At 65.4% G+C, this 55401-nt stretch carries 58 protein-coding genes (2 of these 58 only partly in view); 29 read left to right on the top strand and 29 right to left on the bottom strand.

The window, feature by feature from the left end; translation table 11 throughout:
• On the top strand, nt 1-454 hold the 3' portion of the coding sequence (gene purN, locus A3M1_RS0117760) for a phosphoribosylglycinamide formyltransferase (protein WP_018390346.1). It extends 200 nt beyond the left edge of the window; only the last 454 of its 654 coding nucleotides appear in the window; its start codon lies off the left edge, out of view; it ends in the stop codon at nt 452-454.
• Between the two features lie 17 nt (nt 455-471).
• On the opposite strand, the gene A3M1_RS0117755 is transcribed toward purN, so the two are convergent.
• Nucleotides 472-1299, bottom strand: coding sequence for a transglutaminase family protein (locus tag A3M1_RS0117755; protein ID WP_018390345.1), 828 nt, complete (start codon nt 1297-1299; stop codon nt 472-474).
• Nucleotides 1300-1482: 183 nt separating this feature from the next.
• Here A3M1_RS0117755 and A3M1_RS0117750 point away from each other — a divergent pair, with 183 nt between their 5' ends.
• The 3 genes from A3M1_RS0117750 to A3M1_RS0117740 all read left to right on the top strand — a co-directional run bounded on the left by A3M1_RS0117750 (nt 1483) and on the right by A3M1_RS0117740 (nt 3284).
• Nucleotides 1483-1941: a MarR family winged helix-turn-helix transcriptional regulator gene (locus tag A3M1_RS0117750; protein WP_198291141.1), complete on the top strand. Its 459-nt coding sequence runs from the start codon at nt 1483-1485 to the stop codon at nt 1939-1941.
• Nucleotides 1942-1959: 18 nt separating this feature from the next.
• The gene (locus A3M1_RS0117745; RefSeq protein ID WP_018390343.1) at nt 1960-2361 is read left to right on the top strand and encodes a DUF1398 family protein; all 402 of its coding nucleotides are present in this window, start codon (nt 1960-1962) and stop codon (nt 2359-2361) included.
• A gap of 257 nt (nt 2362-2618) precedes the next feature.
• Nucleotides 2619-3284: a hypothetical protein gene (locus tag A3M1_RS0117740; protein ID WP_026221374.1), complete on the top strand. Its 666-nt coding sequence runs from the start codon at nt 2619-2621 to the stop codon at nt 3282-3284.
• Nucleotides 3285-3398: 114 nt separating this feature from the next.
• On the opposite strand, the gene A3M1_RS0117735 is transcribed toward A3M1_RS0117740, so the two are convergent.
• The 4 genes from A3M1_RS0117735 to ndk form a co-directional block, all read right to left on the bottom strand.
• Entirely contained in the window at nt 3399-5483 is a 2085-nt protein-coding gene (locus tag A3M1_RS0117735; protein WP_018390341.1) for a molybdopterin-dependent oxidoreductase, read from the bottom strand.
• A 63-nt stretch (nt 5484-5546) separates the two neighbouring features.
• Nucleotides 5547-6290 (bottom strand): TerC family protein, encoded by a 744-nt coding sequence (locus A3M1_RS0117730; RefSeq protein ID WP_018390340.1) that lies wholly within the window; start codon nt 6288-6290, stop codon nt 5547-5549.
• 164 nt (nt 6291-6454) lie between these two features.
• The gene (locus A3M1_RS0117725) at nt 6455-7156 is read right to left on the bottom strand and encodes a TerC family protein (RefSeq protein WP_018390339.1); all 702 of its coding nucleotides are present in this window, start codon (nt 7154-7156) and stop codon (nt 6455-6457) included.
• A gap of 359 nt (nt 7157-7515) precedes the next feature.
• Complete coding sequence (gene ndk / locus A3M1_RS0117720; protein WP_018390338.1) at nt 7516-7938, bottom strand: nucleoside-diphosphate kinase; 423 nt, start codon at nt 7936-7938, stop codon at nt 7516-7518.
• 220 nt (nt 7939-8158) lie between these two features.
• On the opposite strand from ndk, the gene A3M1_RS0117715 reads away from it, so the two are divergent.
• The 4 genes from A3M1_RS0117715 to A3M1_RS0117700 all read left to right on the top strand — a co-directional run bounded on the left by A3M1_RS0117715 (nt 8159) and on the right by A3M1_RS0117700 (nt 11897).
• Nucleotides 8159-8365, top strand: coding sequence for a hypothetical protein (locus A3M1_RS0117715; RefSeq protein ID WP_018390337.1), 207 nt, complete (start codon nt 8159-8161; stop codon nt 8363-8365).
• 255 nt (nt 8366-8620) lie between these two features.
• Nucleotides 8621-8839 carry a hypothetical protein gene (locus tag A3M1_RS0117710; protein WP_018390336.1) on the top strand — a complete coding sequence of 73 codons (219 nt, stop codon included), beginning with the start codon at nt 8621-8623 and terminating at the stop codon, nt 8837-8839.
• 568 nt (nt 8840-9407) lie between these two features.
• A complete protein-coding gene (locus A3M1_RS0117705; protein ID WP_018390335.1) occupies nt 9408-9965 on the top strand; it encodes a DinB family protein in 558 nt (185 codons plus the stop codon).
• A gap of 60 nt (nt 9966-10025) precedes the next feature.
• On the top strand, nt 10026-11897 hold the full coding sequence (locus tag A3M1_RS0117700; protein WP_018390334.1) for an ABC-F family ATP-binding cassette domain-containing protein: 1872 nt from the start codon (nt 10026-10028) through the stop codon (nt 11895-11897).
• A gap of 272 nt (nt 11898-12169) precedes the next feature.
• On the opposite strand, the gene A3M1_RS0117695 is transcribed toward A3M1_RS0117700, so the two are convergent.
• The 3 genes from A3M1_RS0117695 to A3M1_RS0117685 form a co-directional block, all read right to left on the bottom strand.
• Nucleotides 12170-13486, bottom strand: coding sequence for a porin (locus tag A3M1_RS0117695; RefSeq protein WP_018390333.1), 1317 nt, complete (start codon nt 13484-13486; stop codon nt 12170-12172).
• 300 nt (nt 13487-13786) lie between these two features.
• Nucleotides 13787-14233: a DNA polymerase III subunit chi gene (locus A3M1_RS0117690; RefSeq protein ID WP_018390332.1), complete on the bottom strand. Its 447-nt coding sequence runs from the start codon at nt 14231-14233 to the stop codon at nt 13787-13789.
• 47 nt (nt 14234-14280) lie between these two features.
• A complete protein-coding gene (locus A3M1_RS0117685; RefSeq protein ID WP_018390331.1) occupies nt 14281-15789 on the bottom strand; it encodes a leucyl aminopeptidase in 1509 nt (502 codons plus the stop codon).
• Between A3M1_RS0117685 and lptF the strand changes: the two genes are divergently transcribed.
• The 6 genes from lptF (at nt 15778) to rsmA (ending at nt 23820) form a co-directional block, all read left to right on the top strand.
• Nucleotides 15778-17151 carry an LPS export ABC transporter permease LptF gene (gene lptF, locus A3M1_RS0117680; RefSeq protein ID WP_245261735.1) on the top strand — a complete coding sequence of 458 codons (1374 nt, stop codon included), beginning with the start codon at nt 15778-15780 and terminating at the stop codon, nt 17149-17151. The two genes, A3M1_RS0117685 and lptF, sit on opposite strands and share 12 nt — an antisense overlap.
• Nucleotides 17152-17199: 48 nt before the next feature.
• Nucleotides 17200-18285, top strand: a complete 1086-nt coding sequence (gene lptG / locus A3M1_RS0117675) for an LPS export ABC transporter permease LptG (RefSeq protein WP_018390329.1) — start codon at nt 17200-17202, stop codon at nt 18283-18285.
• Between the two features lie 107 nt (nt 18286-18392).
• Entirely contained in the window at nt 18393-20795 is a 2403-nt protein-coding gene (locus A3M1_RS0117670; RefSeq protein ID WP_018390328.1) for an LPS-assembly protein LptD, read from the top strand.
• A 123-nt stretch (nt 20796-20918) separates the two neighbouring features.
• Complete coding sequence (locus tag A3M1_RS0117665) at nt 20919-21899, top strand: peptidylprolyl isomerase (protein ID WP_245261734.1); 981 nt, start codon at nt 20919-20921, stop codon at nt 21897-21899.
• A 7-nt stretch (nt 21900-21906) separates the two neighbouring features.
• Nucleotides 21907-22926: a 4-hydroxythreonine-4-phosphate dehydrogenase PdxA gene (gene pdxA, locus A3M1_RS0117660; protein WP_018390326.1), complete on the top strand. Its 1020-nt coding sequence runs from the start codon at nt 21907-21909 to the stop codon at nt 22924-22926.
• A gap of 9 nt (nt 22927-22935) precedes the next feature.
• Nucleotides 22936-23820 (top strand): 16S rRNA (adenine(1518)-N(6)/adenine(1519)-N(6))-dimethyltransferase RsmA, encoded by an 885-nt coding sequence (rsmA, locus tag A3M1_RS0117655; RefSeq protein ID WP_018390325.1) that lies wholly within the window; start codon nt 22936-22938, stop codon nt 23818-23820.
• Here rsmA and gmk read toward each other — a convergent pair.
• The 7 genes from gmk to fabD all read right to left on the bottom strand — a co-directional run bounded on the left by gmk (nt 23793) and on the right by fabD (nt 30180).
• The gene (gene gmk, locus A3M1_RS0117650; protein WP_018390324.1) at nt 23793-24455 is read right to left on the bottom strand and encodes a guanylate kinase; all 663 of its coding nucleotides are present in this window, start codon (nt 24453-24455) and stop codon (nt 23793-23795) included. The two genes, rsmA and gmk, sit on opposite strands and share 28 nt — an antisense overlap.
• Before the next feature lie 5 nt (nt 24456-24460).
• Nucleotides 24461-25348, bottom strand: a complete 888-nt coding sequence (locus tag A3M1_RS0117645) for a YicC/YloC family endoribonuclease (protein WP_018390323.1) — start codon at nt 25346-25348, stop codon at nt 24461-24463.
• An 88-nt stretch (nt 25349-25436) separates the two neighbouring features.
• A complete protein-coding gene (mltG, locus tag A3M1_RS0117640; protein WP_018390322.1) occupies nt 25437-26552 on the bottom strand; it encodes an endolytic transglycosylase MltG in 1116 nt (371 codons plus the stop codon).
• A 117-nt stretch (nt 26553-26669) separates the two neighbouring features.
• Nucleotides 26670-27932 carry a beta-ketoacyl-ACP synthase II gene (gene fabF, locus A3M1_RS0117635; RefSeq protein WP_018390321.1) on the bottom strand — a complete coding sequence of 421 codons (1263 nt, stop codon included), beginning with the start codon at nt 27930-27932 and terminating at the stop codon, nt 26670-26672.
• Nucleotides 27933-28005: 73 nt separating this feature from the next.
• The gene (locus A3M1_RS0117630; RefSeq protein ID WP_018390320.1) at nt 28006-28242 is read right to left on the bottom strand and encodes an acyl carrier protein; all 237 of its coding nucleotides are present in this window, start codon (nt 28240-28242) and stop codon (nt 28006-28008) included.
• A 227-nt stretch (nt 28243-28469) separates the two neighbouring features.
• Nucleotides 28470-29207 carry a 3-oxoacyl-[acyl-carrier-protein] reductase gene (gene fabG, locus A3M1_RS0117625; RefSeq protein WP_018390319.1) on the bottom strand — a complete coding sequence of 246 codons (738 nt, stop codon included), beginning with the start codon at nt 29205-29207 and terminating at the stop codon, nt 28470-28472.
• Nucleotides 29208-29229: 22 nt separating this feature from the next.
• Nucleotides 29230-30180, bottom strand: coding sequence for an ACP S-malonyltransferase (gene fabD / locus A3M1_RS0117620; RefSeq protein ID WP_018390318.1), 951 nt, complete (start codon nt 30178-30180; stop codon nt 29230-29232).
• Between the two features lie 440 nt (nt 30181-30620).
• On the opposite strand from fabD, the gene rpsF reads away from it, so the two are divergent.
• From rpsF to alr, 7 genes are all read left to right on the top strand, one after another.
• The gene (gene rpsF, locus A3M1_RS0117615; protein WP_018390317.1) at nt 30621-31109 is read left to right on the top strand and encodes a 30S ribosomal protein S6; all 489 of its coding nucleotides are present in this window, start codon (nt 30621-30623) and stop codon (nt 31107-31109) included.
• Nucleotides 31109-31378, top strand: a complete 270-nt coding sequence (rpsR, locus tag A3M1_RS0117610; protein WP_018390316.1) for a 30S ribosomal protein S18 — start codon at nt 31109-31111, stop codon at nt 31376-31378. The genes rpsF and rpsR overlap by 1 nt, the downstream gene beginning before the upstream one ends.
• 138 nt (nt 31379-31516) lie before the next feature.
• Nucleotides 31517-32473, top strand: coding sequence for a DUF2232 domain-containing protein (locus A3M1_RS0117605; RefSeq protein WP_018390315.1), 957 nt, complete (start codon nt 31517-31519; stop codon nt 32471-32473).
• Between the two features lie 45 nt (nt 32474-32518).
• On the top strand, nt 32519-33088 hold the full coding sequence (gene rplI, locus A3M1_RS0117600) for a 50S ribosomal protein L9 (protein ID WP_018390314.1): 570 nt from the start codon (nt 32519-32521) through the stop codon (nt 33086-33088).
• 221 nt (nt 33089-33309) lie between these two features.
• Nucleotides 33310-34569, top strand: coding sequence for a cyclopropane-fatty-acyl-phospholipid synthase family protein (locus tag A3M1_RS0117595; protein ID WP_018390313.1), 1260 nt, complete (start codon nt 33310-33312; stop codon nt 34567-34569).
• A 167-nt stretch (nt 34570-34736) separates the two neighbouring features.
• The gene (locus tag A3M1_RS0117590) at nt 34737-36221 is read left to right on the top strand and encodes a replicative DNA helicase (protein WP_018390312.1); all 1485 of its coding nucleotides are present in this window, start codon (nt 34737-34739) and stop codon (nt 36219-36221) included.
• A gap of 10 nt (nt 36222-36231) precedes the next feature.
• The gene (gene alr, locus A3M1_RS0117585; RefSeq protein WP_018390311.1) at nt 36232-37347 is read left to right on the top strand and encodes an alanine racemase; all 1116 of its coding nucleotides are present in this window, start codon (nt 36232-36234) and stop codon (nt 37345-37347) included.
• Here alr and A3M1_RS0117580 read toward each other — a convergent pair.
• Nucleotides 37329-37619, bottom strand: a complete 291-nt coding sequence (locus A3M1_RS0117580) for a hypothetical protein (protein ID WP_018390310.1) — start codon at nt 37617-37619, stop codon at nt 37329-37331. The two genes, alr and A3M1_RS0117580, sit on opposite strands and share 19 nt — an antisense overlap.
• Before the next feature lie 270 nt (nt 37620-37889).
• Here A3M1_RS0117580 and radA point away from each other — a divergent pair, with 270 nt between their 5' ends.
• From radA to A3M1_RS0117550, 6 genes are all read left to right on the top strand, one after another.
• Nucleotides 37890-39311, top strand: coding sequence for a DNA repair protein RadA (radA, locus tag A3M1_RS0117575; protein ID WP_018390309.1), 1422 nt, complete (start codon nt 37890-37892; stop codon nt 39309-39311).
• A 102-nt stretch (nt 39312-39413) separates the two neighbouring features.
• Complete coding sequence (locus A3M1_RS0117570) at nt 39414-40019, top strand: CvpA family protein (protein WP_245261898.1); 606 nt, start codon at nt 39414-39416, stop codon at nt 40017-40019.
• A gap of 98 nt (nt 40020-40117) precedes the next feature.
• On the top strand, nt 40118-41617 hold the full coding sequence (purF, locus tag A3M1_RS0117565) for an amidophosphoribosyltransferase (protein ID WP_018390307.1): 1500 nt from the start codon (nt 40118-40120) through the stop codon (nt 41615-41617).
• Nucleotides 41618-41622: 5 nt separating this feature from the next.
• The gene (locus A3M1_RS0117560; RefSeq protein WP_018390306.1) at nt 41623-42039 is read left to right on the top strand and encodes a VOC family protein; all 417 of its coding nucleotides are present in this window, start codon (nt 41623-41625) and stop codon (nt 42037-42039) included.
• Nucleotides 42040-42056: 17 nt separating this feature from the next.
• Nucleotides 42057-42827, top strand: a complete 771-nt coding sequence (locus A3M1_RS0117555) for an SDR family NAD(P)-dependent oxidoreductase (protein WP_018390305.1) — start codon at nt 42057-42059, stop codon at nt 42825-42827.
• A 31-nt stretch (nt 42828-42858) separates the two neighbouring features.
• Nucleotides 42859-44031, top strand: coding sequence for a glycosyltransferase (locus A3M1_RS0117550; protein WP_245261733.1), 1173 nt, complete (start codon nt 42859-42861; stop codon nt 44029-44031).
• Here the strand turns inward: A3M1_RS0117550 and der are convergent.
• The 5 genes from der to A3M1_RS0117525 form a co-directional block, all read right to left on the bottom strand.
• Nucleotides 44013-45353, bottom strand: coding sequence for a ribosome biogenesis GTPase Der (gene der / locus A3M1_RS0117545; protein ID WP_018390303.1), 1341 nt, complete (start codon nt 45351-45353; stop codon nt 44013-44015). The genes A3M1_RS0117550 and der overlap by 19 nt on opposite strands.
• 30 nt (nt 45354-45383) lie before the next feature.
• On the bottom strand, nt 45384-45686 hold the full coding sequence (locus A3M1_RS0117540; RefSeq protein WP_245261732.1) for a hypothetical protein: 303 nt from the start codon (nt 45684-45686) through the stop codon (nt 45384-45386).
• Between the two features lie 10 nt (nt 45687-45696).
• Nucleotides 45697-46503: a tetratricopeptide repeat protein gene (locus A3M1_RS0117535; protein ID WP_018390301.1), complete on the bottom strand. Its 807-nt coding sequence runs from the start codon at nt 46501-46503 to the stop codon at nt 45697-45699.
• Nucleotides 46504-46655: 152 nt separating this feature from the next.
• Nucleotides 46656-47477 carry a 3-methyl-2-oxobutanoate hydroxymethyltransferase gene (gene panB, locus A3M1_RS0117530; RefSeq protein ID WP_018390300.1) on the bottom strand — a complete coding sequence of 274 codons (822 nt, stop codon included), beginning with the start codon at nt 47475-47477 and terminating at the stop codon, nt 46656-46658.
• Nucleotides 47478-47513: 36 nt separating this feature from the next.
• Entirely contained in the window at nt 47514-48083 is a 570-nt protein-coding gene (locus tag A3M1_RS0117525; protein WP_018390299.1) for an NnrU family protein, read from the bottom strand.
• A 208-nt stretch (nt 48084-48291) separates the two neighbouring features.
• Between A3M1_RS0117525 and A3M1_RS27200 the strand changes: the two genes are divergently transcribed.
• Nucleotides 48292-48993, top strand: a complete 702-nt coding sequence (locus A3M1_RS27200; RefSeq protein WP_018390297.1) for a L,D-transpeptidase family protein — start codon at nt 48292-48294, stop codon at nt 48991-48993.
• Nucleotides 48994-49017: 24 nt separating this feature from the next.
• Here A3M1_RS27200 and A3M1_RS0117510 read toward each other — a convergent pair whose 3' ends face one another.
• The 4 genes from A3M1_RS0117510 to A3M1_RS0117495 all read right to left on the bottom strand — a co-directional run bounded on the left by A3M1_RS0117510 (nt 49018) and on the right by A3M1_RS0117495 (nt 51902).
• The gene (locus tag A3M1_RS0117510) at nt 49018-50625 is read right to left on the bottom strand and encodes a peptide chain release factor 3 (RefSeq protein ID WP_026221373.1); all 1608 of its coding nucleotides are present in this window, start codon (nt 50623-50625) and stop codon (nt 49018-49020) included.
• A gap of 193 nt (nt 50626-50818) precedes the next feature.
• Nucleotides 50819-51166: an ArsC family reductase gene (locus A3M1_RS0117505; RefSeq protein WP_026221372.1), complete on the bottom strand. Its 348-nt coding sequence runs from the start codon at nt 51164-51166 to the stop codon at nt 50819-50821.
• 79 nt (nt 51167-51245) lie between these two features.
• A complete protein-coding gene (locus A3M1_RS0117500; protein WP_018390294.1) occupies nt 51246-51467 on the bottom strand; it encodes a YMGG-like glycine zipper-containing protein in 222 nt (73 codons plus the stop codon).
• A 111-nt stretch (nt 51468-51578) separates the two neighbouring features.
• The gene (locus A3M1_RS0117495; protein ID WP_018390293.1) at nt 51579-51902 is read right to left on the bottom strand and encodes a YXWGXW repeat-containing protein; all 324 of its coding nucleotides are present in this window, start codon (nt 51900-51902) and stop codon (nt 51579-51581) included.
• Nucleotides 51903-52066: 164 nt separating this feature from the next.
• Between A3M1_RS0117495 and A3M1_RS0117490 the strand changes: the two genes are divergently transcribed.
• Complete coding sequence (locus A3M1_RS0117490) at nt 52067-52888, top strand: quinoprotein dehydrogenase-associated SoxYZ-like carrier (RefSeq protein ID WP_018390292.1); 822 nt, start codon at nt 52067-52069, stop codon at nt 52886-52888.
• Nucleotides 52889-52945: 57 nt separating this feature from the next.
• Here A3M1_RS0117490 and A3M1_RS0117485 read toward each other — a convergent pair whose 3' ends face one another.
• From A3M1_RS0117485 to pqqD, 4 genes are all read right to left on the bottom strand, one after another.
• Nucleotides 52946-53290, bottom strand: coding sequence for a hypothetical protein (locus tag A3M1_RS0117485; protein WP_371258786.1), 345 nt, complete (start codon nt 53288-53290; stop codon nt 52946-52948).
• 126 nt (nt 53291-53416) lie between these two features.
• On the bottom strand, nt 53417-54103 hold the full coding sequence (locus A3M1_RS0117480) for a hypothetical protein (protein WP_018390290.1): 687 nt from the start codon (nt 54101-54103) through the stop codon (nt 53417-53419).
• A gap of 12 nt (nt 54104-54115) precedes the next feature.
• Nucleotides 54116-55261 (bottom strand): pyrroloquinoline quinone biosynthesis protein PqqE, encoded by a 1146-nt coding sequence (gene pqqE / locus A3M1_RS0117475; RefSeq protein WP_018390289.1) that lies wholly within the window; start codon nt 55259-55261, stop codon nt 54116-54118.
• A protein-coding gene (gene pqqD, locus A3M1_RS0117470) for a pyrroloquinoline quinone biosynthesis peptide chaperone PqqD (RefSeq protein WP_018390288.1) crosses the window boundary here: on the bottom strand, nt 55258-55401 show its 3' portion. The gene runs 168 nt beyond the window's last position; 144 of the gene's 312 nt are visible here — the last part of the coding sequence; its start codon lies off the right edge, out of view; its stop codon occupies nt 55258-55260. Before pqqD ends, pqqE begins: the two co-directional genes overlap by 4 nt.

Here is a 55401-nt window from a genome sequence, read left to right as displayed (position 1 = left end):
CGCCGCCTTCGACGCCGCCCTCGACGCGGTGCTGGCGGAGGAGCAGGCCGACCTCGTCTGCCTCGCCGGCTTCCTGCGGCTACTCACCGGCCCGTTCGTGGAAAAGTGGACGGGGCGGATGCTCAACATCCACCCGGCCCTGCTGCCCAGCTTCAAGGGCCTGCACACGCATGAGCGGGCGCTGGCCGAGGGCGTGCGCATCCATGGCTGCACGGTGCATTTCGTCACGCCGGAAATGGACGTCGGACCCATCCTCATCCAGGCCGCCGTGCCGGTGCTGGAGAGCGACACGCCCGACACGCTCGGCGCCCGGGTGCTGGCGCAGGAGCACGTGATCTACCCCGCCGCGCTGCGCCTCGTCGCCGATGGCCGCGCCCGGCTGGTGGAGGGCCGCGTCGCCCTCGACGAGTTCACCCTCGCCCCGCCGGCGCTGGTCGTGCCCCCGGTCGGCTGAACGCCCGCGCGTTTGTTCTACGCGATCCCCACCGCCCGCAGCGTCGGCGCGGCGTGCGCCACCTCGTCGAGCGGCGCGATCGACACCTGCATGTCGGTCATCATCGCATCGCCATAGATGGTGGCAAAGGCCGCATCCGCCGCGTCGCGGCCGACGCCGATCCGCACCAGCCCCTGCAGCGCCGCCTTGCGGGTGGGGTCGAACACATACCAGGCGCCGTCGAGATAGCACTCGAACACGGCGTGAAAGTCCGGCGGGTCGAGCTGCCAGGCATAGGAGCTGGCGAAGCGCGAGGGGATCGACAGCGCGCGGCAGAAGGCGATGCCGAGATGGGCGAAATCCCGGCACACCCCGGCGCGCTGCACCATCGTGTCATAGGCCGAGGTCTCGGAATTGGTGCTGCCGCTGAGATATTCGACATTGTCGTAGATCCAGTTGCAGATCGCCGTCACCCGCTCATGGCCGGGCGGCAGGCCGCCGAACTGGTGATAGGCGAAGCGCCCAAGCTGGTCGGACTGGCAGTAGCGGCTGGGGTTGAGGAAGGGCACCACCTGAAGCGGCAGCTCCGCCACCGGCGTCTCGCCGACATGGGAGGGGTCGGCATCGAGCATCGCAAGCTCGACGGTGGCGTCATAGGCGACCTCGAACAGGCCCGGCTCCACCACCACGCGCACAAGCCGCGTGCCGCCGGCAAGATCATGCCGCTCCAGCGCGAGCGCGGGGGTGAGGTTCAGCGATTCCGAGAGAATCGTCTGGTGGCGCAGCGCCGCCGCCTCGATGTTGAGGATGAAGACGGCCCTGTCGCGCACCTCATAGGCGAGCCGGGAGGCGACGTTGAATCTCATGGGGCGGTTCCGCTGCGAGGAGAGATGTCGATATGACGCCGACAGGGTCGATCGGTTCCCCCCAGTTACCACCTCTTGGGTCGTAAATTTGCGACGGTGGCGGACCAGACCTCGGATAATTGATTGACTAGGACACCATTTTAAATTAGTTTCCTAGTCAACAACACTCCCACCAAGGTCGCCATGTCATCGTCTCCCCTGCCCGCGTTGTCCGATCACCTAGGCTTCTGGCTGCGCTTTGTCTCCAACCACGTCTCGCAGGCCTTCGCCGCCCGACTGGCGGCAAAGGAGGTGACGGTGGCCGAATGGGTGCTGCTGCGCACCCTCCACGGTTCGCCCCCGCTGGCGCCGAGCCGTGCCGCCGACATCATCGGCATGACGCGCGGCGCCATCACCAAGCTGGCGGACCGGCTGATCGCCAAGGGCCTCGCCGCGCGCACGGCGAGCATTGAGGACGGGCGCGCCCAGACGCTGGCCCTCACCCCCGCCGGCGAGGCTTTGGTGCCGCAGCTGGCGGCGCTGGCCGATGCCAATGACGCCGCCTTCTTCGCCCCCCTCACCCCCGAGGAGCGCGCCACGCTGGAGCGCCTGCTGCGCCGTCTCGCCGAGCAGCACCGGCTGGCGGCGCTTCCGGTCGACTGACATTCAAGGGAGACTACCATGCACCCCGACAGCCAAGCCATCGCCGCCGCCTGCCTCAAGGGCTCGGAAGACGGCACCATGAGCTTCCCCGACATCGTCGGCACGCTGATGGCGGCCGGCTTCGAGAGCTATTCGATCGACTTCCGCCGCGCCACGGCGACCTATTATTTCGTCGATGGCGCGAGCTTTGAACTGCCGATGCACGCGCCCGATTTCCCCGTCGCCGCCGCCTTCGATCCAGGCTCGATCGGCGCCGCGATAAGCGAGGCGCAGCAGCTGCTGCCGGGCTACACCTATAAGGGCTTCTGCGCCAAGGTCGCGCAGGCGGGTTGCGCCGGCTACATCGTCTCCTTCTCCGGCCGCCGCGCCCTCTATCTTGGCCGCACCGCCGAGACCCATGTGGAGCTGTTTCCGAGATAGGACGCGGCTCCCGGAATCCGTTCGCGACCAACCCATCCGGATCCGGGCGACCTTGGGCGATCTCGCGCACGGGCCGGCGTCAGACCGGCATCTGCGCTGAACGCGACAGGAGCCGCGTCATCTGAGCGCCCGACATACACCTTTAAGTTGCACATATAGATAATTTACATACTATCGATTGCGCTCTGGTGTCACCCCACCGGCGAGCCAGGTGATCTTTATCGACGATAACAATGAAATTTCTTGGAGTAAAAATCATGTCAACGCTCCTGACGATCAACCTAACTAACCGTACAGCAGCAACGCAAAGCTTCTATTTCTTTCAACAACCGGCTATATACGCAGGCGGATCCCAGGTCTACAGCAACTCACTCCACTGTCAGTACCTGGGAAATTACGATTCCACCGGCAGCGTGCTGACGTTCCAGGCCAACCTCCAGTACTACGCCGGCATTCAGCAGACGAACAATCAGCCGCAGGTGGGCCAGAGCTCGGGCTTCGCCTCTGCCTTCCGCGCGATTGATCTCGCGCCAGCGTCTGGCACCGCCAATGACTGCACCACCGCGTCGGTGGACCCCCTCGGCCTGTCGCAGCCCACAGTGGGCCAGAATGTGCAGGCGGGAGCGTTCCGCATCATCACGCCGGCCTACCAGGCACCGCCCATGTACAACATCGGCTCGGCGGTGCAGACGAACGGTAGCCTCGTGCTCTCGAACTTCGTCGTCGCCAACCCGCTCAACACCACCGATTGCCAGCCGATCCTGCGATACTACGTGCAGACGGGCAGCTACACGCCCGGCTCTGTGATCAACTTCACCACATCGAGCATCAATGCGGCCATGTGCGACTTCACGGGCGGCCACTCCACCATGAATGTCACGCTGAATCCGGACGGCACGTGGGCCGTCCAGATCATCCATTAAACGATCTCAGCCCGGCGGCCGCCGTCGAAAGCAAGCATCGCGACCGTTGTGCGGCGGCCGCCGCGCGCCCTACATCGGCCGCACCGCCGAGACCCATGTCGAGCTGTTTCCGAGCTAGGCCCGCGCGATCCGCACCCGATTGTCGTGCAGCGCCGCGCCGCCGACGGGGGCGACGGGGTCGGCGCCGGTGAGGCTGTTGATGCCGCGCCCGCCTGCATGCGCGCGGTTCGGCCAGATCGATTCCGCCACCACCACGCCGCGCCGCAGCCCGTCGAACAGGCGGGCATGCAGAAGCACCTCGCCGCGCGCGCTGGCCACCGTGAGCAGGTCGCCCTCGCTCACGCCGAGGCCGGCCGCATCGTCCGGGTGGAGCAGCAGTTCCGGCCGCTTCTCGCGGGCAATGGAGCCCTCGGTCTCGGTGAAGGTCGAGTTGAGGAAGGAGCGCGCCGGCGCGGTGACGAGACGGAACGGGTAGTCCGCGTTCGCCTCCTCGATCACAGCCCAATGGTCCGGCCATGCCGGCATGTCGCGATACGGCCCGAACTTGCCCGGCGAGGCGTAGCGCGAATGCGCCCAGTCCGGCTTCAGCCGGAACTTGCCGTCCGGCCAATTGAAGCCCTTCACATAATGCGCGGTCTCGAAATCAGGCTGCACATCGAGGAAGCGCTTTTCCTCCAGTTCCTCCACCGTGCCGCGCCCCTTCGCCTGCAGCATCCAGTCGACATGCGCGCGTGGGCTCATCTGGAAGCCCTCATGCGCGGCGCCGAGCCTCTCCGCCAGCGCGCCGATCACCGCATGATTGGTCCGGCACTCGCCCGGCGGCTCCACCAGCTTCGGGCCGAGGATGACATATTGATTGCCACCGCCCTGATAGAGGTCGTCATGCTCGGTGAACATGGTCGCCGGCAGCACGATGTCGGCCATGGCGGCCGTCTCGGTCATGAACTGCTCATGCACGGCGACGAACAGGTCGTCCCGCGCGAATCCCCGCCGCACCGTCTCCTGGTCGGGCGCGACCGAGACCGGGTTGGTGTTCTGGATCAGCATGGCGGTCACGGGCGGGCCACCGAGCAGCGCCTCGGCGTCGCCGGTGAGGATGTCGCCGATGCGCGACTGGTCGAGCTCGCGCGCCGTGGTGGGGATGTCCAGCCCCTCCACCATCCGCTTGTTCCAGCCATAGATGGCGCTGTTGGAATGGAAGGCGCCGCCGCCCTCATGCTGCCAGGCGCCTGTTATGGTGGGGATGCAGCTCACCGCATGCATCGCCACCGCGCCATTGCGCGAGCGGGTGAAGCCATAGCCGGCGCGGATGAAGGTGCGTGGGGTGCGGCCGATGGCATGGGCGAAGGCTTCGATCTCATCCGCCGGCAGGCCGGTGATCGCGGCGGCCCAGTCCGGCGTGCGCGAGGCCAGATGCGCCTCCAGCCCGGCCGGATCGTCGGCGAATTGCGCGAGATAGGCGCGGTCGGCCAGCCCGTCGCGGAACAGCACATGCATCACCGCGCAGGCCAGCGCGCCATCCGTGCCGGGGCGGATCAGGATCGGAATGTCCGCCTGCTCCATGGTCGGCGAGCGGTAGACATCGACCACTGCGATCTTCGCCCCGCGCTCCTTGCGGGCGCGGATGGCGTGGGTCATCACATTGATCTGGGTGGACACCGGGTTGGTGCCCCAGATCACCACGAAATCGCTCCTGGCCATTTCGCGCGGGTCCGGCCCGGCGAGCTTGCCGGTGCCGGCGAGGAAGCCGCTCCAGGCCGGGTTGACGCAGATCGAGGAGAAGAACCGCGAATAGCCCTTGGCGCGGGTCAGCCGGTTGATGCCGTCGCGCATCACCAGCCCCATCGTGCCAGCATAGTAATAGGGCCAGACCGCTTCCGGCCCGTGCCGCTTTTCCGCCTCGGCAAACTGGTGGGCGATCTCGTCAAGCGCCTCGTCCCAGGCGATCGGGGCGAAGCGCCCCTCCCCCTTGGCCCCCACGCGGCGCAGCGGCCGGGTCAGCCGGTCCGGGTGGTTGGCCCGCTCGGCATAGCGCGCGACCTTGGCGCAGATGACGCCGGCGGTGAAGCTGTTGTCGCGCGAGCCGCGCACGCGGCCGATGCGCCCCTCCGCCACCTCGATCTCCAGCGCGCAGGTGGAGGGGCAGTCATGCGGGCAGGCGGAATAGGCGGTACGGGTCGGCGAGATGTGCTGATTCATGAAAAAGGCGCTCCGCCAGTATCCTAGCGGAGCGCCTCGATTTTTACACCTGTGCGGTCAGGCTCAGTGCGCGGTCGCCTCGCCGCGACGGTTCTTCACGATCCAGCCGAAGCTGATCACGAACACCGCGCCGACCACAGCGGCCAGATAGTGCGGGATGGCGGAGGGCTTCAGGCCGACCGGATCCTCGGGATCAGCGATCACGTCGACCAGCCACGGGGCCATGCCCTGCATGGTCTCCAGCACCACCTTGTCGCTGACCAGCATCTCGCCAGCGATCCAGCCGAGCAGCGCCGCGCCGAACCAGATCAGGATCGGGAAGCGCGAGATCAGCTTGAGGATCAGCTGCGAGCCGAACACGATCAGCGGGATGGTGAGCAGCAGGCCGAAGATGAACAGTTCGGCATGGCCGCGCGCCGCGGCGGCGATCGCCACCACATTGTCGAGGCTCATCACCGCGTCGGCGATGGCGATGGTGCGAACGGCCTTCCACAGGCTGTCGGCGCCTTCGACATGATGGCCCTCGGCGCCCTCGTCGAGCACCAGCTTGATGGCGATCCAGAACAGCAGCACGCCGCCGACCACCTTCAGGAACGGCACGCCGAGCATGTAGGAGACCACAAGGGCGAAGACGATGCGCAGGCCCACCGCCGCGCCGGCGCCGAGCAGAATGCCCCATTTGCGCTGCTTCTCGGGCAGCGAGCGGCAGGCCAGCGCGATGACCACGGCATTATCGCCGGAAAGCAGCAGGTCGATCCAGATGATCTGGAGCAGCGCCACCCAGAAGATCGGGCTTGAGAAATCCATCGTGTCCTCTCCGAGGGTCGAAATCCAAAGGTCAGGAAGGAACGCCCGGCCCACCGGCGGCAGCTCTGGAATACATTATTAAGTACGCCAGAACGCTCCGCTCAATCGGAAGCGCCCGCGACGGGTGAGGTCGCGGGCGCCGGTGGGAGGGTGTCCCGCTTATATCAGGTGCCGTGCGGCCCCGCCGCATGCGAACCCTTGAGCCGGGACAGGGCCCAGCCCGTGCCGAGCACGATCACCGCGCCGGCCGCAGCCGCCGCATATTCATAGTGGTGGACCATGGCCTCGCCGAAATAGTCCAGCACCTTGATGTCCGAGACGAACATCTCGCCCGCGACCCAGCCCAGCAGCGCCGCGCCGGCCCAGACCAGGAAGGGGAAGCGCGCCAGGAGGCCCATGATCAGCGCCGCGCCGGCGATGATCATCGGGATGGAAATGACCAGGCCGATGATGATCAGCGTCCAGTTGCCATCGGCGACGGCGGCAATGGCGACGACATTGTCGAGGCTCATCACCAGATCGGCGACCGCGATGGTGCCGACGGCGCGCCACAGATTGTCATGCCCCGCGACGCCGCTTTCCTCGCCCTCTTCCGGCAGCACGAGGTCGACCGCGATATACATCAGCGCCAGCGCGCCGACGATGCGCAGCCAGGGCAAGCCCAGCAGCACGGCGATGATGGCGGTGAACACGATACGCATGCCGACCGCGACGGCGGCGCCGAGGATCATGCCGGTGCGGCGCATCTTGTCGGGCAGCGAGCGGCAGGCCATCGCGATGACGACGGCGTTGTCGCCGGAAAGCAGGACGTTGATCCAGATGATTTTGAGAAGTGCTAGCCAGAAGAGCGGCTCAAGATAATCCATGTGCTCATTCCCTCACCTCCCGCCCGGATGCGGGCGGGACTCCAGTCAGTTGTTTCGGCGTTGGCGCGCCATTTTTTTTGGTGAGGCAAGAGGAGGTGGCTCCGGCGGGCCCACTCCCGGGCGCTCTTGGCGCGCCATTAAACGGCATCCCCGCTGCGGGCCACTTCTCCATGGCCGGACCCCCGCAGCGCCCATCTAGGGAACATACATAATAATCCATGCGGTGGCCAAGCCCGAATACCGCATTTTGCCAATTATCGTTGCTGCGAACGCTTACTCTACGCTGCTTCGCACAAAGAAACACCCCGCCCGGTGAACCGGACGGGGTGTAACGCTGTCGAGGTCGGACGGCGCGAAGGTCAGCCGACGATTTCGTTACCGGCGAAGAACTGCGCGATCTCGATCTGCGCATTCTCCAGGCTGTCGGAGCCATGCGCCGAATTCTCGCCGACCGAGAGGGCGAACTCCTTGCGGATGGTGCCTTCGGCCGCATTGGCCGGGTTGGTGGCGCCCATCACTTCGCGATACTTGGCGACGGCGTCCTCGCCTTCCAGCACCTGCACGACGATCGGCTCGGAGATCATGAAGTCCACGAGCTCGCCGAAGAAGGGGCGCTCCTTGTGGACGCCATAGAAGGTCTCGGCCTGGGCGCGGGTGAGCAGCATGCGCTTCTGGGCGACGATGCGCAGGCCGGCCTTCTCGATGGTGGCGTTGATCGCGCCGGTGAGATTGCGACGGGTGGCGTCGGGCTTGATGATGGAGAAAGTGCGCTCGAGCGCCATGACGTGCTTCCTGAAAATACAAGGGGGCGAAAGGTTCGCAGCGGCTTATAGCGGCGCCTCCGCCCGTGGACAAGAGAAGCGCGGGCGGCGTTTTCGACAAGCGCGCCTCCACCCTGTGGGCGGACCGTTCGGATAAGAAACCCCCGCCTTGCGGCGGAACCCTCGCGCGCTCATCTGTTTGGCAACAGAGCGGCCGGTGCCGCAGCCCAGGGTGTTGCCCATGAAGAAGTGTGTTGTCGCCGCGTTGGTTCTGGCGGCGGTTCTTGTCGGCCTTCTCGCCCGCCCCTTCCTGCCCGTGGCCGACGCGACGACCGACCCGTCGCGGCAGCCGGCGGGCTACAAGACCTGCTTCCTGGAGCGTCGTGCCGTGTTCTCGGAGGGGACGCCGCGCTGGGTGAAGGAAACCCGCTGCGTATTCGCCGAATAATCGCGCGATCACGACTTCATGATTGCCTCTTGGAACTTCGCCGGGAGTTCGCACGTTAAGGGGGTGTTAACGGACGGAATGAGGCGAATACGGATGAACGAACGCGAAACGTTTCGTTCCGCCGGGCCGGCCACGATGAGTGGCGGTGCGGCACCCGGAATTTCGTGCCTCGTGTTTCCTTCCGCAGTCGTGAGCGACGCAATGACGATGTGAATTCCGGTGGGTCATCCACCGGCAGGTGGATGAGGTGCCGAGATGTACAAGGCCATTGCCATCAGTGCTGTTGCCGCCATCATGGGGTTTACCGCCCTATTCGTGGGCGCGGCCGACGCCACGGGTTATTTCAAGCGCCAGCTGCCGGTCGCGACCGTGGAAATTCCGGTCGAGCGGGTTGCCGGCGATTGCGTGATGCAGTCGCGCTGGGTCAGTGACGCCGGCCGCATGGTCGAGGTCGAGCGTCCCGTCTGCTACTGAGCCGCCCCCTTTCGATCGACCCTGGCGGGTTCGGCCGATGCGCTTTTCCCGCCTCGTTGTCACTGATCATTTTTGCCTGGTCTGTTTGGCCTCATCGGCCTGACACTCCACCTCACTGCACTCACTCGCCACTCGTTTCACAAGGTTAGGCTCGCGGCATCCCCACTCCCCCAAGCCCCAACGCGAGCCCATCAGCCCCGGCTTCTCCCCCAAGGAGCCGGGGCACTTTTTTGTCGGCACCGCCCCGACGCTCGAGATGAACAACAGCCAACGGCCCGTTCAGCGCCCGTTGTCCATCCCCCTGCAATATAAGCACATTCCGGCAACGGATAGCCGACGGCAGCCGCCGTTCCCGCCGACCCGGCGGAGGCCCGACGCAAACGCCCCGCTCCTGCCTCCCGCAGGGCCGGGGCGTTTTCTTGTGCGGCGGACGTTTTTTAGCGGCGCGCCGTGGTGATGGCTTCCATCACCACGGCGAATTAGTCAGCGCCCGCGCGGCAATGCATAATGCCGTCAATGGCTTGGCGCCCCTGGAGGGCAAGGGCCGGCGCCACGGAGACCGCGAGTAATGACGACCGACACACCGTCCGAGACCCGTTTCGAGCCCCTCGTCACCCGCCGTTACCGCGATTTCGCCGCCTATAATGAGTGGGCCAACCAGCGCCTTTACGAAGCTGCCGCCCAGCTCAGCGTGGCCCAGTACCGCGCCGATGGCGGCGCCTTTTTCGGCTCGGTGCATGCCACGCTGAACCATATTCTGGTCGGTGACCGATTGTGGCTGCGCCGGATCACCGGCAGCGGCGACGAGCCGGCCGGCCTCGACGCTATCCTGTTCGAAACGCTGGCGGAATTGGCGCCGGCTCGTGCTGCGGAAGACGCACGCATCGCGGCCTATGTCGCCGGCCTCGACACCATGACGCTGGCTGGCGACCTCACCTATACCAACGTCGCCGGCACCCGTTTCACCCAGAATCTGGCGACGGTTCTCGACCATGTATTCAACCACCAGACCCATCATCGCGGCCAGGTTCATTGTCTTATCAGTGGGTTGCTCGGCAAGTCCGCCGCGCCCTCGCTCGACCTGATCGCCTTCCAGCGCGAAAACGGCGCCTCCCGCCAGGGCTGAAGGGCGGCGGAAACCGCTGTCTCTCTTGCCCGGCGGCGCGCGGCGCGGCACAAGACGGGCATGATTATCCTCGACGACATTTCCCTCCGCATTGCCGGCCGGCTTCTCATCGACCATGCCTCGGTAGCGCTGCCGGAAGGCGCGCGGATCGGGCTTGTCGGCCGCAACGGCACCGGCAAGACCACACTGTTCCGCGCCATTACCGGCGATCTGGAACTGGAGAGCGGCGACATCCGCATTCCCACCGCCGCTCGCATCGGCCAGGTGGCGCAGGAGGCCCCGGCCGGCCCGGAGACGCTGATCGACGTGGTGCTCGCCGCCGACATCGAACGCGCTAAGCTGTTGAAAGAACGCGAGGATGCCAGCGATCCCGCGCGCATCGCCGAGATTGAGCTGCGCCTTGTCGATATCGACGCCCACGCCGCCCCGGCCCGCGCGGCGCGCATTCTCGCTGGCCTTGGCTTCGACGATGCCGCCCAGCAGCGCCCCTGTTCGGAATTCTCCGGCGGCTGGCGCATGCGGGTGGCGCTGGCCGCCCTGCTCTTTGCCGAGCCGGACCTGCTGCTGCTCGACGAGCCGACCAATTACCTCGACCTTGAAGGCACGCTGTGGCTGCAGGACTTCCTCGCCCGCTATCCCCGCACCGTGCTCATCGTCAGCCATGATCGGGAATTGCTCAACGAATCCGTGGGGTTCATCCTTCATCTCGACCAGGGAAAGCTCACCCTCTGGCGCGGCGGCTATGATTCCTTCGAGCGGCAGCGCTCCGAAAAGCTGGTCGTCGACCAGAAGGCGCGGCTCAAACAGGAAGCCAAGCGCAAGCATATGGAAGCCTTCGTCGAGCGCTTCCGCGCCAAGGCGACCAAGGCCAAGCAGGCGCAGTCCCGGCTAAAAGCGCTGGCGCGGATGGCGCCGATCGCCGCGGCGGCCAGTGAGCAGGCGGCAGCGATCTCGATCCGCCATCCCGAGCGCATTCCCTCGCCGCCCATCCTCACCCTCGATGGCGTGTCGGCCGGCTATGAGCCGGGAAAGCCGATCCTGCGCGGGCTGACGTTGCGCATCGACCATGACGACCGCATCGCCCTCCTCGGTCCGAACGGAAACGGTAAGTCCACGTTTGCAAAGCTGATTTCCGGTCGGTTGGCGCCGCTGGGCGGCACGATGGTTCGGGCCGCCGGGCTGGAAATCGCCTATCTCGCCCAGCACCAGCTGGACGAACTGGTCGCCGATGAGACGGTCTACGACCATGTCCGCCGGCTGATGCCGGAGGCGCCGGAGGCCAAGGTGCGTGCGCGCGCGGCGGAGATGGGCTTTTCCGGGCAGACGGCCAATACGACGATCGCGGCGCTGTCCGGCGGCGAGAAGGCGCGGCTGTTGCTCGGCCTCGCCGCCTTTCACGGGCCGCATCTGCTCATTCTGGACGAACCGACCAACCATCTCGACATCGCCGCAAGGCAGGCCTTGACCGAGGCGATCAACGATTTTCCTGGCGCCGTCATCCTCATCAGTCACGACCGCACCCTGCTCGACGCCTCCGCCGAACGGTTGTGGCTAGTGGCGGAGGGGACGGTGCGTCCCTATGACGGCGATCTCGACGAATATCAGAAGCTAGTCGTCGGTCGCAGCGCGTCATCCCAGCGCAAGGAGGCGTCCGGCACCCGGGCCGACGAGCGGCGCCAGGCGGCCGACCGGCGCACTGAAACCGCGCCATTGCGTAAGCGGATCAAGGAATTGGAGGCGGGAATCGTGAAGCTGGAGCGCAGTATCGCCACGCTCGACGCCAAGCTCGCTGACGACACGCTCTATACGCGGGCGCCGCTTGAGGCCCAGCGTCTGGCCCGGGAGCGCGCGGCGGCGGCCGAGGCGCTCGCCAAGGTCGAAGAGGACTGGCTGCACGCATCGGCCAGTCTCGACGAGGCCGCCACGTCCTAGACGCCGCCTCCTATCCCAGCGAAAAACCCGGTGTTCGGTCGCGCCTTTAGGGCGCGAAATGCGGGCGCTCGCATTTCCGCTTTGGCGCCCATCCGCCGGCGCGAGGGCGGCGGCGTATAACCTTCAGCATATTCCCTGGCCGAACCGACGCCCGCCGGCGCCCGAAGGCGCACGCCGGTGGTTGAAGGAACGTCGTTCGAGGGCCGGCATTGCAAAAGCAAAAAGCCCCGGCACAAGGCCGGGGCTTTCCGTAGAGCCAATCTCGGAAGAGATCAGAAAGAACGCTTGGCCGAGAAGGTCACGCGGTTCTGGGTCACTTCGGTCGAAAGCGCGGCGGCGTTGATGTAGTCCGTGCCCGCGTATTCGGCGCTCAGGTAGTCGTACTGGAGGACAAGGGTCAGACCCTTGACCGGCACCCAACCGATGTTGACGCCGACATTGTAGCCGGTGAAGTCGGTCGAAGCGACACCATCGACTTCCAGATCGTCATAAGAGTACGAGGTCTGGAAGTTGTCGGTCTGCGTGTAGCTGCCGACCACGCCCGTGAACACCGAGGGGGTCCAGTAGTGGATCAGCGCGCCGCCGACGTACCAGCCGGAAACCGCATTGCCACTCAGATCAACAACCGGGACGGTGCCGGCGAGGCCGAGATAGCCCGGAGCGCCAGAGGCATAAGCGCCTTCGACGTACAGGGTGGTGGTCTCAGCGAAGTCGAAGCGCACGCCGGCGAGAACCGCCCAACCAGAGTCGTCGTTGCTGTAGCCGACGAGCTGATCACCGTTCTCAAGGAGCGGGTTCCAGTCACCGATCTGATGCCAAGCACCCGACACCTTGAACGCACCCCAGGTGCCTTCATAAGCGATGTTAGCGACGATATCCGGAACCTGCTGGCCCTGGAGCTCGACGAAGTTCGCGTACTCGTCTTCACGGCCATAGGAGTCTTCCAGGGCGATGGTCGCCGAGAAGCCGTTGCCGAAGTCAGCGGTGTACTGGATCACGTTCAGCGTGCTGTCCGAGTAGAACGAACCCGGCTGAATGCCCTGCCAGCCGTCGCCGGCCCAGAAGTCGAACGCCGAAGTGGCGCGACCGAAGGTGAAGCCAGCGAACTGGATGTAGCCATACTTGAGCGAGGCCGAATTGACCGAGCCGTCGCTGAAGCTGAAGTCGCCGGTCTCGATTTCCTGACCGAAGCCGTAGTCTTCACCAGCGTTGAAGCGACCTTCGAAGTACGAACGCAGGGTGCCGTATTCGGTCTGCGTGCGGGCATCGAGCTGAACGCCAACGCGGGTCAGGAAGTAGCTCTGACCATCCGGATCATCCGACGCGCGAAAGAGAACGTCCGGCGAGGTGTAGCGGGACTTCGCGTCGATGTCGGTGTAGTAGGTGTCGGCCCTCACGTAGCCACCAACCTTGAGGCAGGTGTCGGTGCCGGGGATGTAGTAGAAGCCCGCGCCGTAGGTGGAGCAGATCTTCACATATTCCGCAGCCTTCGCCTTCACAGGCAGATCGGCCGCCGCAGCAGTCCCGACCATAGCAAGCCCGGCAACCGAACCGAGCAGCACATTCTTAATGACCGTCTTCAATTTCATTCTCCCCCAAATTGGACCAATGTTGGGTTTTCAATTGTCAGGACCCGCCGCACGGCGCGGCACCCACAGCGATACTGTTCGAAACCACCGGGCGGTGCAAAGCCAAAGTGGTACCAAAGGGGCCCTTCCGCCCATTCCGCAACGAAGTGTTGCCATCGAGACACAATTTTCACGCCACCCCGTTCCTGAATGGAACGCAACGCCGCCTAGCGAAAAGCGTTGGTAAATCAGGGGTTAACGAGCCTGTGCGAGAGGAAGGGCGCGGCAATTGTGGCACGAGGCGCCACTGCGGGGCCCCAATCAGCGCCGCTGCCAGCGCCCCTCGGCGTCCTGCTGCCAGTAAGTCACCTCGTGACCCGCAGCCCGTGCGTCACGCCAAGCCTGGCGAACGGGTGCGATGGCGTCGGAATCGTTGCCGTCAAACAGGTGGATCACCCGCTGATAGGCGCCGGCATCGGCAATCGCGGCGCCGTCGATCAGAAAACGGACCACGGCGCCGTTGGGATTTGATTCGTCTGTTGTGAGGAGAATCGGCTGGCGTGCCGGCTCGGCCTGGCGGTCTGTGCCATGCGGCAGGAACGAGCTCTCGTCATAGGCCCAGAGGAGAGTATCCAGCGCCTCGACCCGCTCCGGGGAGGTCGCCTGCACCGCGCACCGCCATCCCCGCTCCAGGCATTTCTCCAGGAGCTGGGGCAAGGCGGCATCGAGCGGCCGGCTCTGCAGGTGATAGAAGAACACTTCAGTCATGAAACGCGCTCCCTATCCCTGCCCGCGCGGCGGCCGGAAAGCGGGCGTCACGATTCGTAGTGACGCGCCACCAGATCGTCGAGCAGGCGAACGCCCCAGCCCGAACCCCAGCTGCGGTTGAACTCGGTGGCCGGCGACGACATGGCGGTGCCGGCAATGTCGAGATGCGCCCACGGAACGTCGCCGACAAAGCGCTGGATGAACTGCGCAGCGGTGATCGAGCCGCCGAAGCGCCCGCCGGTGTTCTTCATGTCGGCGAACTTCGAATCGATCAGCTTGTCGTAGTCGGCCGAAAGCGGCAGGCGCCACACCTTCTCGCCCGTTGTCAGCCCGGACTCGGTCAGCCGTTCGGCCAGCGTGTCGTCGTTGGAGAACAGGCCCGCATGCTCGGTGCCGAGCGCGACGATGATGGCGCCGGTGAGCGTGGCGAGGTCCACCATGAATTGCGGCTTGAAGCGCTCTTTGGCGTACCAGAGCACATCGCCGAGCACGAGCCGGCCTTCGGCGTCGGTATTGATAATCTCGATGGTCTGACCGGACATGGAGGTGACGATGTCGCCCGGCCGCTGCGCCTTGCCGTCGGGCATGTTCTCGACGAGGCCGATCAGGCCGACCACATTGGCCTTGGCCTTGCGGCTCGCGAGCGCGTGCATGAGACCGACGACGCAGGCGGCGCCCGCCATGTCGCCCTTCATGTCTTCCATGCCGGCGGCCTGCTTGATCGAGATGCCGCCGGTGTCGAACACAACGCCCTTGCCGACGAACGCCACCGGCGCCTCCCCGGCCTTGCCGCCGTTCCAGCGCATCACCACGACTCGGCTCTCCTCGGCGGAACCCTGGCCGACGCCGAGCAGCGCCCCCATGCCGAGCTTCTTAAGGTCCTTCTCGCTCAGCACCTCGACATCGACGCCAACCTTGGCGAGATCGCCTGCGCGCTTGGCGAATTCGGTGGGGGTGAGCACATTGGCCGGCTCGTTCACCAGGTCACGAGCGATCACCACGCCCTCACCGATGCCCTCGCGCTTCTTCCACGCTCGCTTGGCCGCGGCATCATCCTCTATGTAAAGAGTGACCTTCGGCTTCGCCGTTGCCTCATCGGGCTTCTTCTTCGTCTTGTAGCGGTCGAAGGCATAGGCACGCAGGCGCAGGCCAAGCGCCAGCTCGGCGGCCGCCTCACCCGATACCTCGCCGCCCGGCAGCGCCAGGATCACATTCACTTCCTTGGCCGAGGTCGGCAAACGGCCCATAATCGCCCCACCGAGCTTGAGCCAGTCGAAGGTCTTGAGGCTGGCCGCCTTGCCGACGCCCATGATGATGAGGCGGGAAGCGTCGAGGCCCGTCGGCGCCAGAATCTCAAGCCCCTTGCCGGCTTTGCCGGTGAAGCGATCCGCCAGCATCGCGCTCGCCACCAAAGTGGCCGTCGGCGCCAGAAGCGCGTCGACAGCCGGCGCGAAGTCCGGCATCTCCCCCTCGGCGGGCTCCGCAGCGAGGAGGACAACGAGCCCTTCCAGAGTGGCCGGAAGCTTGGCAAAACTGATTTTCACATGGTCGGGCATCGGGGCACCTTGATTGGACGCGGCTCTGTTCGTTTCTCTTTAGCCGAATGCGCGACGAGGGACGAGCCTCAAACGGACCTCGGCGAGAACGCGGCTCCGCCCGATTTGCGCCGGAACGCTCAGCCAATTATGCATCGTGCGCAAGCATGGCCACGCCGGGGCAGCGGGCAGTCACCGACAGGGATCAGGATACGCCGCTCGATGAACCGCCTGGATCGCTATGTGTTCCGCTCGGCCGCCACGGCCTTCATCGGAACGCTGCTGGTACTTACCGCCATGATCTGGGTGACGCAGGCCCTGCGCGAACTCGACATCATGACCTCACAGGGCCAGACGATTCTGGCGTTCGTGGTCATCACAGCCCTCGCCTTGCCCGCCCTCATCCTTGGCCTTGCGCCGGCGGCCCTGTTCATGGCGGTGGCGCAGACGCTCTTCCGCATGAACAGCGATTCCGAAATCGTGGTGGCCAGCGCGGCCGGCATCTCCACCTGGCGTTTCCTGCGCCCACTGGTCATTCTCGCGGTGCTGGTCGCCGCCTGCTGCGCCGCGCTGTCGATCGAGATCGTGCCGGCGGCCATGCGCCAGTTCCGCTATGAGATTACCCGGGTGCGCGCCGATGTCGTCGCGTTCATCGCCCAGCCTGGCCGGTTCACCACCCTGTCGCAGGGCATGGTATTCCATGTGCGCGAGCGCAATGCCAACGGCGTGCTGGGCGGCATCTTCATTAACGATGCGCGCGATCCGAAGGAGGTGAACACCTATCTTGCCGAGCGTGGCCAAGTGATAGACTCGGCTGAAGGTACGTTCCTGGTTCTCGAGGAAGGCGCCATCCACAGGCGAACGCCCGGTAAACCGGACAGCAATGTCGTCGAGTTCCAGCGCTATGCCTTCGATCTGTCGCCCTTCACCAATAGTGGCGAGCCGACGATCTATCGCGCGCCAGAGCGGCCCTTCCGCGATCTGTGGAGCCCAGACCCGAAGGATCTGGTGGTCAAGATCGAAGGGACCGGACGATTTACCGAGGAGCTTCACCGGCGCCTGTCGCTGCCGCTCTATGTGCTGGCCTTCTTCGCGATCGCCTGTGCGGCACTGGCGGAGCCGCGCACCACACGCGAGGGGCGAGGCCTGGCGCTGGCCGGCACCGCACCCTTCATCATCTTCCTTCAGATCACGAGCTTTGGGCTGATTAGCCAAGTCCGCACCGAGCCCGCCATGATTCCCGTGGTCTATCTTGTGCCGACCCTGTTCATCATCGGCGCGATGGCGTCGCTGAGCGGGCGTTTCAAGCCGCGCATGCCGGAAGCGATTCGCACTAGGATCGATCGCCTCGCCCAGCGCGTTGTACGCGCCACCGTGAACTGAGCCGCCGATGCGCGATCACGAAAAAATCACCGCCAGCGGAGCATCGAGATGATCGGGCGCACGCTGGGATTCTATTTCGGACGGCGTTTCATTACCTCGGTGATGGGCATCTTTGTCGGCTGCGCCAGCCTCATCATGCTCATCGACCTGCTCGAATTGTCGCGCCGCGTCGGCGAGAGGGATGTCGATTTCGGCACGCTGCTGCTGCTTGTGTTCTACCGCATGCCGTTTTTCACCGAGCAGTTGCTGCCTTTCGCCGTGCTGTTCGGCGCGATCGGAACCTTCCTTACGCTGTCGCGGCGTCTTGAACTGGTCGTGGCGCGAGCGGCCGGCATTTCGGCCTGGCAGTTCATCGCCCCCGCGGCGCTGATCGCCCTCGCGCTGGGCACGTTTTCCACAACCGTCTACAATCCGGTTTCGGCCGTGTTCAAGGAGCGGGCAAGCCGGCTGGAAGCGGAGATCTTCAACCGCCAGACCGGCCTGTTCGCAGCTGGCCGCAGCGGCTTCTGGCTTCGCCAGCAAAGCGTTGACGGCCAGGCCATCATCCAGGCGGCAGCCACCAGCAATGGCGGGCGCGAACTGACCGGCGTCAACGTCTTCCTGTTCGACACGCATGACAAGCTGCTGGAGCGGATCGAGGCTCGGCGCGCTGTGCTGGATCCCGGCGCCTGGCGGCTCGAAAATGCGCGCGTATTAACTCCCGCAATAGGTTTGCAGGAGTACGACATCTACATGCTGGCCACCAATCTCACGCCCAATCAGGTACAAGAATCGCTGCAAAGCGAGACCGTGCCGTTCTGGGATCTGCCCGCCGCCATCGATGCCGCGACCCGGGTCGGATTTGGTGCGGAACGCTATCGGCTGCAGTATCAAAGCTTGCTGGCGCGACCCGCGCTGCTGCTGGCGATGGTGCTCATCGCGGCCTCGGTGAGCCTGCGCGTGTTCCGGTTCGGCGGCATCGGCCAGACGATTCTCGGTGGCGTCGCGGCCGGCTTTCTGCTTTATGTTTTCACCAAGCTCGCCGAGGACCTCGGTGAGGCCGGGATTGTGCATCCCATTATAGCAGCGTGGTTTCCAGCGGGCGTAGGAGCATTGATGGGCATTCTCATCCTGCTTCACCGGGAGGACGGATGAAGGTCGGCAACGTGATAGCCGGCCAGGCAGATTCGGCGATCCCGCGACTGAAAAGTCGCCTGCGTCGGTCTGTCTGTGCGTCGATTATCGGAGCAGGCTCCGTTGCGTTGGTCGCCTTCGGCCCGGCGACGCTTGCACATGCCCAGACGAATGCTGCCCAGACGAGCCCCTCTCAGACGACGGCGGCGCAGCCGGCCGGCCTCGCTGGCGGCCTTGTCACGCGCCAAACCGACCCCAACGCCAAGATGCTCGTGACGGCGGACGAGCTTGTCTATGACAACACCCGCAACGAGGTGATCGCCGAAGGCAACGTCCAGATCTATTACGACGGCGCGGTCCTGGAAGCGCGACGGGTCGTCTATGACCGCAACGCGAACCGGCTGCGTGCCGAAGGAGGCGTGCGGCTGAAGGACAAGGACGGCACCGTCATCGCCGCCGACAACCTCGACCTGTCGCAGGATTTCAGCAACGGCTTCGTCAATTCGCTGCGCATCGATTCGCCCGACGACATGCATTTCGTCGCCGCCCGCGCCGACCGCGAAAACGGCGACACCACGGTGCTGACCAGCGGCGCCTACACGCCCTGCGAACCCTGTAAGGAAAATCCCGCAAAGCCGCCGATGTGGCAGGTGAAGGCCGCGAAGATCATCCATAAAGAAAAGGAACAGATGATCTATTTCGAGGATGCCAGGCTCGAATTCCTCGGCGTCCCGTTCGCGTGGGTCCCCTACCTTGAAGCTCCCGATCCGACGGTGAAGCGCAAGTCCGGCTTCCTGATTCCGCAATTCGTGAGCACATCGGAAATCGGCTACGGCGCGACCATTCCTTATTTCTGGAACATCGCGCCAAACATGGACGTGACGTTCTCGCCGCTCATCGTCTCCAAGCAGGGAGTGATGCTCGACGCCGAGTTCCGGCACCGGCTTGAGACGGGCACCTACAGCATTCGTGCTGCCGGTATCGACCAGTTGGACAAGGACGCGTTCCTGGGCCAGCCCGGCTATCGTGACCAGCGCGGGGTGGTCGAGACGCACGGCCGGTTCAACATCAACGAGAACTGGTACTGGGGCTGGGACGGCTGGCTGATGTCAGACGAGACCTTCCTCCAAGATTATAACCTCATCAACGCGACAGCCCGTGAGGTCACCTCGCAGATCTACCTCGTCGGTCAGGGCGACCGCTCCTATTTCGACGTGCGGGCGATGTATTTCACCGGCCTGACGTCCTACGACATCCAGGATCAGCAGCCGATCATTCACCCCGTGCTGGACTACAGCAAGACGCTGGGCGACTCGGTGTTCGGCGGCCAGCTCAGCTACGACATCAACTTCACCAGCCTGACCCGCAATGAGATCGATCTGCGGGCGACCTCGGCGGCCTACGCGCCGACCTACCCCACGCTCTATGACGGCCCGACCAACCAGTGCGATCTCGACAAGGTCGGCACTAACCCGATCGAGCAGCGGCAGGACTGCCTGATGCGCGGCATGGTCGGCAGCTACACCCGCCTGTCGGGCGTGGTGGACTGGCGCCGGACTTTCATCGACACCGCCGGCCAGACCTGGACGCCGTTCTTCAACATGCAGGTCGATGTCGCCTCGGTGCAGGCGCAGACCGAGGATTCGCCCTGGCTGCCGGGCGGCGACAACCAGCTGATCCGCGCCATGCCGGCCGTCGGCCTCGAATACCGCTACCCCTTCATCGCCGTGCAGAGCTGGGGCACGCAGACCATCGAGCCTATCGCCCAGGTCATCATCCGCCCGGACGAGACCGATATCGGCCAGTTCCCGAATGAAGACGCACAAAGCCTGATCTTCGACGACACCAACCTGTTCGAAATCAGCAAATATTCAGGCTATGACCGCGTGGAAGGCGGCGGGCGCGCCAACGTGGGCATCCAGTACACCGCCAACTTCAACGATGGCGGCCAGATAAACGCCCTTTTCGGCCAGTCCTACCAGATCTTCGGCGTCAACTCCTACGCCAATTACGACATGGCCAATACGGGCGCCGAGTCCGGCCTTGAAGACGATGCCTCCGACTATGTCGCCCGTCTGTACTACCAGCCGACGGACAAGTTCTCGCTCATCAACCGCTTCCGCTTCGACAACGAAGACTGGTCGGTTGAGCGGTATGAGGTTGAGGGCCGGGCGACCCTGAACAAGCACCTCACCGTGTCCGCTCTTTACGGTCTCTACACGGCGCAGCCCCTGCTCGGCTATTATGAGGAGCGCGAGGGCATTCTCGGCACGGGTACGCTGAAGCTGAACGAGAACTGGAACCTGCGGGCAGCCGCGCGCTACAATCTCAATCTCGACGAGATCGACTACACGATGTTCGGCATCTCCTACATCGACGAGTGCTTCGGCCTCGCTCTCAGCTATCGTTCGGACTACACTGAAAGTGGCAATCGCGAGCGAGTCGATACGGTTCTCGTCACCTTCACGCTGAAGACGCTGGGTGAAGCCGGGTTCTCGACACAGGTCGGATCGGGCAGCACCGACGATTAGTCAGAGACGATCAGGCAGCGGCGTCGCATTGATGCCACATCCGCCGACGAGAACATCGCGGATAGGGGAGGACGCAGTGGAACGAATTTCCCTCGTCTGACCGACAGGAAGAGTGGAGAGAAAATGCTCGGACGGTCTTGGATACGGGATGGCTGGCGCGCCGGTCGTCATCGCGTCGTGGGACCGCTCGCCCGCGCGCTGGTGTTTGGCTGCGCGGCCGTCGCCATCGCCACGTTTCTGCCTACGCCCGCGAGAGCCCAGCAGATACTCGTCCTGGTGCAGGGGCAGCCCATCACCAGCTTCGATGTCTCCCAGCGCATCAAGCTCGCCCAGCTCACCGAGCGCCGGAATCTGTCGCAGAAGGAAGCGCTGGAAGAGTTGATCGACCAGCGTCTGAAGATTGTCACTGCCGAGCGGTTCGGTGTCACCGCCGACAAGGAAGAAATTGAGAAGATGTTTGCCCGCATGGGCAGCCGAACCGGCCGCTCGCCGGAGCAACTGACCCAGGCACTGGCGCAGTCCGGCCTCGACGCCAGCATGCTCAAGACGAAAATGCGGGCCGACTATGTCTGGAACAATTATGTGCGCGGCCGCTTCTCCTCTGCCGCAACGATTCGCGATTCCGACGTGTTCGCGGCGCTGCAGTCGAAGGGCGAGGACCTGACCCGCGCCCAGCGCACCACCGAATATACGGTGCGCCAGATCGTCCTCGTGGTGGGCCGCACGGCCAATCCCGGCGAGCGTTCGCAGCGCATGGCGGAGGCTAACAACCTGCGCAAGCAGTTCACCGATTGCGAAACCGGCGTCCAGACCGCCCGCGCCATGCGTGAGACCGTGGTCCGCGATCCGGTCATTCGCACCTCGGCCGACATGAGCGCGCCGGTGCGCAAGGTCATGGACGACACACCGGTCGGCCAGATGACGGCGCCGGAGGTCACCCGCGCCGGCATCGAGATGATCGCCATCTGCAATCGACGCGAAGTGGTCGGCGAGAGCGCGCAGAAGCGCGAGGTCCGCACCGAGCTTGAGAACAAGCAGTTCGACACGGTCTCCAAGAAGCTGCTGGACGATGCCCGCAAGTCCGCCATGATCCAGTATCGCTGATCGGCCGATGGCACGCCCCTCGCCTGTGTTGGCACTGACCTTGGGCGAGCCGGCCGGCATCGGCCCCGACATCACCCTCGCGGCCTGGCTGCTGCGCGAGGCGCGGGCCTTGCCCGCTTTCTTCGTGACCGGCGATGCCGGCCTGCTGCGCCGCCGGGCCGAAGTTCTCGGCCTCGCCGTGCCGGTGCAGGAATGCACGCCCGAAGACGCCGCCGCGCTGTTTGCCACCGCCCTGCCCGTCGTCCCTGCCGGGCCTGCGGCTACCGCCGGCCCGGGCCAGCCGAATGCCTCGAGCGCACCTGCCGCCTGCGCGGCGATCGACAGCGCCGTGGCGCTGGTGAAGGCCGGACGTGCGGCGGCGGTCGTGACAAACCCAATCTCCAAGGCCGTCCTGTATGCCGATGGCTTCGCCTTTCCCGGTCACACCGAGTATCTCGCTTATCTCGCAGGCTCGCCGGCGCCGCATCCGGTGATGATGATCTGGTCACCCGACCTCGCCGTCGTACCCGCCACAATCCATGTCCCTCTGGCCGAGGTGCCGCGCCTGTTCACCCGCGAACTGCTCATTGAGACCGCCCGCATAACCGCTCATGACCTGCGGCACCGCTTCGGAATCGAGGCCCCCCGCCTCGCGATTTGCGGGCTCAACCCGCATGCGGGCGAGGACGGCACGCTCGGGCGCGAGGACGAGGAGGTCACACGTCCCGCCGTTGCGGTACTGCGACAGGAGGGGATCGATGCGCGCGGACCGCTGCCGGCGGACACGCTTTTCCACGCCGCCGCCCGCGCCACGTATGATGCCGCCATCGGCGCTTATCACGACCAGGTGTTGGCGCCGGCCAAGGCCCTCGCCTTCGATCGCGCGGTCAACGTCACGCTGGGGCTGCCTTTCATACGCACCTCGCCAGACCATGGTACGGCGTTCGCTCTCGCTGGCACAGGGCGCGCCGATCCCTCCAGCCTGATCGAGGCGCTGCTTCTGGCGCGCCGGCTCAGCGAACGCGACGCCGCGCGGACGGAAGGTTGAGGCCGGCAGATGAGCATCGACACCCTGCCGCCGCTCCGCGACGTCATACGGGATCATGGCCTTTCGGCGCTCAAATCGCTCGGCCAGAATTTTCTGCTCGACCTTAACCTCACGTCGAAGATCGCCCGCACGGCGGGCAGGCTCGACGGGCTGACCGTGATCGAGGTTGGCCCCGGTCCCGGCGGCCTGACCCGGGCGATCCTCGCGCTCGGCGCGCGGCGCGTGATAGCCATCGAGCGCGACGCGCGCTGCGTCGCGGCGCTGGCGGAGGTGGCGGCGCATTATCCGGGTCGGCTGGAGATCATCGAAGGCGATGCGCTCCAGACGGAATACCGTGCTCTTCTCGCACCGGACGAGCGCGCCGTCGTCATCTCCAACCTGCCCTATAATGTCGGTACGCCGCTGCTGGTCGGCTGGCTCTCGGCCGATCCCTGGCCGCCCTGGTACGAGAGCATGACGCTGATGTTCCAGCGCGAGGTGGCCGAGCGCATCGTCGCCGCACCGGGAGACGACCATTATGGCCGTCTCGCCGTGCTGACTGGCTGGCGGGCACAGGCTCACATCGCCTTCGATGTGCCACCCTCGGCCTTCGTGCCGCCGCCCAAGGTCACGTCGTCGGTGGTACACATCGTGCCCCGCCACGCACCCCTGCCCTGCTCGCTGAAGTCGTTGGAGCGCATCACCGAGGCCGGCTTCGGCCAGCGCCGCAAGATGCTGCGCCAGAGTCTCAAGAGCCTCGGCGTCGATACGGGCGCCCTATTGGAGGCGGCGGGCATCGCCCCGACCGAGCGCGCCGAGCGCGTGACTGTTGAGGGCTTCGTAGCCCTGGCCAATGAATGGGTGGCGATGCGCCGGGCGGGCGCCGGTCAGGATGTCAGCGTCGCCAGTTCCTGATCGAGCCGTTCGACGATCGGAGGCAGGCCGAGCTGGCGTTCGCGGCGCAGGCGCTCGGCAGCCAAAATCGCCTGTAAATTGATGAAGGTCGCGTTCAGGTCCTCATTCACCAGCACGTAGTCATATTCGCGCCAGTGTGCGATCTCGGTGCGCGCGTTCTTCAGACGCTTCTCAATCACGCCGGATGCGTCCTCCGCCCGGCGCTCCAGCCGCGTCTTGAGCTCCCCGGCCGAAGGCGGCAAGATGAAGACGCCGACAATGTCCGACCGCATCTTCTCATAAAGCTGAAGCGTGCCTTGGTAGTCGATGTCGAAAAGCACATCCTTGCCCGCGGCAAGCGCGTTGTCCACCGGCTCGCGCGGCGTACCGTAGAAATTGCCGTGCACCTCCGCCGATTCCAGCAGGTCGGCGGCATCGCGCAGTTTCTCGAAACGCTCGCGCTTGATGAAGTGGTAGTGGATACCCTCGACCTCGCTCGGGCGCCGCTCGCGCGTCGTCACCGAGACAGACAGGTGTATCTCGGGGTGCTCCCTCAGTAGCATTTGCGCCAGTGTCGATTTGCCCGCCCCGGAAGGGGAGGACAGCACCAGCATCAGCCCGCGGCGGACGACGGAAATCTGGGAAGGGCTGGTCATGGCGCTCACTCGATGTTCTGGACCTGCTCGCGGAACTGTTCGACCAGCCCCTTCAGCTCAAGCCCGATGGCGGTCAGCGACACGTCATTGGCCTTGGAGCACAGCGTATTGGTTTCGCGGTTGAATTCCTGGGCGAGAAAATCCAGGCGGCGGCCGATAGCCCCGCCCTCCACAAGCATGGCACGGGCGGCGGCGACATGGGCCACCAACCGGTCCAGTTCCTCGCGTACATCAACCTTCGACGCCATCATCAGTGCTTCCTGATGCAGCCGGTCCGAATCGAAGCTGGCGCCGGTGTCCATCAGCACCCGCAGTTGATCGGCGAGCTTGGCGCGGATCGCCTCCGGCCGGCGGGACGGGTTGGCCTCGGCAGCGGCGGTGAGCGCGGCAATGCCGTCAAGCCGTTCGCTGAGCACGAGACCGAGGGCGGCGCCCTCCTGCGCCCGCATGGCGGCGAGTTCGGACAACGCCTGCTGGAAACCGGCGACGACATCTGCCTCCAGCGCCATCCGCGACGCCTCGCTCTCCTGTGCCTCGCTGATCTCCAGCACGCCCTTCAGACCGATGAGACTTTCAAGCTGCACCGGCGGCGCGCCAAGCTCCTCGGCGACGCGGCGCACCGATAGCGCGATGGTGCGCAGCACATGCTCGTTGACGCGCACACTGACCTCGGGGTCCGCCCGGGTGAGCGAGAGATTAGCGTTGACGTTGCCACGCGAGAGCGCGCGCGCGGCAGACTGCTTGAGGCCCGCCTCCACGCTGTCCCATCCGCCGGGAAGCCGCAGACGGACATCCAAGCCCTTGCCATTGACCGACTTGAGTTCCCAGGCCCAGCTCCACGCGCCGCTTATGCCCTGCGTGCGTGCGAAACCCGTCATGCTGGCTAGCGTCATGCCATCCCCCTGCCCCGTCCCCAGACGGCGGGCGGACCATAACGGGGGGCGCTGCCAGCCTCAAGCCGGCAGCGGAGAGTCATTGGACTCAGTCGACGGCGGTGGCGCCCGTCGTTCCCGAGGTGCCGGCCGGCTGCGCCGCCGGATCGACCTTGCGTTCGCGCTCGATCTGGCGCCAGCGCGCCACATTCTTGTTGTGCTGGTCCAGAGTTGCGGCGAAGGCGTGCCCACCCGTGCCATCAGCGACAAAGTAAAGATTGTCACTCTTTGCCGGACGGGCGGTGGCTTCCAGCGAGGCGCGGCCGGGATTGCCGATGGGTGCCGGCGGCAGGGCCGGAATCGTATAGGTATTGAACGCCGTCGGCGAGGTGATGTCGGTGCGCGTCAGCGGGCGTTCCAACCGACCCTTGCCGCGCACCAGCCCATAGATGATCGTCGGATCCGATTGCAGGCGCATCTTCTTGTTAAGCCGGTTGACGAACACGGCCGCCACCTCGGCCCGCTCCTCGGGAACGCCAGTTTCCTTCTCGACGATGGAGGCGAGAATCACCAACTCCTCTGGCGACTTCAGCGGCAGCGACGTGTCACGCTTCTCCCAGATTTCCTTCAGCGTCGCGTCCTGGGTGCGGGCCATGCGGCGCAGCACATCCTCGCGCGATGTGCCGCGCGTGACCTTATAGGTATCCGGCATCAGGCTGCCCTCGCGCGGCACCTGGCGCACATTCCCCGACAACTCCGCCATCTCCAGCAGCCTCTCGACGATCTGGTCGCTGGTCAGTCCCTCGGGGATGGTGACGGTGTATTCGATCACCCGGCCGGAGACGATGGTGTCGAGCACTTGCTGGATCGAGGCGCCGGAGGCGAAGGCGTATTCACCCGCCTTCAGCTTGCCGGAAGCGCGGGTACCGACCGCTGCGCCGACAAACACCCATTTGTCTTCAATGACACCCTGCTTAAGCAGGAGATCGGCAATGTCGATCACGCCGTAGTCGTTCGGTACGATCACCGCCTTGTCCGCTGTCAGCGGACCGGGCGCGTAGAAGCGCTCCTTGCCTATCCACAGCGCACCACCACCCAGGACGATGGCGACGACCAGAAGCGTGAAAACCATGCTGCCGGCGACAATGAGGGGATGATTCGCTCGGCGCGACGCCTTGTGCGGGTCGGGGGTCTTTCCCGACGTCGGGGAGATCGGATCGGTCATCGGGGGCCTCGCCTAGCGTTCGCGGGCAGCGCAACGCACTGGCAGACTACCCGAAAAGATGGCGAAAGCGGGAAACCGGCGGGCCGAAGGGCTTCGGCTCCCCAGCGTTCGCACCAGTCAGTGCGCGTAGCGCTTGAAGACGACGGAGGCGTTGGTGCCGCCGAAGCCGAAGGAGTTCGACAGCGCGTAATCGATCTGCCGCTCACGCGGGGTATGCGGCACAAGGTCGATGGGTGTCTCAATCGACGGATTGTCGAGGTTGATCGTTGGCGGCGCGATCTGATCTCGGATCGCAAGCAGCGAGAAAATCGCCTCCACCGCGCCGGCCGCACCCAGCAGATGGCCAATTGCGGACTTAGTGGAGGACATCGAGACCGTTGCGGCGCTGTTCCCGAGCAGGCGCTGTACCGCGCCAAGCTCGATCTCGTCGGCCATGGTCGATGTGCCATGGGCGTTTATGTAGTCGATCTCCGCTGGGGTGATGCCCGCCCGCTTCAGCGCCGCCGTCATGCAGCGGAAGGCGCCGTCGCCATCCTCGGATGGCGCGGTGATGTGATAGGCGTCGCCCGAAAGGCCGTAGCCGACGATCTCGCCATAGATCTTGGCGCCGCGCGCGAGAGCGTGCTCCAACGCCTCGACCACCACGACTCCCGCGCCCTCGCCCATGACGAAGCCATCGCGATCCCTGTCATAGGGGCGCGACGCCTTTTCGGGGGTGTCGTTATAGCTCGTCGACAGTGCACGGCAGGCCGCAAAGCCCGCCATCGCCAGGCGGTTGATCGGCGATTCGGTACCGCCCGCCACCATCACGTCGGCATCGCCGAAGGCCACGAGGCGGGCCGCATCGCCAATGGCATGCGCACCAGTGGAACAGGCCGTGACGACTGCGTGGTTCGGCCCCTTGAGGCCATGCTCGATCGACACATAGCCGCCTGCCAGGTTGATCAAGCGGCCGGGAATGAAGAACGGAGAAACGCGCCGAGGCCCGCGTTCCTGCAGCAGCAGGGCGGTTTCGGCGATGCCCTGAAGCCCGCCAATGCCGGAGCCGATCAGCACGCCACTGGCACACTGGTCTTCATAGGAAGTCGGATGCCAGTCGGCATCGTCCAGTGCCTGCCGGGCCGCAGCCATGGCATAAATGATGAAATCGTCGACCTTGCGCTGCTCCTTCGGCTCCATCCACTGGTCGGGATTGAAGGTGCCGTCGGTGCCGTCGCCGCGCTTCAGCTGGCAGGCAATCTTGGCGGGCAGGTCGGAGACGTCGAAGTTCTCGACGCGGCCGGCGCCACTCTTTCCGGCCAGCAGACGTTGCCAAGTAATGTCGACACCGCATCCGAGCGGCGTCACCATGCCGAGGCCGGTAACGACGACGCGCCTCATCCGATATCTCCGGAGAACTTCAGATAAGTAGGCGCCGCGACGGGCGAACCGCCGCAGCGCGCGAGAGCGGCAATCAGGCCGCGTTCTTTTCCAGGAAGGTGATGGCGTCGCGGACGGTCAGGATCGTCTCGGCGGCGTCGTCCGGAATCTCGCAGTTGAAGGCTTCCTCAAAGGCCATGACCAGCTCGACCGTGTCGAGGCTGTCAGCGCCGAGGTCGTCGATGAAGCTCGCATCCTCGGTAACCTTCTCGGGTTCGACACCCAGATGCTCGGCTACAATCTTCTTCACGCGCTCGGCAATATCGCTCATCGGTTCACCCTCGTCCGTATCCGGAGGTTGCTACGTTATACCATTTGGCCCCCGCGCGAACGCGGTGTTGGCGGCCTGCTTTTTTGCCCCGATTACAGGATGTCTCGAACATTTCCGCAATGGAGTTGCGGTGTTCAACCCTGTGAGCCGAGGCGGCTGTTAGCACACTTCAAACGCCAAAACCAGCACCGCAAAGGACAGGTTAACAGCGCTCTGGGTGGGCCTCGTCAGATCATGGCCATTCCGCCATTCACATGCAGCGTCTGCCCGGTGACATAGCCCGCCTCGCTGGAGGCGAGAAAGACTGCAGCAGCCGCGATATCCTCCGGCGAACCCAGCCGCGCGGCCGGAACAGCGGAAAGAATCGCCTGCTTCTGCTTGTCGTTAAGCACCTCGGTCATCGGCGTGGCGATGAAGCCCGGGGCGATGCAGTTCACCGTCACGCCGCGCGCCGCCACTTCCTTGGCAAGCGCCTTCGACATTCCGATCATGCCGGCCTTGGCAGCGGCGTAATTGCCCTGCCCGGCATTGCCGGTCACGCCCACCACCGAGGTAATGCCGATGATGCGGCCGGTGCGCCGGCGCATCATGGAGCGGGCGGCGGCGCGGGTCAGACGGAAGCCGGCGGTGAGGTTGACCGCGATCACCGTGTCCCACATCTCGTCGGTCAGCCGCACGAACAAGCCGTCACGGGTGATCCCGGCATTGTTGACCAGAATATCGACGTCACCCATGGCCTCCTCGGCCTGCGGCACCAGCTGCTCCACCTGCTCGATATTCGAGAGGTCGCAAGGCAGAACATGGGTGCGCTCACCCATCTCCGCGGCGAGGGCCTCAAGAACCTCGCGGCGGGTGCCCGAGAGCGCCACCGTGGCGCCCTGTGCGTGCAGTGCCTTGGCTATGGCTCCGCCGATCCCGCCGGTGGCGCCGGTGACGAGTGCCGTCTTCCCCGTCAGATCGAACATGGGAACCTCCTGGATTGCTGTCTCAAGCCTGCGCCGGCGCAGCGGCGAAGGCGGCGACGTCCTCGGGCGCGCCGATACTTACGGCGGCCACCTGACGGGCGATGCGCTTGGTGAGGCCCGCGAGCACCTTGCCGGTGCCGACCTCGACGAGCCGGGTCACGCCCTGCTCGGCCATGAAGGCCACCGATTCGCGCCAGCGAACGGTGCTCGTCACCTGCCGAACCAGAAGCGAGCGAATCTCGTCCGGTGCGGTGACGGGGGCCGCTGTCACATTGGCGACCAGCGGCACGCGCGGCGCGCGAACCTCAACGCCGGCCAGCGCCTCACGCATGGCATCGGCGGCGGAGGCGATGAGACGGCAATGGAAAGGCGCGGAAACGGTCAGCAGAATGGCGCGCGAAGCGCCCTCGCGCTTGGCGATCTCGCAGGCGCGCTGGACGGCGGCGACATTGCCGGAGACGACCACCTGTCCGGGCGCATTATCATTGGCGATGTCGCAGACCTCGCCCTGAGCGGCTTCGGCGGCGACCGCGCACACCTTGTCGAAGTCGAGGCCCAGAATCGCCGCCATGGCACCCGTGCCGACCGGCGTCGCCGCCTGCATGGCCGTGCCGCGCAGTCGCAGCAGCCGCGCAGTGTCAGCGATGGAGAGCGAGCCGGCGGCGGCAAGCGCCGAATATTCGCCGAGCGAATGACCGGCCACGAAGGCGGTGTCACGGGCGAGATCGAGCCCGGCTTCGGCTTCCAGCACGCGCACGGCGGCGAGAGAGGCGGCCATCAGGGCCGGCTGGGTGTTCGCCGTCAGGGTCAGGGTATCGATCGGCCCGTCCCACATAATCGTGGAGAGCTTTTCGCCCAGCGCCGCATCGACCTCGTCGAACACCGCGCGCGCCACCGGGAACTGGTCGGCGAGGGCCTTGCCCATGCCGACGACCTGGCTGCCCTGACCGGGGAAAACGAAAGCGATGCTCATGACGTTGCGATATCCATTCCTCTTTGAATTGGCGGCCGCAGGAACAACGCCCTGCGTCCCATGTCAAGCTGCAAGGGCGCGACCGTAGGGTGACGGCCGGCACTCGAGCATCTTGTCATTGTAAATGCATGGTGCGCCGATATGGAGGAACTCTCTTACCGTGCCTCTATCGTCGCGTCGCCGCCCATCCCTGCGACAGCGCAATGCGTTCGAACCCTTGATTTCCTGCTCTTTTGGCGTATAAGCCCGCGCACTGTCGGTCCCGGCCGGGGGCTGAACGGACGGTTGCGCACGGCTATTTGCCGGACGCGGCAGCGTTTCCGAGGATTCGCGTCGTCCCGTGTCCCCGCCTTCGAGAATATTCGAGCCTTTCCGGGCTCGAAGGGCTCGGCGTCGGGACGATGGCCGCAATAGTGCGGAACATAGGAAAGGCACGAAACATGGCTCTTTATGAGCACGTGTTCCTCGCGCGCCAGGATGTAACGGCGCAGCAGGTCGAGGAACTCACAGCACGCTTCAAGGGCGTGCTGGAAGCGAATGGCGGCTCGGTCCCGAAGGTCGAGTATTGGGGTGTGAAGACCCTCACCTATCGCGTCCGCAAGAATCGCAAGGCCCATTTCTCGCTGCTCAACATCGACGCCCCGCCGGCCGCCGTGGCCGAGATGGAGCGCCAGATGCGTATCGATGAAGACATTCTGCGCTTCATCACCGTTCGCGTCGAAGAGCTCGAAGAGGGCCAGTCGGTCATGCTGCAGAAGCGCGATCGTGACGATCGTGGCGATCGCGGCTTCGGTGATCGCGGCTTCGGCGGTGATCGCGGCTTCGGCGGCGGCGGGCGCAGCTTCGGCGGCGACCGTGGTGGTGATCGTGGCGATCGCGGCCCGCGCCGTGACCGCGAAGAGGCTCCGGCCAGCGTGGAGACTGAGTGATGGCTTTCGGTGGCACCGGCGGCGCAGCCGCAAACACCTCGGGCGCTCGTCGCCCCTTCTTCCGTCGTCGCAAGACCTGCCCGTTCTCCGGTGCCAATGCGCCGAAGATCGACTACAAGGACGTGCGGCTGCTGCAGCGCTACATTTCCGAGCGCGGCAAGATCGTTCCCTCGCGCATCACGGCCGTCTCGGCCAAGAAGCAGCGCGAACTGGCCCAGGCGATCAAGCGCGCGCGCTTCCTCGGCCTGCTGCCCTTCGTGATCCGCTGATCGCCTAGCGCCTTTGTCCCCGGCCACGGCCGGGGACGCTTCGTCAAGTGTTATGACAACAGGCCCCGGGCTTCCGGCGGCCTGGGCTGGGGTGGACGATGATCCTCCCCTAACCGCTAAGGGCGGGACAGCGTGTCGATGATTCAGAACTGGCTTATAGCGCTCGGTGCCGGCGCGGCATCTGCGCTCCTGGTCGCCACCGTTGCGACCGGCAGCCCGCTTGCCCTTCCCCTCTTCTATCTCGCTCCGCTGCCGGTCCTGATCGTCGGGCTCGGCTGGACGCATGTCTCGGCGCTGGTCGCCGCCTCGGCAGCGGCCGTCGCCATTGGTGTGTTCTTTGGCGTTGAGCTTCTCCTCGCCTATGTCGCCGGCGTCGGCCTTCCCGCCTATGTGCTCTCCTATCTGGCGCTGATGGCACGGGAGCCGCAGCCCGGCGCGCCGCTCGAGTGGTTCCCCATCGGTCGCGTGGTGCTCGCCGCCGCCATTCTCGGCTGCCTGGCGGTCGCCGCGCTGATCCCGCTGGTGGCGGGAAGCGTCGAAGGCTACCAGGCGGCACTGCGCACGCTGTTCCAGGCGATGTTCGAGGAAAGCCCCGGCGCGGGTGGGCCGGATGTCGAGCGGATGGTAGACCTGCTGGTCCTTGTCATGCCGCCAGCCGCCGCTGTCGTCACCATGGTGACCCAGATCGGCAATCTCTGGCTTGCCGCGCACATCGCCCGCCTCTCTGGTCGGCTGATGCGTCCCTGGCCGGACCTCGCGACGATTTCGGTGCCGCGTCCGGTCGCCGTGCTGCTCGTGGGCGCCGTCATCGCCACCAATCTGGCGGGCGGCTTTATCGGGCTGATGGCGCAGCTGCTGACCTCCACGCTGGTCATGGCCTTCGCCTTTATCGGGCTCGCCACGATCCACTGGATCACCCGCGGCGCCGCCGGCCGCGCGCTGGTGATCGCCACCGTCTGGATCGCCGCACTCGCGCTCGGCTGGCCATTCGCTCTGCTCGCGCTGCTGGGCCTCGCCGACACACTGTTCGGCGTACGCCAGCGCTTCCGAAAAGGCGGACCACCTGGGCGGCCACCGGCCGCTAACGACGTCTGAACTCACGCAACCTTTCCGCATTGACGCATTGAATGGAGAACTGAAATGGAAGTCATCCTGCTTGAGCGTGTCGCCAAGCTCGGCCAGATGGGCGAAGTCGTTCGCGTGCGCGACGGCTATGCCCGCAATTTCCTCCTGCCCTCGGGCAAGGCGCTGCGCGCTACCAAGGAGAACAAGGGCCGCTTCGAATCGATGAAGGCCCAGCTCGAGACGCGCAACCTCGAACTCAAGTCCGAGGCCGCCAAGGTCGGTGAGAAGATGAAGGGCACCGAGATCATTCTGGTCCGTCAGGCCGGCGAAACAGGCCACCTCTACGGCTCGGTCTCGACCCGCGACATTTCCGACGCCCTGACCGCCGCCGGCTTCTCGGTGGAGCGCCGCCAGATCGTCCTCAACCAGCCGATCAAGACCATCGGCGTGCATGACGTGCCGGTCACGCTGCATCCCGAAGTCGAAGTGTCGATCCGCGCCAATGTCGCCCGGAGCCCCGAGGAAGCCCAGCGCCAGTCGCGCGGCGAGGACCTCAGCGTCGTGCGCGACGATGAAGACGAAGACGAGTATGCGGAAGAGGCCTCCGTTGAGACCGACGAGGAAGCCGAAGCCGAGCAGGCCTGAAGCATTTACCTTGCGGAATACGCTTAAAGTCGAGGCCCGGCCGGTAACGGCCGGGCTTTTTTGCATGCGAAAACGCTCCGGCCATGTTGCGAGGCCGAAGATGTTGTGATGCAATGAGTGGCAGATAACAGACATGCCCAGAGCATGGGCAGGCAGTCTTCCCGCGGAGACGAGCCTTTGCGGTTTGTCGTCGCCGACTGCCAGTACTTTGGGATTGGCCGATGGAACGGTTGCTCGCCAAGGTCCTCGAGCGCATCGTGCGCCGTGGCTCCCTCAACGTCGTTTTCGCCTCCGGCGCCCGCGCCTTGTTCGGGGACGGCAGTGGTTCTGCACTCACTGTCCGCTTCACCTCCAATACCTGGCAACGCCACATCGTCCTCGACCCCGAACTCGCCTTCGGCGAGGCCTATATGGAAGGCGGAATGGTGGTCGAGCAGGGCGACATCGCCGAGGTGCTCGCCCTCCTGATGTCGCAGGTCGGGCTGCAGGTACCCAGCGCCAGCGCGCAGTTTTTCCTCCGGCTGCGCTTCCTCTTCCGCCGGCTCGCCCAGTTCAATCCGCCCGAGCGTTCGCAAAAAAACGTTGCCCATCACTACGACCTCGACGGCCGGCTCTATTCGCTATTTCTCGATGCCGACCGGCAATATTCCTGTGCCTATTTTGAAGCACCTGGCCAGTCGATCGACGACGCGCAGTTGGCCAAGAAACGGCACATTGCCGCCAAGCTACTCTTTGACCGGCCGGACCTCACGGCGCTGGACATTGGCTGCGGCTGGGGCGGGATGGGGCTCTACCTCGCTGGCCACGCCGGTGCACGCGTCACCGGTGTCACGCTCTCGCAAGAGCAGCTAGGAGTCGCCCGTTCGCGCGCCGAGGAACGGGGCCTGACCGGCCGCGCCGACTTCCGCCTGCAGGATTATCGCGATGTGCCCGGCCCGTTCGACCGCATCGTCTCGGTCGGCATGTTCGAGCATGTGGGCGTCGGCCACTACGATGAGTATTTCAGCAAGGTGGCGGCGCTTCTGAAGGAGGACGGCGTCGCCCTCATTCATTCCATCGGCCGCTCGGAAGGGCCTGGCATCACCAATCCATGGATCGCCAAATATATCTTTCCCGGCGGCTACATCCCGGCATTGTCCGAGGTGCTGCCGGCGGTGGAGAAGGCGGGATTGCTCGTTACCGACATCGAGATCCTGCGCCTGCACTATGCCGAGACGCTCAAGGCCTGGCGCGAACGCTTCCTCGCCCATCGCGAGGAGGTTGAACGGCTTTACGACCCGCGCTTCGTGCGGATGTTCGAGTTCTATCTCGCCTCGTCGGAAATGGCTTTCCGTCACCAGGGGATGATGGTTTTCCAGATCCAGCTCGCCAGGCGCGAGGGTGTGGTGCCGCTGACGCGCAACTACATCGCCGAAGGCGAGGCGGTGCTGCGCGACATGGAAAGCCAGAACCGCCCTGGCCTGCGTCTGGCGGGCGAGTAGCCCGACACCGCAGTGGCCTAGGGCCAGGCGTGGCAGAATCCCGTCAAGCGAGATTCGGCTTTCCACAGGCCCTCCACAGGAGAAGATAGGAACGATCCGATTCGTCCCGGACTTCTGCCCGGGGCGGCGCTAGCTGTTACGTCGACCCACCCGCACCCGGAACAGCCATGCTCGATTCTCCGAACCGCCCCCCGGCGGAGACCGACGCGACATATCGCACAGCCCCGCACAATATCGAGGCGGAGCAGGCCCTGCTGGGCGCGATCCTCGTCAACAACGAGGCGTTCTACCGGGTTTCGGACTTTCTGGAACCCCGGCATTTCTTCGAGCCGATTCACGTCGCCATATACGAGACGACATCGGCCCTGATCCGCGCCGGCAAGGTGGCGACACCGGTCACGCTCAAGACCTTCCTGCCGAGCGATTTCGACGCCGCCGGGCTGACCGCGCCGCAATATCTCGCCCGCCTCGCGGCCGAGGCGACGACGATCATCAACGCCGAGGATTACGGCCGCACCATTTACGACCTCTCGGTGCGGCGCGACCTGATCCACATTGGTGAGGAAATCGTCAACGAGGCCTATGAGGCGCCGATCGACGCCACGCCGCAGGAGCAGATCGAGGAAGCGGAAAAGCGGCTCTACGAGCTCGCCGAGACCGGCCGCTATGATGGCGGCTTCATGCGCTTCAACGACGCGCTGAAAGAAGCCGTCGACATGGCGAGCCGCGCCTTCCAGCGCGACGGGCACCTATCCGGCACCGCCTCCGGCCTTAGCGATCTCGACCAGATGATGGGCGGGCTTCAGCCGTCCGACCTGATCATCCTCGCCGGCCGCCCAGCGATGGGAAAGACCTCGCTTGCCACCAACATCGCCTTCAACGTGGCAGCTGCCTACAACTCGGAGACGCTGCCGGACGGCTCCATCCGCGCGATCGACGGCGGCGTGGTCGGCTTCTTTTCGCTGGAAATGTCGGGCGAGCAGCTCGCGACCCGTATTCTGGCCGAGCAGGCGGAGATCGCCTCCTACAAGATCCGACGTGGCGACATCTCCGAGCACGAGTTCGACAAGCTCGCCAGTTGTGCGCAGATGATGCAGACCATCCCGCTCTATATCGACGACACCGGCGGCATCTCCATCGCCCAGCTGCGTGCCCGCGCCCGTCGCCTGAAGCGCCAACGCGGCCTCGATTTCATGGTGGTGGACTATCTCCAGCTGCTCACCGGCTCCTCCAAGAGCTCATCACAGGGGCGCGTGCAGGAAATCACCGAGATCACCACCGGCCTCAAGGCGCTGGCGAAGGAGCTGAGCGTTCCGATCATGGCGCTCTCCCAGCTCTCGCGTCAGGTAGAGAGCCGCGACGACAAGCGTCCGCAATTGTCCGACCTTCGCGAATCCGGTTCGATCGAGCAGGATGCCGACGTCGTTATGTTCGTGTACCGCGAGGAATATTACCTCAAAGGCCGCGAGCCGAAGGAAGGCACCGAGGAATGGTTCAAGTGGGATCAGGACATGAAAGCGGCGCAGGGCGTCGCCGAGGTCATCATCGGCAAGCAGCGCCACGGCCCCACCGGAACGGTGAAGGTTTCGTTCGAGCCCCAGTTCACCCGCTTCTCCAATCTGGTACAGTCCGACCGTCTACCAGAGCCGTGAGAACACCATCTTGAGTGCTGACCTTATTCCGCCCGCCGAGGCCGGCGGCGTTCTCACCCTCGACCTCTCTGCCCTGGCGGCAAATTATCAGGAATTGGCGCGCCGCGCGGCACCGGCCGCCTGCGCCGCTGTACTGAAGGGCGACGGCTACGGCATCGGCCTGGCCGCTGCCGCCAGAACCCTGTGGCAGGCGGGCGCGCGCAGCTTCTTCGTGGCCCTCCTCAGCGAGGCACGCGACCTGCGCGACCTGCTTCCCGAGGCGGAGATCTTCGTCCTCAACGGCCTGTTCCCCGACACGGAGGCAGCCTATCGGGAACGCAACCTTCGGCCGGTGCTCGGCAGCCCGGCGGAAATCGCGCGCTGGCGGGCGTTCTGCGAGCACACCGGCGAAGAACTTTCAGCAGCGATCCACGTCGACACCGGCATGAACCGACTGGGGCTGACACCGGCCGAGGCGGTGAGCGTCGCGGAGGGGCGCGCCGAGCTCGGCTTTCCAATGGCGCTGCTGATGAGCCACCTCGCCTGCGCCGACGAACCTGATCATCCTCTCAATGCGCGCCAGCTGGAGGATTTTCGCGCCATCGCCGCGCTGTTTCCCGACGTGCGCGCCTCGCTGGCGAACTCTGCCGGAACGATAGGAGACCGGGCCTATCATTTCGACCTCGTGCGGCCTGGCATCGCTGTCTACGGTGGACGCCCACGGGCGGATGTCGCGCCCTTGCGGCCGGTGGTACGGCTGGAACTGCGCATCGCCCGCATCCGGCATGTCCATGAAGGCGAAACCGTCGGTTATGGCGGCGCCCATACCGCGATCCGTCCTTCGCGTGTCGCGATCCTGTCCGCAGGCTATGCCGACGGCATTCCGCGTCTTGCTGGCGCCTCAGACCTGCGCCCGGGCGCGGAAGCCGTGGTCTCCGGCCATCGCTGCCCGCTGATCGGCCGCATTTCGATGGATCTTCTCGCCGTCGACATCACCGAAATCCCCGAGGATGCCGTCCAGCCCGGCGATTTCGCTACGCTGCTGGGCGACGGACTGACGCTCGACAATCTGGCACGCCACTCGCACACCATCGACTATGAAATCCTCACCTCGCTGGGTCGCCGCTATCACCGTCGCTGGGTGTAATTGGAACGCATGCGCCCGGTTGGCAGGCCATGGCGCACGCCGTCACGGAATGCCTGGACGACTTCATCGCCATTGCAAAGCCAGCCGGGAGCAATGAAGCCCCGTCCGATCTCAAACTGGATATCGACCCGCGTGATGCGCGGACCCGCCTCGCCCATCCGCTTGCGAAACTGGAAATTGCGCACCTTGCTCCAGGGCACGGCTCGTCCCGACCAGAGCGTGATGCCCGCCTTGTCGATCCGATAGACGTGCAGCCGCCGCCACAGCCACAATAAGAGGCTTCCGATGCCCAGCGTTAGCGGTAGCATCGTAAGGAATATAACGATATATCTTCCGTTCAGTCGGGTAATAATCGGTATTTTCCACTAATTGTCGCACCTTAACAAAGTCTCCGGCCGCATCAATGGCCCTGCGATAGGGCGAATGCAAGAGTTGCGCCAGGCGCATTTTCCGTGGATACACATGCGCCCACCTCGTTTCCGCCGCGTTGGCTGGTGGCAGACGAGTAAGACGGTCTGATCTCTCCACTCACTGGTTCACTCATGGCAAAGCGCACGGCATCCTTCATCTGCCAGATCTGCGGCGCGGTGCATTCGCGCTGGCAGGGCCGATGCGATTCCTGCGGAGCGTGGAATTCGATCGCCGAGGAAGCGACAGCTACTGACACCATGCCGGCCAATCTGCGCGGCGGCCGCCGGGGGCGGCTCATCGCGCTGGAGAGTCTCACCGGAACCTCGGAAGACGCCCCCCGGGTGCAAGTCGGCATTTCCGAGCTCGACCGCGTTGCCGGGGGCGGCATCGTGCCAGGCTCGGTGCTGCTGATCGGCGGCGATCCCGGCATCGGCAAGTCAACTTTGCTAATCCAGGCTTCCGCGGCGCTGGCAGGCGCCGGGCACCGCATCATCTATGTCTCCGGCGAAGAAGCCGTGGCTCAGGTGCGGCTGCGAGCCGAGCGGCTGGGTCTCGCCGGCGCCCCGGTGGAACTCGCCGCCGAAACGAATGTCGAGGACATCGTCGCCACTCTGTCCGAGGGTCGCCGCCCCGCGCTGGTGGTAATCGATTCGATCCAGACCATGTGGACCGACACCGTCGAGTCCGCGCCCGGCACGGTGACGCAGGTACGCTCCTCGGCGCAGATTCTCATCCGCTACGCCAAGCGCGCTGGCGCCGCCGTCATCCTGGTCGGCCATGTCACCAAGGACGGCCAGATCGCCGGCCCGCGCGTGGTCGAGCACATGGTGGATGCGGTACTGTCCTTCGAAGGCGACGGCGCTCACCATTTCCGTATCCTGCGCGCCCAGAAGAACCGCTTCGGGCCCACCGACGAGATCGGTGTGTTCGAGATGACCGGCCTCGGCCTGTCCGAGGTCGCCAACCCGTCCGAATTGTTCCTGTCCAACCGTGACAGCGGCGCCCCCGGTACGGCGGTCTATGCGGGCATGGAGGGCACGCGACCGGTGCTGGTGGAAATCCAGGCGCTGGTGGTGCCGACCAGCCTGGGCACGCCACGCCGGGCGGTGGTCGGCTGGGACCCCAGCCGACTGTCCATGGTGCTGGCGGTTCTGGAGGCGCGTTGCGGCATCAAGCTCGGCGCGCATGATGTGCACCTCAATGTCGCCGGCGGCTTCCGCATCAGCGAGCCGGCAGCCGATCTCGCCGTCGCGGCGGCGCTCATCTCCTCGCTGGCAGGAACGGTACTGCCGCCGGACAGCGTCTATTTCGGCGAGATCAGCCTCACGGGCGCCGTGCGCGCCGTGCCTCACGCGGTGGCGCGGCTGAAGGAAGCGGCCAAGCTGGGCTTCACCCGTGCCGTAGCGCCGGCGGCCAAGGGCGCTGGCGCCAGCGGACGGGAGCCGGCCGAAGCGCCGCTCGCGATCGACGCCATCGCCTCTCTTGGGGATATCGTGGCCGCCATTGCCGCCAAGGGACCGCGCCGCGCCGCAGCTCCCTCGCAAGAGGGATGACGGGCGCCCGACGCCGCGCTATACCTCGCCCCTGCCTCCTGCGAGGCTGGAAGGCGCAGATTCGCTGCGCTTTCCCGTGCATGCCACCTCGACCACGGTGAGATCGTCTTGACGCTCCTCGACATCATCCTGATCGCCGTGATGGTCGTGTCCGGCCTCCTCGCCATGGTCCGCGGGTTCGTGCGTGAGGTCTTCGCAATCGTCTCTTGGCTCGCGGCGGCGCTGGTCACGCTCTATGCGTATCCGCACGCCCTGCCCTTCGCCAAGCAGTACATCACCAACGACACTTTCGCGATGGCGGCCACGGTCGGCGCGCTGTTCATCGTCACCCTGCTGATCGTCTCGATTATCACGGTGCGAATATCCGACCTCGTGCTCGACAGCCGCATCGGCGCACTCGACCGCACCCTCGGCTTTCTGTTCGGCCTCGCCCGCGGCTTCTTGATCATGGTTGTGGCCTTCCTGTTCTTCAACTGGCTGGTCCAGAACGAGCAGGGTCAGCCGGAGTGGATTCGCGACGCGCGGGCCAAGCTGGTCTTGCAAAGTGCGGGTGACTGGCTCATCTCCATTCTGCCGGAAGACCCCGAGAGCCTCATCCGAGAGATGCGCAGCTCGAAGGACGCCGAGCCGACCGAGCCGCCGCCTGAGCCCGTTGCACCGGGCACCACGCCGGCAACGCCGAGCCCGGTGACACCGTCGGCGCCTTAATTCGACCGCGCCCATGGGACAAGGCGTCCCGGACGTAGTTGCTTTTGAGCATAGTGGAGCGGGCGCAGCCTTGAACTGCGCCGAGGAGCGAAGATCCTATGGCCGATCTGATGGGTGATCACGTGGCGCCGAAATCGGCGGAAGCGGGCGATTTTTACGACGAATACGGGGACACGCTGCGCGAGGAGTGTGGCGTGTTCGGCATTTATGGCCACCCCGATGCGGCCGCGATCACCGCCCTCGGCCTGCATGCGCTTCAGCATCGCGGTCAGGAAGCGGCGGGCATAACCACTTATGACGGCAGGCGTTTTCATTCCGAGCGCCGGCTTGGCCTGGTCAGCGACGCCTTCTCCGACGGCGAGGCCATCAAGCGCCTGCCCGGTCATATCGCGGTTGGCCATGTGCGCTATTCGACGACCGGTGAGACCATTCTGCGCAACGTCCAGCCGCTCTTCGCTGAGCTCGACGGCGGCGGCTTCGCCATTGCCCATAACGGCAATTTGACCAATGGCCTGACGCTTCGCCGCCAGCTCATCCGCGACGGCGCGATTTGCCAGTCCACCTCCGACACCGAGGTGATGCTGCACCTGGTCGCGCGCTCGAAGCGCCCGCGTTTCACCGAGCGCTTCATTGACGCGCTGCGCTCGCTGGAAGGCGCCTACGCCTTTGTCGGCCTCACCAACAAGAAGCTGGTGGGCGCCCGCGACCCGCTCGGAATCCGGCCGCTGGTGCTCGGCGAGCTCGACGGCCACCCGATCCTGACCTCCGAGACCTGCGCCCTCGACATAATTGGTGCGCGTCACGTGCGGGACATCGAGCCCGGCGAAGTGATCGTCTTCTCCTCCGACAAGGTGGAAACGCTGCGCCCCTTCGGCACCGTGGCGCCCCGCCCGTGCATTTTCGAGTACATCTATTTCGCCCGCCCGGACTCGGTAGTGGGGGGGCATTCGGTCTACCAGGTCCGCAAGACCATGGGCATGCAGCTTGCCGCTGAGGCCCCGGCCGATGCGGACCTCGTGGTGCCGGTGCCGGATTCCGGCGTTCCGGCGGCCATCGGCTACTCCCAGGCGTCCGGCCTGCCCTATGAGCTTGGCATCATCCGCAACCATTATGTGGGCCGTACCTTCATCCAGCCGACTCAGTCGGTGCGCGACCAGGGCGTGCGGATGAAGCACTCAGCCAATCGAGCGGTGGTCGAAGGCAAGCGGATCGTGCTGATCGATGACAGTCTGGTGCGCGGCACCACCTCGGTGAAGATCGTGCGGATGATGCGCGAGGCCGGCGCCCGCGAGGTGCATTTCCGCATCTCGTCGCCGCCGATCACCCATCCCGACTATTACGGTATCGACACGCCGGACCGCGACAAGCTGCTGGCCGCCACCCACGACCTCGAAGGCATGCGCCGCTATATCGGCGCCGACAGCCTCGCCTTCCTGTCCATCGACGGTATCTACAAGTCGATGGGCTATGAGGGCCGTGATCCGCTGCGCCCGCAATTCACCGACCATTGCTTCACCGGTGAATACCCCACCCTGCTCTCCGATCGTGAGGGCGAGGTCGCGCCGCGTCAGCTCTCGCTGCTCGCCGAGGCGAGCTGACCGATATGGTCGAGCTTCGCGATTGGCATCGCGGCCGGTTGATCGACCATATCTCGCTGGTCGTCACCGATTATGAAGCCTGCCGCCTCTTTTATGCGACTGTCCTCGCGGTGCTTGACGTGCCGCTGGTCGAGGGCGACGGCTATTTCTTCGCCGACGAACTCTTTGTGTCGCCGGGCTCGCCACCGACCGGGCGGGCCCATATCGCGTTCCAGGCAGCGGACGAAGAGACTGTGCGCCGCTTCCACGCCGCCGCGCTTGCCGCCGGCGGGCGCGATAACGGGCCGCCTGGCCTGCGCGACTACCATCCCGGTTATTACGCCGCCTTCGTGCTCGATCCCGAAGGTAACAACATTGAAGCGGTCACTCACGGCCCGGCCCGGCGGTCCGCGCCTTCCTTGGTTATGACCGACGACGCTTGAGCCTTTGAGGAATTGCCATGTCCGACCTTTCCCCGGCAGAGCCTGCCGCGCGGCCGCTTGACGGCCGCATTGCCCTCGTCACCGGCGCCACGCGCGGCATCGGTCATGCCACCGCCCTCGCCTTGGCCGAGGCCGGCGCGCATGTGGTGGCCTTGGGCCGCACCAGCGGCGCGCTGGAGGAACTGGACGACCGGATCGTCAAGGCCGGCTCTACCGCAACTCTGGTGCCGCTCGACATCAAGGATGGCGAGGGCATCGACCGGCTCGGCGGTGCGCTCTATGAGCGCTTCGGCAAGCTCGACATTTTTGTCGGCAATGCCGGCGTGCTCGGTCCGATGACGCCGCTGGCGCAGGTCGACCCCAAGGAGTGGACCGACACGCTGGCGGTGAACCTTACCGCCAACTGGCGGCTGATCCGCTCGCTGGACCCGCTGCTGCGGCTCTCCACGGCCGGGCGGGCGGTGATGGTCTCATCCGGCGCGGCACACAAGGCGCGGCCGTTCTGGGGGCCCTACGCCGTCACCAAGGCGGCGGTGGAAGTGCTGGCGCGCACCTGGGCGGCGGAGGTGGAGAACATTTCCAGCCTGAAGATCAACCTGATCAATCCGGGACCCATCCGCACCCGCATGCGCGCCAAAGCGTTCCCGAGCGAAGACCCGAACACGCTGCCCACCCCCGAAGAGGTGGCGCGGGCGATCCTCGCCCTGTGCCTGCCAAGCTTTGAGGAAACCGGCCGTCTCTACGACTTTCCCACGCAGCGGCTCATGTCTTTCAACCATCCATCATGAGTGTCCCGGATACGCCAAAGGCCGAGCTTCATTGAACATTCTGATCGCGACCAACCATCTTGCTCTCTATGGTGGCTCTGAAATCGTCTGCCTGGAAATGGCGGAATACTTCAAGAGCCGCGGCCACCGGCTAACCGTCTTCGCGAGCGTGGCGGCGGCCCCAATGGCCGACATATTCGGGTCCCGCCTTGGCGTGAAAATCGTCACAGATCCGCGCGAGATCGCCCCTTTCCGCTATGACCTCGCCTATATTCAGCATCAGGTTGCCGGGCTGTTCGATTACAGACGCGATGCCCATTCGCTGGAAAAAACCGCCTTCGTCTTCGGCAAGCTGGGTCGAAGGAGTTTCATGGAAAGCGGCGGTTGGCGCCATGATCGCGTGCTTGCAGATGCGTATTTCGCCAATTCAGAAGAGACGGCGAACAGCCTGCGCGGAGCGGGCGTTCAGGCGCCCATCACGGTCTTCCACAACGCCGCGCCAGCGGCGTTTTTTCGGCCGTCCTCTGCGACCCAAGGCACCCTGAGGACGATCACCCTCATTTCCAACCACAACGACCCCGAACTTATGGGGGCGATAGACCGCCTGGCACTGGACCATAAAGTTCAGCGCATCGGCCTCAGGCAAGGCCGGCAGGCGATGGTGACGCCCGTCGTCATCCACGCGAGCGATCTCATCGTCAGCATCGGCAAGAGCGCCCCCTACGCTCTGGCGGGCGGAGTGCCGGTCTTCGTCTATGACCATTTCGGGGGCCCGGGCTATCTGACCCATGACAATTTTGACCGCGCAGCCCGCTTCAACTTTAGCGGCAGATGCTGCGAACGTCGGCTTGATGCCGCAGCCCTGGCAAAGGAGATCGTTGATGGTTACGCTCGCGGCCGCGCCTTCATCGGGGAACTGGGTGCCAAGGGACTCGCGCGTTACCGGCTAGAGCCCTATCTCGACGCCATGCTGGCTACAGTGCCGAGCGACAACGCGGCCCGAGCAGCGCATTTGGCCGCAGACCCGATGATCGCTCAGGAGCGACTTCTCGCCACTTATGTGCAAAGCCAATCGATGGAAGCGCATGACAGCCGAAACCGCCCGGAACGGCGTCTCGGCCGAACGATAAAGTACACGCTTATCGCTGCCCGGCGACAGGGGGCTCTCATCGCTCGAAAGGGCCTGCGGCTATTTTCTGGACTGGCTCAGTCCTTCTCGGCGTAGGGATTGTCCTTCTCGCGCAGCGTGAGCCGGATAGGTACGCCGGGCAGGTCGAAACTGGCGCGTAGATTATTCACGAGATAGCGCACATAGCTCTCGGGGAGCGCGTCGGCGCGCGAGCAGAACAGCACGAAGCTCGGCGGCCGGGCCTTGGGCTGCGTAATGTAGCGCAGCTTGATGCGGCGACCCGAAACGGCCGGCGGCGGATGCTGGTCAGTGGTCTCGATCAGCCAGCGGTTCAGCGGATTGGTGGCGACGCGGCGGTTCCACACCTCGTGCGCCTGCTGCACGGCACGCACCAGACGGTCGAGCCCCTCGCCGGTGAGACCTGACACCAGCACCACCGGCGCGCCCTTGACCTGCGAGAGCCGATCATCGGCCTCCTCGCGCATGCGGGTGACGAAGCCCTGCTGATCCTTGACTAGGTCGGACTTGGAAATCGCCAGAACAACCGCCCGGCCCTCGCGCTCGACGAGATCGGCGATACGCAGGTCCTGCTCCTCGAAAGGATGGGTGGCGTCCATCAGCACGATGACGACTTCAGCGAAGCGGGCGGCGCGCAGTCCGTCAGCGACGGAGAGCTTTTCCAGCTTGTCTTCAATCCGGGCGCGCTTGCGCATGCCGGCGGTATCGAAGACCCGAAGTTCCACCCCGTGACGCTCTATATCGACCGCGATCGAGTCGCGGGTGATACCCGCTTCCGGCCCAGTGAGCAGCCGATCCTCGCCGAGAAGCGCGTTGATCAGCGTGGACTTGCCGGCATTCGGGCGCCCGAGCACAGCGACGCGGATACGCCGTCCGGCCTCGGATTCTTCCTCTTCATCGCCCTCGTCTGGCACACACAGCGCCAACGCACGGAGGAGATCGCCCATGCCGTCGCCATGCTCGGCGGAAAGCTCCACCGGCTCGCCGAGACCCAAGGCATAGGCATCCAGCGTGCCGCTTTCGGAGCCCTTCGCCTCGGCCTTGTTGGCAACGAGAATGGTGTGCTTGCCGGAGCGGCGGGCGAGTTCGCCAAAGGAGCGGTCGCTTGGCGTGATACCAGCCTTGGCGTCGATCATGAACAGCAGCACATCGGCATCAGCGATGGCGGCCTCGGTCTGCGCGCGCATGCGGCCTTCAAGCGATTCCGCCTTGGCCTCCTCCAGCCCCGCCGTATCAATGATGCGGAAGGACAGGTGGCCTAGCCGAGCGTCGCCCTCGCGCCGGTCACGGGTCACGCCAGGCCTGTCGTCGACCAGCGCCAGGCGCTTGCCGACAAGACGGTTAAACAGCGTCGACTTGCCGACATTCGGCCGGCCGACGATCGCGACGGTCATCGTCATGGAAGGGATGGGCCTCCGCGCCCGTCAGCTCTATTCCGCCGGGGCTGCGCCGGGACTGACGGCGGAAGCCGCGCCCGCGGCCGGCGGCTCGTTCTGGTAGGGATTGTAGGCGGAATTCGCCGGCTGCGGCGGCGCCTGATTGTAATCGACACCGGGCACGCCTTCGGGAAACACCGGCTGACGAGCACCGGGCAACGGCTTTTCGCGCTCATTGAACGGGTTCAGCGTTTCAAGCGTCTCACAGCCGGCGGCCGCCAGCGTCAGGCCCAGCACTGGCAGCAGCAGAACGGCGCGGCGCAGGCGCGAGCGGAACATGGACGTCTCATTGCGCATCAGCATCTCCTCACGGCGCAGCGGGGGTGGCCGCCCCCGGCTCGGATGTCGGGGATGTCGAGGGCGCCGCAGCGGGCGCCTCGGGCGAAGCAGCAGCGGGAGCCGGAGCAGGTTCCGCCGCAGGCGGGGTGGTCTGTACCGGTGCGACAGACGCGGCGGGCGCCGGAACTGGCAGCGAGGAGGCCGCCAGCGTCCGCATCAGATCCGCGCGGCGGCGCAGGCCGGGAGGCGTCTCGCCATCGCCAAGGATGGTGGTGAAGGTCGTGGTCGCGCCCGCATAGTCGCCCGCCTTGTACTGGGCGAGGCCGATGAGCTCGCGGGCGGAATGGCGGAATGCGCCCGCAGGAGTGTCGAGCGGCTTCATCCGTCCTTCGATGTCGGCAAGCGGGGCGGTATCGACCAGCAGCAGCGCGGCACGCACCTGGGCCACATTCTGCATCAGCGGGCTGATCGAGGCGTCGCGCGCCAGCGCGTCATAGTCGGCGACGGCTGTCGCTCGGTCGGTCTTGGCCAGTTCATCCGCGGCTTGGAAGCGCGCCAGAATGCGATAGCCGCGCGTGCCGTCCTTCTCCAAAGCGGCAAAGGCAGCCTCGGCCTCGGTGGTCTTGCCCTCGGCAGACAGCTTCATCGCCGCCTCGAACTGCGCGCCAGCGGCTTGGTCCTGCTGCAGGCGCCACCACTCATAGCCGCGCCACCCGGCGACAGCCACGACGATGAGCACGGCAAAGCCGATGAGGTAGGCGCCGTAGCGCGTCCACAGCCGACCGAAGCGCTCGCGGCGCAGGTCCTCGTCGATCTCGTTGAAGATGTCAGCCATGTCGCGTCCGTGGGCACTCGTCGGAAGGGCGCCGCAAGGAAGCGGGGCCGGTACTGGAAAGGGCCGCGTAAACTACCGATGCGGCTTCAACAAGGCAAATCGCGCGGCGACTGTGTATGCCGCTGCGCGCTTCCCCTGCACGTGCAAGAATTCTAGCTCTTTTTCGGGGCGTAGACATGCTCCGGGCCAGGGAAGCTGCGCGCCCGCACCTCGTTCGCATAGGCCTCCACCGCCGCGCCGATGGCAGGGCCGATATCGGCGAACTTCTTGACGAAGCGCGGCACGCGATCGGACAGGCCGAGCATGTCCTCAAGAACAAGAATCTGTCCGTCGCAAGCGGGCGAGCCGCCGATGCCAATGGTGGGCGGCGCGACCTCCTCGGTGATCTGCCGGGCCAGCGGCTCAGAGATCGCCTCCAGGACGATAGAGAACGCGCCGGCCTCGGCAATCGAGCGGGCGTCGTCGAGAATCAGAGCTGCGCTCGCCTCGTCGCGGCCCAGCGCCTTGAAAGAGCCGAGCGTGTTTATCGCCTGCGGGGTAAGGCCGACATGGCCCATGACCGGCACGCCGCGATCGGCGAGAAAACGCACCGTCTCCGCCATGCGGCGCCCGCCTTCCAGCTTGACCGCGCCGGCGCCCGTCTCCTTCAGCACCCGCGCGGCGGTGGCGAAGGCCTGCTGCGGCGAGCCCTCATAGGAGCCGAAGGGCAGATCCACCACCACCAGCGCCCGTGCCGAGCCGCGCATGACCGCCTGCCCCTGCAGGATCATCATGTCGACCGTCACCGGCACGGTGGTTTCCATGCCGTGCATCACCATGCCGAGCGAATCGCCAACCAGCATGAAGTCGACATGCGGGTCGACGAGGCGGGCCGTGTGGGCGTGATAGGCGGTCAGCGAGACGATCGGCTCTCCGCCCTTGCGCGCCCTGATGTCGGGTGCGGTGAGGCGGCGGGCGGCGGACTGGACGGACATGTCAGGCTGTTTCCTCGTTTTCTTGCAAGGGCTTGCTCAGCCCATTACCGGCACCCCAACGATATAGGGGTGGAACCAGAAAGTGAGGATGGCATAAAGCACAAGCCCGCCGCCGACCGCAACGAGGTCGCCCCACCAGTTGCCGGGGGCAACCGGCAGAGGCGCGGCGCGGCGCTTGGCCATGATCCGCAGCACCACCGCCCAGGCGAGGATAACCACGGCGAGCGTCACCGTCGCGGCGTCGCCATTGGAGATGAGATGGGCCAGCGCCCAGGTCTTGATCGCCACCAGGAACGGGAACTTCAGGCGCGCTTTGATATGGCTCGGCACCAGCGCCGCCACCGCAAAGATGGACGCGAACAGCATCAACAGCAGCGCGAGATGGCGCAGGCCCACGGGCGGGTTGTAGAGCTGGGCCGGGCCTTCCGCACGCCACTGGCCAAAACCATAGGCGATCATCAGCACGCCGATAATCGCGAGCACGCCGTGCACGATCCGGTAGGTGGTGACGCCGAATTGTTCCGTCAACGCCGTGCCCATCTTGCGCCGCGCGGCGACGATGTGAATGGCAACGAACAGGGCAAGCCCCGCCAGCATCAGGATCATGATCGTGCTCCCCGGTGTGCGATGGCGCGCACGCTAGATCGTTTCCAATCGCCGCGCCATCCGGGCGAGGTCCGACTTTTTGTCCGGGGCATCGGAGGCGAGCATCATCGGGTCCCGCCGGGATGTGTAAACCATAAGAGGGGACACCCCTCCCGTACCCTAGGGGGGCGTGTCAGAATGATGACGCCGTCGGTTGGGGGGAACCGGAATGAAAGCCGTGCTGGTGATTCTCGCACTGGGTCTATTGCTCGCCCTCGCTCCACCGGCGCGCGCGCAGGGCGTCGTGGCCACGGCCACCGGCGCGCCGACGGTAACGGAGCTGGGTGAAGCGGCTCGCAGCGATGTCGCGCTGGCCACGGTCGCGGCGCCGCCGGAGATGAGCCCGCCTTCGGTCGCCACCCCGGGGGCGCTTTCCGCCCCCGCCCTGTCAACCACGCCGCAGACGATCCTCTCTCCTACGGTGCCTGCTGCTCTGGCACCTGCCGCACCCGCAACGCAGGCGGCGTCCATCGGGGACCCTTCCGGTCCACTGGAGGCAACCCCGCCACCGCCCGATGTGCGGGTGGAGGTCAGCCTTTCCAAGCAGCGCATGGTGGTGTCGGTGGCGGGGGTCGAGCGCCATGCCTGGCCGGTTTCGACTGCCCGGAAGGGTTATCGCACGCCCCTCGGCACCTACCGGCCCGAGCGCATGCACAAGCGCTATTTCTCGCGCAAATATGACAACGCGCCGATGCCCTATGCGATCTTCTTCCACAGGGGCTGGGCGATCCACGGCACCAATGCTATCGGCCGGCTCGGCCGCCCCGCCTCGCATGGCTGCGTGCGGCTGCATCCTGGCAATGCCAAAGCGCTGTTCGCCATTGTCAGCCAGTATGGCCGCGCCAACACGCACATCATCGTCGTCCGCTGAAGGCGACCGCGTGTGCGGCGGGGATCAGCCGGTCTTTTTCACGTCTTTCACATCGGTGAACACGATGCCCGGCCAGCGGTCACCGGTGTAGCCGATCATGAAGGCCGAGGGGCTGAGGAAGACGAGGTCGCCATCAAGGTCGTCAGCGGTGGAAAGCCGGTTGCCGGCAGCGAAGTCGTCGAGCTTCTTCGGGTCTTCCGAGGACACCCAGCGGGCGAGCTGGAACTCCGACATGTCGAAGCCGACTTCCAGCCCGTATTCGGCCTCCAGCCGGTTCTTCAGCACGTCAAGCTGCAGCGGGCCGACCACGCCGACCAGCGCCGGCGAGCCGTCGGTGGGGCGGAACACCTGCACCACGCCCTCCTCGGCCATTTCCTGCAGCGCCTGCTTCAACTTCTTGGCCTTCATCGCGTCCGGCAGCTTCACCCGGCGCAGGATTTCCGGCGCGAAGGAGGGAACGCCGATGAAGTTGATGTCCTCGCCCTCAGTCAGCGTATCGCCGATGCGCAGATTGCCATGGTTGGGAATGCCCACCACGTCGCCGGCATAAGCTTCCTCGGCAAGCTGGCGGTCCTGAGCGAAGAAGAACTGCGGCGTAGCGAGGCCCATCGGCTTGCCGGTCCGGACCAGCTTCGCCTTCATACCGCGCTGCAGCCTGCCCGAGCAGAGGCGGGCAAAGGCGATGCGGTCGCGATGGTTCGGATCCATATTCGCCTGGATCTTGAACACGAAGGCGGTCATGCGCGGCTCTTCCGCTTCGACGCGGCGCTTGTCCGCCTGCTGCGCGCGCGGCGGCGGGGCGTAGCGGCCAAGCCCTTCGAGCAGATCACCGACGCCGAAATTGCGCAGCGCCGAGCCGAAATAAACCGGCGTTAGATGCCCTTCGAGAAAGGCTTTCAGCTCGAACGGGTTGCACACTTCGCGCACCAGCCCGAGTTCCTCCGCCAGCGTCTCCTCCTTGAGGGTGACGTTCAGCGCAGCGATGTCGGTCATGCTCATCTGCCGCAGCGGGCCGGTCTTGCCCTCGTCGCCATCGAGCAGCCGCATGCCGCCGGTGGCGATGTCCATGGTGCCGACGAAATCCCGCCCCTGCCCGACCGGCCATGTCATGGGCGTGGTGTCGAGCGCCAGCGTCTTCTCGATCTCGTCGAGAATCTCGAACGGGTCGCGGCTCTCGCGGTCCATCTTGTTGATGAAGGTGATGATTGGGATATCGCGCAGGCGACACACTTCCAGCAGCTTGCGGGTACGCGCCTCGATGCCCTTGGCCGCGTCGATCACCATCACCGCCGCGTCGACCGCGGTCAGGGTGCGGTAGGTATCCTCCGAGAAGTCCTCATGGCCCGGCGTGTCCAGCAGGTTGAACACATGGCCGTTGAACTCGAAGGTCATCACCGAGGTCGCGACCGAGATGCCGCGCTCGCGCTCGATCGCCATCCAGTCCGAGCGCGTGGAGCGCCGGTCTTTCTTAGCCCGCACCTGACCGGCAAGCTGGATCGCGCCCCCGAACAGCAGCAGCTTCTCGGTCAGCGTGGTTTTGCCCGCATCCGGGTGCGAGATGATCGCGAAGGTACGCCGGCGCGCCACCTCGGTGGCGATAGGCGATGCGGCGGAATTGGAGAGAGCGTTCATGCAGGCGGATGTGGCAGGGAAGCCGCGCCGGATCAAGGGGTGGCGGCGCTGTTCCGTTGGCCCGCCGTCCCAGCCGGCCACTTCCCTTTCGGCCATCCCGGCCGCTGCGCCGCCAAGCGCCCGGATGGCTCTCCATTCGGGTGATGATCCCGGATCGCCCTGAAGGCCTTCCGGATAACGAGCCGAACGGCGCTCAACCGAACTGCTTCTCGTAAGCCTCCAGCCTGAAACCGACCAGCAACGTGCCATCGACATCGAGCACCGGGCGCTTGATGAGGGAGGGCTGCGCCTGCATCAAGGCAACAGCCATCGCGGCGTCAATATCGGCCTTCTCCGTGTCGGAGAGCTTGCGGAAAGTGGTGCCGGCGCGGTTGAGGAGGACCTCCCAGCCGACCTTGCCGGCCCATGCCTTCAGGTGTGCCTCATCAATGCCAGCGGTCTTGTAGTCGTGGAAATCATAGGCGACGCCGCGCCCGTCCAGCCAGGCGCGCGCCTTCTTCATCGTGTCGCAATTCTTGATGCCGTAGATCGTGACGCTCACACCCATCTCCTCGCACTGCCGCCCCCGTCATAACGGGGACGGCCCGGGGTTTGAAGGGTCAGACGCGGCCGCGCTTGGCTCAGTTGGCCGTCGCTGCGCCGATCGCGCCGCCGGCCACCGCGCCGATGCCCGCGCCCCAGGCGGCGCCGGTGCCGCCGCCGGCAATGCCGCCGATCACCGCGCCGGTGCCGGCGCCGATCAGCGCGCCTGTGCCAGTGCGGCGTTGAGTGTTGGAACAGCCCGCCGCGACGAGCGCGACAATGGCGACAGCCGTGAGCTTGATGGCAACGGATCTGGACATCGGTCGATTCCCCCAAATGAAATAGTGGAAGAAATTACCGCCGCCGCCTCGCGCTCACAATCGCGCGCTGCTAGGTATCATTGCGGAGAACAACCCAGCCGCGCATCGGCTTCAGCGCCAGCTGCGAACCCAGCGGCCCGGCTCATAGACCCATTGGCCGCGGCGCAGCACCCAGCGAGGACCGACGAACTCGAACCCGCGACGGCTCTCTTCCCAGTGGCCCGCTGTCCACACCCAGCCCTGGCGCGGCTTCCAGGCCCAATGCCCCGGCACCCATGTATACCCACGGCGCGGCGGCGGGCGCGGTTCACGGCGCGGGGTCGGCGGCCGGCTGGTCGGCGCCGATTGCGCCTGCGCTTCCTCCTGTGTCGCGATGCCGATCGGGACAGCCAGCAGCGCGAGAGCGGCTTTGAGAACAGATCGGCGCGAAGGCATGTCGGTCACTCCAACGGAGGGCGTTGGCTGATGATGACCGGCGCCTTTGCGCGGCGCAACTCAGCGAGCGGCTCGCGTGTTCGTGCCCTGCAATTCAACGCCGGAAAGGTGTATGATGCGTTCAACCGCCGGACATCAAAGATCCGGCAGGCCGGGAGGTCGCCATGCATCGCCGTATCCGCCTGTTCCTCGCCGTCAGCCTTTTCTCTGCCTTCGCCATCAATGCAGCCGCCGCGCAGGAGCCGGGGGCCGACGCCAGCTGGAAATCGTTCAAACCTGACGTGTTCGGGGAGCGGCCGATCGAGGCCGGCAGCCCGCTCGTGCGCCTCACGGCTCCCAAACGGGCAGAGGATGCGGCCATGGTGCCGATCGATGTCGAGATTGTGCTTCCCGAAGGAGATCCGCGCAGCATCTCCAAGCTGACCCTCATCGTCGACGAGAACCCCGCCCCGCTCGCCGCGACCTTCACCTTCGGCGGCAACCGCCGCGATGTCGCGCTCGGCACGCGGCTGCGGGTGAATTCCTATTCCTATGTGCGCGCCATCGCCGAAACCAGCGATGGCGGATTGCACATGGCCGAGAGCTTCGTGAAGGCGTCGGGCGGCTGCTCCGCCCCGGCGATGAAGGACGAGGAGGCCCAGCTGAAGAATCTCGGCCAGCTCAAGCTGAAATCGGTCAAGGCCGACGGGATGGGCGATGCAAGCCAGGCCAGCCGCGTCTCGCAACTGCAGCTGATGATCCGCCACCCCAACTATTCCGGCCTGCAGATGGACCCGCTAACGCGGGCCTATATCCCGGCGAAGTTCGTCGACAATATCCGCGTCACGCAGGGCGACGACCTTGTTTTCTCCATGGTTGGAGGCATCTCGCTGAGTGAAGACCCGGCCATCCGCGTCTCCTACGACCCGGCGGGCAAGGAGATCCATGTCGATGCCGGGGATACGGACGGGCGCAAGTTTGAGGGTGCGCTGAAGCCCGCAAGCTGAGCGTTAGAAATTGGCGAAGAGCAGGAGCCGCGTCGGCCGCGCGCCTCCCGCTCTCGCTCAATAGAAGCAGGTGACTTCCGCTTCCGCCTGCGCCCGGTGCAGATCAGCGACAATATCGCGGAAAATGCCGGTGTTGCGGAACAGTTCAGCCTGCTGGCCGGCCACCTGGCTGACGCTCATGATGGTTTCGGCCTCCTCGTAGCGCTCATAGGGCAGGATGGTGGCAATGGTGTCGATCGAGCACGAGCACTTCTCAAGCGCCTGGCGGGTCTGGCCGTTCGCAACCATGCAGCCGAACACATAGTCGGCGCGGGCGACGGTGGGATAATCGTTGATAAGTCCCGCCTGTGGCGCCTGGGGCGCCGGCTTGCGGGCGCCGGCGGTGAGGCCGGGCGACAGCATGTCCTGCGCCAGCACCCCACCGGCACCCAGCACCGTCAAAATCAGAACTGCGGCGCTGCGGCGGAGGGGCTTTTCTCCCCGCAAGGGGCGTGTCTTCGCCATGGTCATTCCTCCTGGGGCGGCCGCCTATTTCACCGCCGGGGCCAGGGATGCCCCGGTCAGCGTCAGGCTGGTCTCGATGATGTTAGCTCCGCCATCCGCCTTCGGCGTGACGACGTCGATGGAATATAGCCCGCCGGGCACGGCGTCGGAGAACAGGAATTCATATCGGCGACCGACCAGTTCCAGCAGCTTGTCCTTGTTGGGATCCTCTGCAAAGGGTCGCATGGTCAGCTTCCAACCCTCGACCTCGTGGCCCTCGAAGGAAAAGCGCGCGGGCGTGACCGTGCCGGAGGACAGATGCTCGCGCACCCGGTTGCGCAGATAGAACGGGCTGCCCTTGGTGAGTTGTGCGAGTTCTTTCACGTCGCGCTCCAGCAGGATCATCGCGATCGGATTGCCATTCATGGTCGGGAAGGGCCCGGCCTCGCCTTCCTTGTCACCGCGATGGATAAGCACGTCGGCAATCCGCTTTTTGGGGTCGTCGGCAGGCGCCCCCACCTTCATTTCCAGCGTTTCTTCGAAGCCGTCGCCGAGCTTAGCCTCGGCGGTCACGTGCTTGTAGGCATAGGTGAGCGTGGTGCCCGCCGCCACCTTCGACAGATAGGGCTGCTCGAAGAACAGCTCGGCAGCGGTCGGCGCGGCCAGCGCGGCTGAAGCAAGAAAGACCGCAATTGAGGCCGTCGCGGCGAGGGTACGGGCAGAACGCAACATGAAGTCTCTCCGTCAGCCGGCGCGGTCGGGCTGGAAGTAGCGCCGGTAATCATAAATGTCGGAGCCTTCGGCGTCGGCCTCGGCAAGCGCCAGCAGGTCTGCATGCAGCGGCGACAAATGGCAGGCGGGATCGGTGGCGGCAGCATCGCCGGCAATCGCCATCGCCTGGCAGCGGCAGCCACCCCAGTCGATTTCCTTGCGCTCGCAGCTCTTACATAGATCGGGCATCCAGTCGGTGCCACGAAAGGCATTGAAGGCGGGCGAGTTCAGCCAGACATCGGTCAGCGAATGCTCGCGCACGTTCCAGAAATCGAGGCTCGGAATGGTCTCGGCCGCATGGCAGGGCAGCACCTTTCCGGAGGGCGTCACGTTGAGCGACTGCCGCCCCCAGCCATTCATGCAGGGCTTGGGATATTTGGCGTAGTAATCCGGCACCACCGCATCGATGGTAAGCACGCCCTTGAGCCGGACCCGCGCCTCCTCCACCACATCGAGCGCCCAGAACACCTGGTCGCGGGTCGGCATCAATGCGCCACGATTGCGCAGCGCCCAGCCATAATATTGGGAATGGGCAATCTCGATGCGCCGCGCATCAAGCGCCAGCGCCAACTCGATGAAATCGGGGATCTGGTGAATGTTCGCCCGGTGGACAACCGAGTTGACGGTCAGCGGCAGGCCAAGCCGGCGCACCTCGCGCGCTACCGCCATTTTCCGCTCATGCGCCCCACGGAAATTGGAGACCTTGTCGGTCATCTCGGCGGTCGCGCCCTGGAAGGACAGCTGGACATGGTCGATGCCGGCATCCGAGATCGCTTGCAGCCGCTCGGGCGTCACGCCGACGCCAGCGGTGATGAGGTTGGTGTAGAGACCCACCTCGACGCAATGGCGGATCATCTGCTCGAGATCGCGGCGCGCCGTCGGCTCGCCGCCGGAAAGGTGGACCTGCAACACACCGAGCTTGGCGGCCTCGGAAAACACACGCAGCCACGTCTCTGTGTCGAGCTCGACATTGCGCCGGTCGAGTTCGACCGGGTTGGAACAATAGGGGCATTGCAGCGGGCAGCGATGCGTCAGCTCGGCCAGCATGCCATAGGGGATGGGAGGCGCCGGACGGGCCGGCACCTCCACGCGGCTGCGGGGTTCTTCGATCAGGCTCATGACGCGGCATCCCCGATCACCGGCAACGTCACTTCGATGAGGCCCTTTTCGGCGAGGCCGGAAAGGAATGCATCGACATCGGTCGCCACCGTTGTGCGCTCCACGGTGAAAGCGCTCGCCAGTTCATCGACGATGGCGTC

It is taken from the genome of Ancylobacter sp. FA202 (assembly GCF_000380205.1).
In the GTDB taxonomy this organism is placed as follows: Bacteria; Pseudomonadota; Alphaproteobacteria; order Rhizobiales; family Xanthobacteraceae; genus Ancylobacter.
Note: the sequence above shows the minus strand (reverse complement) of the source record. Positions and strands in the feature narration are given on the sequence as shown.

Bases quoted from the DNA above. Each gene is read 5' to 3' on its own strand.
- A3M1_RS0117755 (WP_018390345.1), bottom strand. From the start codon at position 1,299: ATGAGATTCAACGTCGCCTCCCGGCTCGCCTATGAGGTGCGCGACAGG.
- A3M1_RS0117750 (WP_198291141.1), top strand. From the start codon at position 1,483: ATGTCATCGTCTCCCCTGCCCGCGTTGTCCGATCACCTAGGCTTCTGG.
- A3M1_RS0117745 (WP_018390343.1), top strand. From the start codon at position 1,960: ATGCACCCCGACAGCCAAGCCATCGCCGCCGCCTGCCTCAAGGGCTCG.
- A3M1_RS0117740 (WP_026221374.1), top strand. From the start codon at position 2,619: ATGTCAACGCTCCTGACGATCAACCTAACTAACCGTACAGCAGCAACG.
- A3M1_RS0117735 (WP_018390341.1), bottom strand. From the start codon at position 5,483: ATGAATCAGCACATCTCGCCGACCCGTACCGCCTATTCCGCCTGCCCG.
- A3M1_RS0117730 (WP_018390340.1), bottom strand. From the start codon at position 6,290: ATGGATTTCTCAAGCCCGATCTTCTGGGTGGCGCTGCTCCAGATCATC.
- A3M1_RS0117725 (WP_018390339.1), bottom strand. From the start codon at position 7,156: ATGGATTATCTTGAGCCGCTCTTCTGGCTAGCACTTCTCAAAATCATC.
- ndk (WP_018390338.1), bottom strand. From the start codon at position 7,938: ATGGCGCTCGAGCGCACTTTCTCCATCATCAAGCCCGACGCCACCCGT.
- A3M1_RS0117715 (WP_018390337.1), top strand. From the start codon at position 8,159: ATGAAGAAGTGTGTTGTCGCCGCGTTGGTTCTGGCGGCGGTTCTTGTC.
- A3M1_RS0117710 (WP_018390336.1), top strand. From the start codon at position 8,621: ATGTACAAGGCCATTGCCATCAGTGCTGTTGCCGCCATCATGGGGTTT.
- A3M1_RS0117705 (WP_018390335.1), top strand. From the start codon at position 9,408: ATGACGACCGACACACCGTCCGAGACCCGTTTCGAGCCCCTCGTCACC.
- A3M1_RS0117700 (WP_018390334.1), top strand. From the start codon at position 10,026: ATGATTATCCTCGACGACATTTCCCTCCGCATTGCCGGCCGGCTTCTC.
- A3M1_RS0117695 (WP_018390333.1), bottom strand. From the start codon at position 13,486: ATGAAATTGAAGACGGTCATTAAGAATGTGCTGCTCGGTTCGGTTGCC.
- A3M1_RS0117690 (WP_018390332.1), bottom strand. From the start codon at position 14,233: ATGACTGAAGTGTTCTTCTATCACCTGCAGAGCCGGCCGCTCGATGCC.
- lptF (WP_245261735.1), top strand. From the start codon at position 15,778: ATGGTCGGGCATCGGGGCACCTTGATTGGACGCGGCTCTGTTCGTTTC.
- A3M1_RS0117685 (WP_018390331.1), bottom strand. From the start codon at position 15,789: ATGCCCGACCATGTGAAAATCAGTTTTGCCAAGCTTCCGGCCACTCTG.
- lptG (WP_018390329.1), top strand. From the start codon at position 17,200: ATGATCGGGCGCACGCTGGGATTCTATTTCGGACGGCGTTTCATTACC.
- A3M1_RS0117665 (WP_245261734.1), top strand. From the start codon at position 20,919: ATGCTCGGACGGTCTTGGATACGGGATGGCTGGCGCGCCGGTCGTCAT.
- pdxA (WP_018390326.1), top strand. From the start codon at position 21,907: ATGGCACGCCCCTCGCCTGTGTTGGCACTGACCTTGGGCGAGCCGGCC.
- rsmA (WP_018390325.1), top strand. From the start codon at position 22,936: ATGAGCATCGACACCCTGCCGCCGCTCCGCGACGTCATACGGGATCAT.
- gmk (WP_018390324.1), bottom strand. From the start codon at position 24,455: ATGACCAGCCCTTCCCAGATTTCCGTCGTCCGCCGCGGGCTGATGCTG.
- A3M1_RS0117645 (WP_018390323.1), bottom strand. From the start codon at position 25,348: ATGACGCTAGCCAGCATGACGGGTTTCGCACGCACGCAGGGCATAAGC.
- mltG (WP_018390322.1), bottom strand. From the start codon at position 26,552: ATGACCGATCCGATCTCCCCGACGTCGGGAAAGACCCCCGACCCGCAC.
- fabF (WP_018390321.1), bottom strand. From the start codon at position 27,932: ATGAGGCGCGTCGTCGTTACCGGCCTCGGCATGGTGACGCCGCTCGGA.
- A3M1_RS0117630 (WP_018390320.1), bottom strand. From the start codon at position 28,242: ATGAGCGATATTGCCGAGCGCGTGAAGAAGATTGTAGCCGAGCATCTG.
- fabG (WP_018390319.1), bottom strand. From the start codon at position 29,207: ATGTTCGATCTGACGGGGAAGACGGCACTCGTCACCGGCGCCACCGGC.
- fabD (WP_018390318.1), bottom strand. From the start codon at position 30,180: ATGAGCATCGCTTTCGTTTTCCCCGGTCAGGGCAGCCAGGTCGTCGGC.
- rpsF (WP_018390317.1), top strand. From the start codon at position 30,621: ATGGCTCTTTATGAGCACGTGTTCCTCGCGCGCCAGGATGTAACGGCG.
- rpsR (WP_018390316.1), top strand. From the start codon at position 31,109: ATGGCTTTCGGTGGCACCGGCGGCGCAGCCGCAAACACCTCGGGCGCT.
- A3M1_RS0117605 (WP_018390315.1), top strand. From the start codon at position 31,517: ATGATTCAGAACTGGCTTATAGCGCTCGGTGCCGGCGCGGCATCTGCG.
- rplI (WP_018390314.1), top strand. From the start codon at position 32,519: ATGGAAGTCATCCTGCTTGAGCGTGTCGCCAAGCTCGGCCAGATGGGC.
- A3M1_RS0117595 (WP_018390313.1), top strand. From the start codon at position 33,310: ATGGAACGGTTGCTCGCCAAGGTCCTCGAGCGCATCGTGCGCCGTGGC.
- A3M1_RS0117590 (WP_018390312.1), top strand. From the start codon at position 34,737: ATGCTCGATTCTCCGAACCGCCCCCCGGCGGAGACCGACGCGACATAT.
- radA (WP_018390309.1), top strand. From the start codon at position 37,890: ATGGCAAAGCGCACGGCATCCTTCATCTGCCAGATCTGCGGCGCGGTG.
- purF (WP_018390307.1), top strand. From the start codon at position 40,118: ATGGCCGATCTGATGGGTGATCACGTGGCGCCGAAATCGGCGGAAGCG.
- A3M1_RS0117560 (WP_018390306.1), top strand. From the start codon at position 41,623: ATGGTCGAGCTTCGCGATTGGCATCGCGGCCGGTTGATCGACCATATC.
- A3M1_RS0117555 (WP_018390305.1), top strand. From the start codon at position 42,057: ATGTCCGACCTTTCCCCGGCAGAGCCTGCCGCGCGGCCGCTTGACGGC.
- der (WP_018390303.1), bottom strand. From the start codon at position 45,353: ATGACGATGACCGTCGCGATCGTCGGCCGGCCGAATGTCGGCAAGTCG.
- A3M1_RS0117540 (WP_245261732.1), bottom strand. From the start codon at position 45,686: ATGCGCAATGAGACGTCCATGTTCCGCTCGCGCCTGCGCCGCGCCGTT.
- A3M1_RS0117535 (WP_018390301.1), bottom strand. From the start codon at position 46,503: ATGGCTGACATCTTCAACGAGATCGACGAGGACCTGCGCCGCGAGCGC.
- panB (WP_018390300.1), bottom strand. From the start codon at position 47,477: ATGTCCGTCCAGTCCGCCGCCCGCCGCCTCACCGCACCCGACATCAGG.
- A3M1_RS0117525 (WP_018390299.1), bottom strand. From the start codon at position 48,083: ATGATCCTGATGCTGGCGGGGCTTGCCCTGTTCGTTGCCATTCACATC.
- A3M1_RS27200 (WP_018390297.1), top strand. From the start codon at position 48,292: ATGAAAGCCGTGCTGGTGATTCTCGCACTGGGTCTATTGCTCGCCCTC.
- A3M1_RS0117510 (WP_026221373.1), bottom strand. From the start codon at position 50,625: ATGAACGCTCTCTCCAATTCCGCCGCATCGCCTATCGCCACCGAGGTG.
- A3M1_RS0117500 (WP_018390294.1), bottom strand. From the start codon at position 51,467: ATGTCCAGATCCGTTGCCATCAAGCTCACGGCTGTCGCCATTGTCGCG.
- A3M1_RS0117495 (WP_018390293.1), bottom strand. From the start codon at position 51,902: ATGCCTTCGCGCCGATCTGTTCTCAAAGCCGCTCTCGCGCTGCTGGCT.
- A3M1_RS0117490 (WP_018390292.1), top strand. From the start codon at position 52,067: ATGCATCGCCGTATCCGCCTGTTCCTCGCCGTCAGCCTTTTCTCTGCC.
- A3M1_RS0117485 (WP_371258786.1), bottom strand. From the start codon at position 53,290: ATGCTGTCGCCCGGCCTCACCGCCGGCGCCCGCAAGCCGGCGCCCCAG.
- A3M1_RS0117480 (WP_018390290.1), bottom strand. From the start codon at position 54,103: ATGTTGCGTTCTGCCCGTACCCTCGCCGCGACGGCCTCAATTGCGGTC.
- pqqE (WP_018390289.1), bottom strand. From the start codon at position 55,261: ATGAGCCTGATCGAAGAACCCCGCAGCCGCGTGGAGGTGCCGGCCCGT.